This is a genomic window from Bacillus sp. FSL W8-0848 (assembly GCF_038007805.1).
Taxonomy (GTDB): domain Bacteria; phylum Bacillota; class Bacilli; order Bacillales; family Bacillaceae; genus Bacillus; species Bacillus glycinifermentans.
Genome location: NZ_JBBOYB010000001.1, coordinates 3498676 through 3556346, shown reverse-complemented (window position 1 = coordinate 3556346; position 57671 = coordinate 3498676). Strand labels below are relative to the sequence as shown.

The 57671-nt window shown below is 48.6% G+C and carries 55 protein-coding genes (2 of these 55 only partly in view); 41 read left to right on the top strand and 14 right to left on the bottom strand.

Annotated elements, in window-relative coordinates:
- The 8 genes from atpD to NSQ39_RS18740 form a co-directional block, all read left to right on the top strand.
- Positions 1 to 863, top strand: the 3' portion of a protein-coding gene (gene atpD, locus NSQ39_RS18775; protein ID WP_046130315.1) for a F0F1 ATP synthase subunit beta. The gene continues 559 nt to the left of window position 1, outside the view; the window shows 863 of its 1422 coding nt (coding positions 560-1422); its start codon lies off the left edge, out of view; it ends in the stop codon at positions 861 to 863.
- 23 nt (positions 864 to 886) lie between these two features.
- Complete coding sequence (locus tag NSQ39_RS18770; RefSeq protein ID WP_046130316.1) at positions 887 to 1282, top strand: F0F1 ATP synthase subunit epsilon; 396 nt, start codon at positions 887 to 889, stop codon at positions 1280 to 1282.
- 328 nt (positions 1283 to 1610) lie between these two features.
- Complete coding sequence (locus NSQ39_RS18765; protein ID WP_046130317.1) at positions 1611 to 1844, top strand: DUF1146 family protein; 234 nt, start codon at positions 1611 to 1613, stop codon at positions 1842 to 1844.
- A gap of 145 nt (positions 1845 to 1989) precedes the next feature.
- Complete coding sequence (locus tag NSQ39_RS18760; protein WP_046130356.1) at positions 1990 to 2730, top strand: YwmB family TATA-box binding protein; 741 nt, start codon at positions 1990 to 1992, stop codon at positions 2728 to 2730.
- Positions 2731 to 2762: 32 nt separating this feature from the next.
- On the top strand, positions 2763 to 4070 hold the full coding sequence (murA, locus tag NSQ39_RS18755; RefSeq protein ID WP_046130318.1) for a UDP-N-acetylglucosamine 1-carboxyvinyltransferase: 1308 nt from the start codon (positions 2763 to 2765) through the stop codon (positions 4068 to 4070).
- A 202-nt stretch (positions 4071 to 4272) separates the two neighbouring features.
- Positions 4273 to 5289 (top strand): stage II sporulation protein D, encoded by a 1017-nt coding sequence (gene spoIID / locus NSQ39_RS18750; protein WP_046130319.1) that lies wholly within the window; start codon positions 4273 to 4275, stop codon positions 5287 to 5289.
- A gap of 276 nt (positions 5290 to 5565) precedes the next feature.
- Entirely contained in the window at positions 5566 to 6258 is a 693-nt protein-coding gene (locus tag NSQ39_RS18745; protein WP_046130320.1) for a VWA domain-containing protein, read from the top strand.
- Between the two features lie 341 nt (positions 6259 to 6599).
- Positions 6600 to 7295 (top strand): VWA domain-containing protein, encoded by a 696-nt coding sequence (locus tag NSQ39_RS18740; RefSeq protein ID WP_046130321.1) that lies wholly within the window; start codon positions 6600 to 6602, stop codon positions 7293 to 7295.
- Between the two features lie 50 nt (positions 7296 to 7345).
- On the opposite strand, the gene NSQ39_RS18735 is transcribed toward NSQ39_RS18740, so the two are convergent.
- Positions 7346 to 9697 carry an FdhF/YdeP family oxidoreductase gene (locus NSQ39_RS18735; RefSeq protein ID WP_175076689.1) on the bottom strand — a complete coding sequence of 784 codons (2352 nt, stop codon included), beginning with the start codon at positions 9695 to 9697 and terminating at the stop codon, positions 7346 to 7348.
- A 13-nt stretch (positions 9698 to 9710) separates the two neighbouring features.
- Positions 9711 to 10973 (bottom strand): L-lactate MFS transporter, encoded by a 1263-nt coding sequence (locus NSQ39_RS18730; protein ID WP_175076690.1) that lies wholly within the window; start codon positions 10971 to 10973, stop codon positions 9711 to 9713.
- Positions 10974 to 11167: 194 nt separating this feature from the next.
- On the opposite strand from NSQ39_RS18730, the gene fdhD reads away from it, so the two are divergent.
- The 3 genes from fdhD to NSQ39_RS18715 all read left to right on the top strand — a co-directional run bounded on the left by fdhD (position 11168) and on the right by NSQ39_RS18715 (position 13667).
- Positions 11168 to 11959: a formate dehydrogenase accessory sulfurtransferase FdhD gene (fdhD, locus tag NSQ39_RS18725; protein WP_046130324.1), complete on the top strand. Its 792-nt coding sequence runs from the start codon at positions 11168 to 11170 to the stop codon at positions 11957 to 11959.
- A gap of 14 nt (positions 11960 to 11973) precedes the next feature.
- Positions 11974 to 12999 carry a GTP 3',8-cyclase MoaA gene (moaA, locus tag NSQ39_RS18720; RefSeq protein WP_175076691.1) on the top strand — a complete coding sequence of 342 codons (1026 nt, stop codon included), beginning with the start codon at positions 11974 to 11976 and terminating at the stop codon, positions 12997 to 12999.
- Between the two features lie 188 nt (positions 13000 to 13187).
- Positions 13188 to 13667 (top strand): hypothetical protein, encoded by a 480-nt coding sequence (locus NSQ39_RS18715; RefSeq protein WP_046130326.1) that lies wholly within the window; start codon positions 13188 to 13190, stop codon positions 13665 to 13667.
- Positions 13668 to 13706: 39 nt separating this feature from the next.
- Here NSQ39_RS18715 and NSQ39_RS18710 read toward each other — a convergent pair whose 3' ends face one another.
- On the bottom strand, positions 13707 to 14090 hold the full coding sequence (locus NSQ39_RS18710; protein WP_046130327.1) for a GRAM domain-containing protein: 384 nt from the start codon (positions 14088 to 14090) through the stop codon (positions 13707 to 13709).
- A 159-nt stretch (positions 14091 to 14249) separates the two neighbouring features.
- On the opposite strand from NSQ39_RS18710, the gene NSQ39_RS18705 reads away from it, so the two are divergent.
- Positions 14250 to 14657, top strand: a complete 408-nt coding sequence (locus tag NSQ39_RS18705) for an Rrf2 family transcriptional regulator (RefSeq protein WP_175076692.1) — start codon at positions 14250 to 14252, stop codon at positions 14655 to 14657.
- 70 nt (positions 14658 to 14727) lie between these two features.
- Positions 14728 to 15369 carry an NAD(P)-dependent oxidoreductase gene (locus NSQ39_RS18700; protein WP_046130329.1) on the top strand — a complete coding sequence of 214 codons (642 nt, stop codon included), beginning with the start codon at positions 14728 to 14730 and terminating at the stop codon, positions 15367 to 15369.
- Positions 15370 to 15409: 40 nt separating this feature from the next.
- Here NSQ39_RS18700 and NSQ39_RS18695 read toward each other — a convergent pair whose 3' ends face one another.
- Complete coding sequence (locus tag NSQ39_RS18695) at positions 15410 to 15790, bottom strand: DUF5362 family protein (RefSeq protein ID WP_236809791.1); 381 nt, start codon at positions 15788 to 15790, stop codon at positions 15410 to 15412.
- 267 nt (positions 15791 to 16057) lie between these two features.
- Between NSQ39_RS18695 and btr the strand changes: the two genes are divergently transcribed.
- From btr to NSQ39_RS18635, 12 genes are all read left to right on the top strand, one after another.
- Complete coding sequence (gene btr, locus NSQ39_RS18690; RefSeq protein WP_175076694.1) at positions 16058 to 17650, top strand: bacillibactin transport transcriptional regulator Btr; 1593 nt, start codon at positions 16058 to 16060, stop codon at positions 17648 to 17650.
- 91 nt (positions 17651 to 17741) lie between these two features.
- Positions 17742 to 18695: an ABC transporter substrate-binding protein gene (locus NSQ39_RS18685; RefSeq protein WP_046130331.1), complete on the top strand. Its 954-nt coding sequence runs from the start codon at positions 17742 to 17744 to the stop codon at positions 18693 to 18695.
- A 7-nt stretch (positions 18696 to 18702) separates the two neighbouring features.
- The gene (locus NSQ39_RS18680; protein ID WP_046130332.1) at positions 18703 to 19707 is read left to right on the top strand and encodes a FecCD family ABC transporter permease; all 1005 of its coding nucleotides are present in this window, start codon (positions 18703 to 18705) and stop codon (positions 19705 to 19707) included.
- Positions 19708 to 19711: 4 nt separating this feature from the next.
- Positions 19712 to 20719, top strand: coding sequence for a FecCD family ABC transporter permease (locus NSQ39_RS18675; protein ID WP_175076708.1), 1008 nt, complete (start codon positions 19712 to 19714; stop codon positions 20717 to 20719).
- Between the two features lie 41 nt (positions 20720 to 20760).
- Positions 20761 to 21621, top strand: a complete 861-nt coding sequence (locus NSQ39_RS18670; RefSeq protein ID WP_046130334.1) for an alpha/beta hydrolase — start codon at positions 20761 to 20763, stop codon at positions 21619 to 21621.
- 193 nt (positions 21622 to 21814) lie between these two features.
- Entirely contained in the window at positions 21815 to 22585 is a 771-nt protein-coding gene (locus tag NSQ39_RS18665) for a 2,3-dihydro-2,3-dihydroxybenzoate dehydrogenase (protein ID WP_046130335.1), read from the top strand.
- 25 nt (positions 22586 to 22610) lie between these two features.
- Complete coding sequence (dhbC, locus tag NSQ39_RS18660; protein ID WP_175076695.1) at positions 22611 to 23828, top strand: isochorismate synthase DhbC; 1218 nt, start codon at positions 22611 to 22613, stop codon at positions 23826 to 23828.
- Positions 23829 to 23848: 20 nt separating this feature from the next.
- On the top strand, positions 23849 to 25480 hold the full coding sequence (locus NSQ39_RS18655) for a (2,3-dihydroxybenzoyl)adenylate synthase (protein ID WP_175076696.1): 1632 nt from the start codon (positions 23849 to 23851) through the stop codon (positions 25478 to 25480).
- Positions 25481 to 25507: 27 nt separating this feature from the next.
- A complete protein-coding gene (locus tag NSQ39_RS18650) occupies positions 25508 to 26434 on the top strand; it encodes an isochorismatase (protein ID WP_175076697.1) in 927 nt (308 codons plus the stop codon).
- A 15-nt stretch (positions 26435 to 26449) separates the two neighbouring features.
- Positions 26450 to 33610, top strand: coding sequence for an amino acid adenylation domain-containing protein (locus tag NSQ39_RS18645; RefSeq protein ID WP_175076698.1), 7161 nt, complete (start codon positions 26450 to 26452; stop codon positions 33608 to 33610).
- Positions 33610 to 33834: an MbtH family protein gene (locus tag NSQ39_RS18640; RefSeq protein WP_046130340.1), complete on the top strand. Its 225-nt coding sequence runs from the start codon at positions 33610 to 33612 to the stop codon at positions 33832 to 33834. The genes NSQ39_RS18645 and NSQ39_RS18640 overlap by 1 nt, the downstream gene beginning before the upstream one ends.
- Positions 33835 to 33836: 2 nt before the next feature.
- Positions 33837 to 35273, top strand: coding sequence for an MDR family MFS transporter (locus tag NSQ39_RS18635; protein WP_175076699.1), 1437 nt, complete (start codon positions 33837 to 33839; stop codon positions 35271 to 35273).
- 44 nt (positions 35274 to 35317) lie between these two features.
- Here NSQ39_RS18635 and cls read toward each other — a convergent pair whose 3' ends face one another.
- Complete coding sequence (cls, locus tag NSQ39_RS18630; protein WP_175076709.1) at positions 35318 to 36766, bottom strand: cardiolipin synthase; 1449 nt, start codon at positions 36764 to 36766, stop codon at positions 35318 to 35320.
- Between the two features lie 237 nt (positions 36767 to 37003).
- Between cls and NSQ39_RS18625 the strand changes: the two genes are divergently transcribed.
- Complete coding sequence (locus tag NSQ39_RS18625) at positions 37004 to 37447, top strand: YwnF family protein (protein ID WP_046130342.1); 444 nt, start codon at positions 37004 to 37006, stop codon at positions 37445 to 37447.
- Between the two features lie 46 nt (positions 37448 to 37493).
- On the opposite strand, the gene NSQ39_RS18620 is transcribed toward NSQ39_RS18625, so the two are convergent.
- A complete protein-coding gene (locus NSQ39_RS18620; protein WP_046130343.1) occupies positions 37494 to 38000 on the bottom strand; it encodes a GNAT family N-acetyltransferase in 507 nt (168 codons plus the stop codon).
- 144 nt (positions 38001 to 38144) lie between these two features.
- Here NSQ39_RS18620 and NSQ39_RS18615 point away from each other — a divergent pair, with 144 nt between their 5' ends.
- The 4 genes from NSQ39_RS18615 to NSQ39_RS18600 all read left to right on the top strand — a co-directional run bounded on the left by NSQ39_RS18615 (position 38145) and on the right by NSQ39_RS18600 (position 40335).
- Entirely contained in the window at positions 38145 to 39008 is an 864-nt protein-coding gene (locus NSQ39_RS18615; RefSeq protein WP_046130344.1) for a M23 family metallopeptidase, read from the top strand.
- A gap of 131 nt (positions 39009 to 39139) precedes the next feature.
- Positions 39140 to 39301 carry a sigma factor gene (locus NSQ39_RS18610; protein WP_236809793.1) on the top strand — a complete coding sequence of 54 codons (162 nt, stop codon included), beginning with the start codon at positions 39140 to 39142 and terminating at the stop codon, positions 39299 to 39301.
- 157 nt (positions 39302 to 39458) lie between these two features.
- Positions 39459 to 39749, top strand: a complete 291-nt coding sequence (locus NSQ39_RS18605; protein WP_236809795.1) for a sigma factor-like helix-turn-helix DNA-binding protein — start codon at positions 39459 to 39461, stop codon at positions 39747 to 39749.
- A gap of 13 nt (positions 39750 to 39762) precedes the next feature.
- Positions 39763 to 40335, top strand: coding sequence for an ATP-dependent Clp protease proteolytic subunit (locus NSQ39_RS18600; protein ID WP_175076700.1), 573 nt, complete (start codon positions 39763 to 39765; stop codon positions 40333 to 40335).
- Between the two features lie 445 nt (positions 40336 to 40780).
- On the opposite strand, the gene NSQ39_RS18595 is transcribed toward NSQ39_RS18600, so the two are convergent.
- The 4 genes from NSQ39_RS18595 to NSQ39_RS18580 form a co-directional block, all read right to left on the bottom strand.
- Positions 40781 to 41173: a hypothetical protein gene (locus NSQ39_RS18595; protein WP_175076701.1), complete on the bottom strand. Its 393-nt coding sequence runs from the start codon at positions 41171 to 41173 to the stop codon at positions 40781 to 40783.
- 509 nt (positions 41174 to 41682) lie between these two features.
- Positions 41683 to 42033, bottom strand: a complete 351-nt coding sequence (locus tag NSQ39_RS18590) for a P-II family nitrogen regulator (RefSeq protein ID WP_046130347.1) — start codon at positions 42031 to 42033, stop codon at positions 41683 to 41685.
- 18 nt (positions 42034 to 42051) lie between these two features.
- Complete coding sequence (locus NSQ39_RS18585; RefSeq protein ID WP_175076702.1) at positions 42052 to 43263, bottom strand: ammonium transporter; 1212 nt, start codon at positions 43261 to 43263, stop codon at positions 42052 to 42054.
- Positions 43264 to 43419: 156 nt separating this feature from the next.
- Complete coding sequence (locus NSQ39_RS18580; protein WP_175076703.1) at positions 43420 to 44718, bottom strand: hemolysin family protein; 1299 nt, start codon at positions 44716 to 44718, stop codon at positions 43420 to 43422.
- 157 nt (positions 44719 to 44875) lie between these two features.
- On the opposite strand from NSQ39_RS18580, the gene NSQ39_RS18575 reads away from it, so the two are divergent.
- Entirely contained in the window at positions 44876 to 45829 is a 954-nt protein-coding gene (locus tag NSQ39_RS18575) for a magnesium transporter CorA family protein (RefSeq protein WP_175076704.1), read from the top strand.
- A 66-nt stretch (positions 45830 to 45895) separates the two neighbouring features.
- Positions 45896 to 46306, top strand: a complete 411-nt coding sequence (locus NSQ39_RS18570; protein ID WP_046130351.1) for a CBS domain-containing protein — start codon at positions 45896 to 45898, stop codon at positions 46304 to 46306.
- A gap of 44 nt (positions 46307 to 46350) precedes the next feature.
- Here the strand turns inward: NSQ39_RS18570 and NSQ39_RS18565 are convergent, their stop codons facing one another.
- Positions 46351 to 47073 (bottom strand): YqjF family protein, encoded by a 723-nt coding sequence (locus NSQ39_RS18565; RefSeq protein WP_175076705.1) that lies wholly within the window; start codon positions 47071 to 47073, stop codon positions 46351 to 46353.
- A 145-nt stretch (positions 47074 to 47218) separates the two neighbouring features.
- On the opposite strand from NSQ39_RS18565, the gene NSQ39_RS18560 reads away from it, so the two are divergent.
- The 3 genes from NSQ39_RS18560 to NSQ39_RS18550 all read left to right on the top strand — a co-directional run bounded on the left by NSQ39_RS18560 (position 47219) and on the right by NSQ39_RS18550 (position 50750).
- Entirely contained in the window at positions 47219 to 48046 is an 828-nt protein-coding gene (locus tag NSQ39_RS18560) for a manganese catalase family protein (protein ID WP_216899296.1), read from the top strand.
- Positions 48047 to 48177: 131 nt separating this feature from the next.
- Positions 48178 to 49107 carry a manganese-dependent inorganic pyrophosphatase gene (locus NSQ39_RS18555; protein ID WP_175076706.1) on the top strand — a complete coding sequence of 310 codons (930 nt, stop codon included), beginning with the start codon at positions 48178 to 48180 and terminating at the stop codon, positions 49105 to 49107.
- A gap of 87 nt (positions 49108 to 49194) precedes the next feature.
- Positions 49195 to 50750 (top strand): IS3 family transposase gene (locus NSQ39_RS18550; protein WP_341014364.1). Its coding sequence is split into 2 segments (ribosomal slippage): positions 49195 to 49852 and positions 49852 to 50750, totalling 1557 coding nucleotides; the frame shifts between segments, so codons are not numbered across the junction.
- A 66-nt stretch (positions 50751 to 50816) separates the two neighbouring features.
- On the opposite strand, the gene NSQ39_RS18545 is transcribed toward NSQ39_RS18550, so the two are convergent.
- The 3 genes from NSQ39_RS18545 to NSQ39_RS18535 form a co-directional block, all read right to left on the bottom strand.
- Complete coding sequence (locus NSQ39_RS18545) at positions 50817 to 51389, bottom strand: undecaprenyl-diphosphatase (protein WP_046130163.1); 573 nt, start codon at positions 51387 to 51389, stop codon at positions 50817 to 50819.
- A 135-nt stretch (positions 51390 to 51524) separates the two neighbouring features.
- Positions 51525 to 52718: an MFS transporter gene (locus NSQ39_RS18540; protein WP_175075830.1), complete on the bottom strand. Its 1194-nt coding sequence runs from the start codon at positions 52716 to 52718 to the stop codon at positions 51525 to 51527.
- A gap of 3 nt (positions 52719 to 52721) precedes the next feature.
- Positions 52722 to 53150, bottom strand: a complete 429-nt coding sequence (locus tag NSQ39_RS18535; RefSeq protein WP_175075829.1) for a MarR family winged helix-turn-helix transcriptional regulator — start codon at positions 53148 to 53150, stop codon at positions 52722 to 52724.
- A 336-nt stretch (positions 53151 to 53486) separates the two neighbouring features.
- On the opposite strand from NSQ39_RS18535, the gene spoIIID reads away from it, so the two are divergent.
- The 6 genes from spoIIID to mscL form a co-directional block, all read left to right on the top strand.
- Positions 53487 to 53762, top strand: a complete 276-nt coding sequence (gene spoIIID, locus NSQ39_RS18530) for a sporulation transcriptional regulator SpoIIID (RefSeq protein WP_006639358.1) — start codon at positions 53487 to 53489, stop codon at positions 53760 to 53762.
- A gap of 196 nt (positions 53763 to 53958) precedes the next feature.
- Positions 53959 to 54960, top strand: a complete 1002-nt coding sequence (gene mbl, locus NSQ39_RS18525; RefSeq protein ID WP_006639357.1) for a cell shape-determining protein Mbl — start codon at positions 53959 to 53961, stop codon at positions 54958 to 54960.
- 189 nt (positions 54961 to 55149) lie between these two features.
- Positions 55150 to 55989, top strand: coding sequence for a flagellar hook-basal body protein (locus NSQ39_RS18520; RefSeq protein ID WP_175075828.1), 840 nt, complete (start codon positions 55150 to 55152; stop codon positions 55987 to 55989).
- A 28-nt stretch (positions 55990 to 56017) separates the two neighbouring features.
- Positions 56018 to 56845 carry a flagellar hook-basal body protein gene (locus NSQ39_RS18515; protein ID WP_175075827.1) on the top strand — a complete coding sequence of 276 codons (828 nt, stop codon included), beginning with the start codon at positions 56018 to 56020 and terminating at the stop codon, positions 56843 to 56845.
- A 171-nt stretch (positions 56846 to 57016) separates the two neighbouring features.
- Positions 57017 to 57451 (top strand): 3-hydroxyacyl-ACP dehydratase FabZ, encoded by a 435-nt coding sequence (gene fabZ / locus NSQ39_RS18510; RefSeq protein WP_175075826.1) that lies wholly within the window; start codon positions 57017 to 57019, stop codon positions 57449 to 57451.
- 69 nt (positions 57452 to 57520) lie between these two features.
- Positions 57521 to 57671, top strand: the 5' portion of a protein-coding gene (gene mscL / locus NSQ39_RS18505) for a large conductance mechanosensitive channel protein MscL (protein WP_175075825.1). The gene runs 236 nt beyond the window's last position; the window shows 151 of its 387 coding nt (coding positions 1-151); it begins with the start codon at positions 57521 to 57523; the stop codon falls past the right edge of the window.

Below are 57671 nucleotides of genomic sequence, written 5' to 3'. Positions count from 1 at the left end.
GCGTTGGAGAGCGTACACGTGAAGGTAATGACCTTTACTATGAAATGAAAGATTCCGGTGTTATCAATAAAACGGCAATGGTTTTCGGCCAGATGAACGAGCCGCCTGGCGCACGGATGCGCGTTGCGCTTACTGGACTCACTATGGCTGAGCATTTCCGTGATAAAGAAGGCCAGGACGTATTGTTCTTTATCGATAATATCTTCCGGTTCACACAAGCAGGATCTGAAGTATCCGCCTTGCTTGGCCGCATGCCTTCAGCAGTTGGTTATCAGCCGACGCTTGCGACCGAAATGGGTCAGCTTCAGGAACGGATCACATCAACTAATGTCGGATCTGTTACGTCGATTCAGGCGATTTACGTCCCTGCGGATGACTACACTGACCCGGCGCCGGCTACGACGTTCGCTCACTTGGATGCGACGACGAACCTTGAGCGTAAGCTGTCGGAAATGGGGATTTATCCTGCGGTTGACCCGCTTGCATCCACTTCCCGTGCGCTTTCGCCTGAAATCGTCGGTGAAGAGCACTATCAAGTGGCGCGCAGCGTTCAGCAAATCCTGCAGCGCTACAAAGAGCTTCAGGATATCATCGCGATGCTCGGAATGGATGAGTTGTCTGATGAAGATAAGCTGGTCGTAAGCCGTGCTCGCCGCGTACAATTCTTCCTGTCGCAAAACTTCCACGTAGCTGAACAGTTCACTGGACAAAAGGGTTCTTACGTACCTGTCAAAGAAACTGTAAAAGGCTTCAAAGAAATCCTTGAAGGCAAGTATGACCACCTTCCTGAGGATGCGTTCCGCCTTGTCGGCCGGATCGAAGAAGTTGTCGAAAAAGCGAAGGAAATGGGTGTAGAAGTCTAAACGGGTCCTAGGAGGGTAAAAGCATGAAGACCTTAAAAGTCAATATCGTTACTCCCGACGGCCCAGTATACGATGCGGACATAGAAATGGTAAGCGTTCGGGCAGAGAGCGGTGAGCTGGGCATTTTGCCCGGCCATATTCCGACGGTTGCTCCGCTAAAAATTGCTGCAGTCCGTCTGAAAAAAGACGGTCAAACTGAGCTGGTTGCCGTCAGCGGGGGAATAGTGGAAGTACGCCCTGATCATGTCACCATTCTGGCACAGACGGCTGAAACATCTGAAGAAATCGACAAAGAACGCGCCTTGGCCGCAAAACGGCGTGCAGAGGAACGTCTGCAAAAACATTCTCCAGATATTGACATCGTTCGGGCTGAGCTTGCTTTAAAACGAGCGATTAATCGACTTGAAGTTGCAAAATAAAGATTTTGATCCTTCCCATTTGCATGGGAAGGATCTTTTATATGTGAAATGTTGAAAAAAGTTCACAAATTGTTCAACTTTTTGATTTGAATCTCTCTATAATCAAAATAGTAAGCTATTTTCTCTTCCTTTTTGGAGAGGGATTATCTTTTCACCTAATCTACTTTCCGCAGTCATTCTTCAAACAGGGGACCTCCCGGATATGGAAAGAAGTTCTATGCACATTAGTATTAACACCAAACATTAAAACTGATAAAATAATTTGCAATGATCAGCGTTTATCCTTATTCCGCATCAGAAGAGAAAACGTAAGGAGGCGTCATCAGTAATGGAAGAGATCGGACAACAGGCTGCTGTCAGTATTTTCGTTCATCTTTTTTTTATTGCATTGACCTGGTGGGCTCTTCTGGCGGTCAACATCGATCCGCTTATCAGGAAGGGAAAAATCCTGCAGGCGAGGCTCTTGATGATTTTGCTCACGATAGCGATCGGCTCAACGGTCAGCAACTTTTTCTTGGATTATCTTTATTATTCCAAACAGCTGCAAAATTTATTTTTATAATTCGCCAATCGGTATTTGAGTATGGACAAATGTGGGATAAAACCGCGGTCAGTCCATCGGCAAATTTGCGGGACTGACCTTGTTTTTCCACGTATGCTTTTCCTTCGATCCGTCAAAAATGGAGAGTAGGAGAGGATGGTGCGTGATGAAAAATAAACAAACGGTTAACGCCCTCATTTTTATTGTGATTTTATTTCTGGCCGTTCACGTATTTAGAACGCTTGATGCCGCGGGGAATACACCGCTTGAGCAGCTTGCCGAAGGGTTGGTCCGCCACGATATTATTCTTGAAGAATGGACGCTGCATACAAAAAAACAGTTTTCGCTTAATGAAAAAGAATTTTTTGAAAAAGTGCAACATTTAAAGAAGCAATATCGACAGTATGAATGGACTTTTACAAGGGAAGACGGCACAGTAAAAGCGACTGGAATGTATGCTGACCCAAAAAATCGCGTCCGCTCAAAAATACATGTGGTCTCTACCCTCAAAAACGAGGAACCTGTTTCGTATATATTATATGAGCAAAAAGGCGCGGGCCTACGGGAAAACTGGAACGATACATATGAGCAGTTTGAACGGGATGCATTCGATATAATGCGAGAAAAGACCGCAGTTTTTACTTGTCTAAAGGGCCATCTAAATGGTATGATGGATGTTGTTTTGCAAAAAAAAGCAAACGAGCTATTGAAAGAATTTAACGCAACGTCAGTTGAGGATTTAATCGAACCAAATTTCGTATCTGTTTCTGCCTTTACTAACGAGTGGAAGGAATCCATCAAAACAAAAAAACATCAAATGAATTTGCAAGTCTCGCTTAGAAACGCGGGAATGGGCGAAAAACTTACCGTCACGGTTGGAACACCAATCGTCACGACTGAATATTAATATAGAGAAATTGGGACGCGGAGGGGAATACCTTGGAAAAAATCATCGTCCGCGGCGGTCGAAAGTTAAACGGCACAGTCAAAGTTGAAGGAGCAAAAAATGCCGTTTTACCAGTAATCGCTGCATCTTTATTAGCCAGTGAAGAAAAAAGCGTAATATGTGATGTGCCTACGCTCTCCGATGTATATACGATTAACGAAGTGTTACGTCATTTAGGCGCAAATGTTCATTTTGAAAATAATACAGTTACAGTTGATGCATCTCGTGCTTTATCAACTGAGGCTCCGTTTGAATATGTTCGGAAAATGCGTGCATCTGTATTGGTAATGGGTCCGCTTCTTGCTCGCACAGGCCATTCTAGAGTGGCACTCCCTGGAGGATGTGCGATCGGATCAAGACCGATTGACCAGCATCTGAAAGGTTTTGAAGCAATGGGGGCTAAGATTAAGGTCGGAAACGGCTTTATTGAAGCAACTGTTGAAGGCCGCCTTCAGGGCGCTAAGATTTACCTTGATTTCCCTAGTGTCGGAGCGACCGAAAACCTGATTATGGCTGCCTCTTTGGCTGAGGGCACGACGACTCTTGAAAACGTTGCGAAAGAGCCTGAAATCGTCGACTTGGCCAATTACATTAATGCAATGGGTGGAAAAATCCGAGGTGCCGGTACGGGCACCATTAAAATTGAAGGTGTTAAAACGCTCCACGGCGCCAAGCACACCATTATCCCTGACCGGATTGAAGCGGGAACTTTCATGGTAGCCGCTGCGATCACGCAAGGGAATGTTCTCGTGCAGGGAGCTGTTCCTGAGCATTTGACATCTTTAATTGCGAAAATGGAAGAAATGGGCGTTCAAATTATCGAAGAAGCAGACGGTCTTCGGATTATCGGTCCGGCAGAATTAAAGCCGATCGATTTAAAGACAATGCCGCATCCGGGCTTCCCGACTGATATGCAGTCGCAGATGATGGCCCTTTTAATGCGTGCAAACGGAACGAGCATGATTACGGAAACCGTATTCGAAAACCGCTTCATGCATGCCGAAGAATTCCGCCGAATGAACGGAGATATTAAAATTGAAGGGCGTTCTGTCATCATTAACGGTCCTGTCCAGCTTCAAGGCGCAGAGGTGGCCGCAACAGACTTGCGTGCAGGTGCGGCTCTGGTTCTTGCCGGTCTTGTTGCTGACGGACATACACGCGTTACAGAGTTAAAGCATTTGGATCGGGGATATGTCAACTTCCATCAAAAACTCGCGAACCTTGGTGCTGATATTGAACGCGTTAATGATGAAGAAGTTCATCTTGAAAATAAAGAAGTTGTATCAGATGTTAATGCATAATATTTTATGAATCAGTATGTCGAGCAGACATACTGATTTTTGTTTTATCGTTCAATCATTCTATATCAATATGTCTCCCATATCTATCATTATGTACCGAAAGCGCGGTTTACATACATATAGAGAGCCAAAAAGTACTGTCATATTAGCTTGTCCCCGCCCATAAAATGAAAGAGACAAAACAGAAATGGGGGCAGCTAATTTGAAACAGCTATTTATTGTACTAGCAGGGATTTGCATGCTGATTTTACTCGTACCAACACTGCTTGTTCTTCCTTTTCACGGGGAAGCCGGGACGCCAAAGACCGCCAAACACACCGGGATAAAGGAGGAAAAAGAGCCGGCGGCATTAAAAAAGTCTCCCGTTTCGATTCCGGTCTACAGAACGGCTGACCGCCAAGTAGAAGATATCCCGCTTGAAGAGTATGTCATCGGGGTCGTCGCCTCTGAAATGCCGGCTGATTTTGAAATCGAAGCTTTGAAAGCACAAGCGCTTGCAGCACGCACGTACATCGTGAGGCAAATGGTATCAGATCAAGCCGTCCAATCTCCGAAAGGTTCGCTTGTCGATGATACGCAAATGTTTCAGGTGTATAAAAGCAAATCAGAGCTTCGCCGGATTTGGAAGGATGATTATGACTGGAAAATCAAGAAAGTGACACAAGCTGTTGCCAGTACACAAGGAAAAATTTTAACCTATGACCATAAACCGATTGATGCTTCATTCTTTTCGACGAGCAACGGCTACACGGAAAATGCAGGAGCCTATTGGACAAGTGATATCCCTTATCTGAAAAGCGTAAAAAGCGCCTGGGATAAACAATCGCCCAAATTTTTAAATCACAAAACCTTTACGGTCGCTGAATTCGAGACAAAGCTCGGCGTTACGCTCGATGGTTCGGCAAACGTCGGAAATATAACGAAGCGGACTCCGGGAAAGCGCGTGGCAACGGCTGTGATCAACGGAAAGAAGCTGGATGGAAGGGATATTCGCGAAAAGCTTGACCTGAAATCGGCCGATTTTGATTGGAAAAGGAAAGGAAACCAAATCATCATCACGACGAGGGGATTCGGCCACGGCGTCGGAATGAGCCAATATGGGGCTCATTATATGGCGAAGGACGGAAAAAAAGCAGAGGACATCGTCAAATATTATTACAAAGGAACAGCAGTATCCAACGCAGGTGAGTTTTTAAACAAATATACGGCAAAAAAATAGGTTACCAAATGTGTCAACGCAATGACGCTCATCTGCCTGAAATCAGGATACAAATATTTCAAAATTAATGTGCCAGAGGGCTTGTCGAACAGCGTCCAAAGAACGTTAATTCGATGCAGACGAGCGGCGGGCCGGGTGTTAATGACCAATTGAAGCGCTTCATATATGCAAAAGTAAATAACGGTGAAGAGGAGGCATGCCCTATTTATTTCTCCCTGGTGTTCTTCTACGATAATAAGTGTTTAGCATCTTAAAAATGAAAGGAGACAGGGGAGAATGAAGAAAAAACTCACAGTAGGTATTCTGACAGCCTTGGTTTTAAGCTTGGGATCGCCTGCTTTTGCGGCGGAAAAGAAGCAGGAGGCAGCTGTTGCAGAAGATGCGCCTAACGTTGCGATCATGCTTGATGCAAGCGGAAGCATGGCGAAAAAAATCGATGGAGTAACGAAGTACGAGCTTGCCAAACAAGAAGCCTTCAACTTCAGCTCCAAGCTTCAGAATACAAATGTACTTATGCGGGTTTTCGGTTCAGAGGGAAACAATAAAAATTCAGGAAAGATCCAATCTTGTAATGCAATCAGAGGTGTATACGGTTTCCAGCCATTTGAGGAACAAAGCTTCCGCAACTCATTGAACGGCATCAAGCCGACAGGCTGGACGCCGATTGCAAACGCGCTGCAGGACGCCAAAAATGCATTTGACCAGCTTGACAATAGCGGGAAAAACGTTGTTTATCTGCTGACAGACGGTGAAGAAACGTGCGGAGGAAATCCTGTCAAAGTAGCGACAGAATTGCGCAAATCAGACCGCGACACGGTTGTCAATGTCATCGGTTTTGACTACGGCAGAGGATATCACGGCCAGCTGACGAGCATTGCAAAAGCTGGAGGCGGCGAATATTTCGAGGCTAAAACGAAAAACGACATTAAAAAAATCTTTACTCAGGAAGCCGTCAAGCTTTCAAAATAATGATTGAAGGCCCGCGGAGATAGCCGCGGGCTTTTTTTGTGCGTATGACATTACAAATGTTAAGTTCCTGTGTCAGAACCTTGAACACCTCTCCATCCTTAGGCGGTGTTATCGGCTGTCTCTGCACTTTTTTGGGAGGATCATGGCTTTTTTAGCAGACTTTATTGGTAGGACTTAAGTGAAATTGTCGTTCGAAACGAGTAAGAATTTTGAAAATCAAGCGATTTCAAAAAGGATTTACGGCCTATTTATTTCTGTCAGACCTTCTTTTACGATGTTTGTGAACTTGTTCCCGGGGGGACAAGCTCTTGAAAACCAATTGAAGAGAGGAATGTGAAAGGATGAAAAAAGGACTCGCTTTATTGTCCACGTTCGCGATTGCTTTGTCTTTGGCACCGTCGGCTTTTGCGGCTGAAGGCGGAAATGCTGCGGACAGCAGCAAAAAAGACGTACAAAACGTCGCGATTGTACTCGATGCAAGCGGAAGCATGGCAAGAAAAATCGATGGGGAAAAGAAATTCGACATCGCCAAAGATTCTGTCAACGATTTCGCTGATTTGCTTTCAGACGATGCGAATGTCATGCTGAATGTGTTCGGACATAAAGGTAACAACAAATTATCAGGAAAAGCGGAATCATGCGGAACGACAGAAACGCTTTTTGATTTGCAGCCGTTTTCGACAGACGGATTCCAAACGGCATTAAGCGGAATCAAGCCTACAGGCTGGTCTCCGATTGCAAAATCTCTTTATGATGTAAAAGATCAACTGTCTGATAAAGACGGGAAAAATTACGTCTACATCGTGACAGACGGTGAGGAAACGTGCGGAGGAGACCCTGTTCAAGCAGCAAAAGACCTGCGCAAATCCAATATCAAAACGATCGTCAATATCGTTGGTTTTGATGTGCAAACGGCAAATGAAAAAACGAAGCTGCAAAATGTAGCAGAAGCAGGCGGAGGCAAATTGATTGAAGCCGATTCAGCGGCAGAATTTAAACAAGTATGGAAAGAAGAAGGCGAAAAACTGTCTGACTAATCCATATTGGAAAGGGGCGGCATCCGGAGGCCGCCTCTTTTGATATGATCTTATTCTATCGTCATCTCAAGTTCTTCAATGCGTTTTTCAACGTAGCGCTGATCTTTTCTTGAATGAAAGGTTTCCGCTTTTTCAATAATGACCTCTGTGTTATACTCGGGAATTTTGGCATGGCTTTCATACATGCCTTTAGGAATCAGCACATTACCCTCAGGCCAGTAGACGGCGGCGTTTCCCTGCTTCACATCCGCAAATTTGGCACGTCCCTGAAAGGTTCCGAAACGGTTGAACAGGACGATCGCTTCGCCGTTTTTTATATCAAGCGCTTCAGCGTCTTTCGGGTTAATTATGACGTCATAGCGGTCCGCATCATTAAACGGATCTTTTTTGCTGTAAATCATGGAGTTAAACTGTTTTCCGCGCCTTGTTGTTACATAGAAGCGTCCTTCCGTCTGCCTGTTTTCAGGAAGGTCAACAGGGATCAGATTTCCCTTTCCGTCGGCTGTCGGACATATGCCGCCCTCGCAAAGCCAGGCGCCTCCCCATTGAAAGACGTCCCCGCGCTTTTTCAAATGCTGAATCCCGTCATAGTTCCGGTTGGCAACGGCAATTTCCCGGCGGATTTCCGCAACGTTTTTGAAATCGATCAGCTCTTTGTCTTCCGGCCGGACGCGTTTGGCGAGATCGATATAGATGTCCCATTCTGAACGGGATTCACCGATTCGCGGCCCTTTAATTTCCGGGCTGAAGTAGACCATCCGCTCTGTGCTCGTCGAAGTCCCGCCGCCGGGCTGTTCATATCTCGTCATCGCCGGCAGCACGATGACTTCTTCTTTTGCATCAAGAAGCGTCGATGTGTTCAATATAATATCCTGATGAACCCTGAGTTCGGCCTCCTGAAGGGCTTTTTCGATAAAAGCGGGATCAGGCATCGTTTCCAGAAAGTTGCCGCCGCTCGTGTAAAACACTTTTGCTTTTTTCGGATGATCGTCGGGAAGAAGCATGTTTTCGATTGTCTGACCGATTGTGTCTCCCTGCCACCCCGGAATCCGAAAGCCCCAAATCTTCTCAATCCGCGCCCTATGTTCTTCATCGAAATCACCGCCGGGCAATGCGAACGGGTCTGCTCCCATTTCGCCTGAACCCTGAACGCCGCTGTGACCCCTGATCGGCATGACGCCGCAATGTTGTCTCCCGATAAAGCCTTGCAGGAGGGCGAGGTTTGCCACCTGTGAGATGTTGTCGGTCGCAAACCGATGCTGGGTGAGCCCCATGCTCCAGACGAAAACGCCTGTATTCGCACGGGCGAGCAATAGGGCAAATTCTTTCATTCTCTCCTTTGACAAACCGGATGACGCTTCAAGTGCATTCCATGTTAGCTTTGATATATGCCGTTTTAGCTCTGTAAAGCCGTTTGTGTGCGTTTTGACAAAGGTCCGGTCGATCGCTGAACCAGGTGCATGCTCCTCCATGTCAAACCAGTGCTTCATCACGCCGTTTATGAAGGCGATGTCCCCGCCGATATTGACTTGATACACATCATCGACGATCTTCGTTCCGAAAAGAGCGCTTTCAGGTATTGACGGAATCCAGTAGTTTTCCATGGCGGGTTCTCTGTATGGATTGATCATGATGATTTTTGTCCCCGCTTTTTTGGCGGCGTACATATATTTGGTGGAAACGGGCTGATTGTTGGCGGCGACAGACCCCCAGAAGACGAGGACGTCCGTGCCGATCCAGTCCCGGTAGCTGCAGCTGGAAGCGCCGATTCCGAGCGAGCGTTTTAAAGCCGTTTTGCTTGGCGAATGGCAGATCCTTGATGCATTGTCAATGTTGTTTGTGCCGAGAAAGCGGGCCGCCTTTGCCGCCGTGTAATAGACTTCATTGGTAATGCCGCGGGCGGTCAGATAAAATGCTAGCTGTCTGCCGTCAATCGATCTGATCTTGCCGGCGATCCGGCCGAGCGCCTCGTCCCACGATATTCTCGAGAAAGTTCTTTCGCCTTTTTTTCTGGACAACGGATAGGGGATGCGGCCCAATTTTCTAAGACATGAGCTGTCCAGCTCCCTCAGCTTCCCGATGTCGGCAAACAGCCATTTATCTTCTATCGCAGGCATTGTGTTTAAGCGGAGGACGTTCAGTCTTGTCGTGCATAAATGAGGGCCTGTAAGCGTCTGATCGCGCAGACCGGATACCCCGAGCGCACATCCGTCGCATACGCCTTGCGTCAAAATTCTGTAGGCGTACGGGAGGCTGTCTTTATTATCCCAGGCGGCTTTCATCGTATCTCTGATATGTTTTGGCTTTACCTTTCCAAGCCCCATCGGTGCTAGAGAGGCCCACAGTTTAGGCGCCGGCCGTTTGTCTAATTTCATCGGTCCTTCATGCTTTGTTTCTCCCATTTTCCCACTCCTTTCATCCCTTAACCGAATCGGAAAAACGAATGTCCGCTTTGTTTCTCAATTGTTTCATGTCGACCCTGATGAAAATTGATAGGCACAGTCCGATTCCGAACAGCACGGCGAAAACCGCCAAGCTCTGTGAGTAGCTTCCTGTCACATCGCGGATCCATGAGGAAAACATCGGTCCGGCGAGGCCGGCTGCAGCCCAAGCGGTCAGTATGTAACCGTGAATCGCACCGAGCTGCTTTGTCCCGAACAAATCGCCGATGTAGGCCGGAATCGCGGCAAATCCCCCTCCATAACATGTATAGATCAGCGCCATGAAAATAGAAAACATGATGTGATCTGTCATAAACGGCAGCAGCGGAAAAGCGATGAGCTGGGCGGCAAAAAAGGCGGTATACGTATTCGGACGTCCGATATAGTCCGATATGGAGGCCCAGCCGATGCGTCCCAAACCGTTGAACGCCCCTAAAATTCCGACAAGCGCAGCTGCTCCGGCGGTCGACATTCCCGCGCTTTCCTGGGCCAGCGGGGAAGCGATTGAGATGATGGCAATTCCGCATGTGACATTAATAAAGAGCATCATCCATAAATAATAAAACCGTCTTGTTTTCGCCGCCTCATTTGCGGTAAGCTGTGATAAATCCGTACTGCGGGGTCTTTTGCTTTTTTTAGAAGAAAGTCCTTTCGGCTGCCAGTCTGTTTCAGGCGGGGACAAATAAAGAGAAGAACACAGCATGATCAAAAAATAGCAGATGCCGAGGATAAAGAAGGTATTCGCAATGCCGGCAGTAACGATCAGAGCCTGCATCACCGGACCGCTGATCAAGGCTGCAAAACCGAATCCCATAATTGCAAGCCCTGTAGCGAGGCCGCGGCGGTCGGGAAACCATTTGACAAGCGAGGATACAGGCGTGATATAGCCGACGCCGAGCCCGATGCCGCCGAAGACGCCGTAAAACAAATAAAGCATCGGCAGGGATCCGAGCTGGACGGCAACCCCTGAGAACGCCACACCGGCTCCGAAGAAAAAGGCGGCAAGCATTCCGGCTTTTCTCGGGCCGTGTTTTTCGACGAAGTGTCCTAAAAAAGCGGCCGGCAAACCGAGAAACAAAATCGCGATGCTGAACGTCAGGCTGATCTGGCTCAGGCTCCAGCCGAACCGTTCTGCAAGCGGATTCGTAAAGACGCTCCATGCGTATACCGACCCGATTGACAAGTGAATGCCGACTGCGCATAAAGCAATGATCCATCTGTTTTCCACTTTTTTCATTTCGATTCCTCCTAAAGGGGAAATGAAAACCGCTATATAGAGGCAGGTGCAGGTCATTAATGATAGCGCTTTCAAAAGATAGTATCATATTTTCAAGCTATCAACAAGATGAAACTCCCAAATTTAGTCTTTGAAGGTTGTGAAACATGACGATATGCGAGTATAGTAATAGGAGAAAGGGGAGGGATTTACCAATGGGAAAAAACATCACAGCAATCCGCAGTATTTTCCGTTATGATAATGGAGAACTGACAAAAGAAGAGGATCAAATGGCGACAGAATATCCCCTGACTGTGATGGTCAACGGCGAAGAATTCGTCACGCTTGTATGCTCGCCGGACCACCTGGAAGAACTTGTGATCGGATTTCTCGCCTCTGAAGGGGTCATCCGATTTAAAAAAGAGATTAAAAGGTTTACAATAGATGAAAGTCTTGGTTTCGCATATGTTGATCTTGTCAGTTCACAAAAGCTCCGGCTTCAGGATTACACAAAACGCGTCATCGGTTCCTGCTGCGGCAAAGGCCGGCATTTTTATTTTCAGCAGGATGTCAAAACGGCTAAAACGGCTCTTCAAGTCGTGAAGATCAAGCCTGAGAACTGTTTGGCCCTTATGCGGGAAATGCAGGAAAACAGCAGGCTTTTTCAGCATACGGGAGGCGTCCACAATGCCGCTTTGTGCAGCGACGACAAGGTGATGGTGACGCGGTCTGACATCGGAAGGCACAATGCGCTGGATAAATTGTACGGATACTGTTTGCTTCATCAGATTCCGGTGCATGACAAACTGATCGTATTCAGCGGCAGAATTTCCTCTGAAGTGCTGCTGAAGGCCGCGAAAATCGGCGTTTCCGCGGTGATTTCCAAATCGGCTCCGACAGAACTTGCGATCCAGATGGCGGAGGACTTGAATATTATGACGATTGGATTTGCGAGAAACCGGTCGTTTAACGTATACACCCATCACGAACGATTACAGCTATCATAAAGGAGGCAACGCGCATGACCGCACACACAGAACAAGTATTGGATCAAAAAGGCCGGCCGCTTCGGGATTTGCGAATCTCCGTTACCGACCGCTGCAATTTACGGTGCACATATTGCATGCCTGCCGAGATTTTTGGACCGGATTATCCGTTTTTGCCGAAGGGAGAGCTGCTTTCATTTGAGGAGCTTGAACGTTTGGCGAGTCTTTTCGTCAAGGCGTTCGGGGTTGAAAAAATCCGCCTCACGGGCGGAGAGCCGCTGATGAGAAAGGATATGCCCGATTTGGTCGAAAAACTGGCACGGATTCCGGGGCTGCGCGACATTGCGATGACGACGAACGGCGTGCTGCTCCCGGTTTACGCGGAAAAGCTCAAAAAAGCCGGATTAAAGCGGGTGACGATCAGCCTCGATTCTCTTGAAGATGCCCGTTTTAAGGCGATCAACGGAAGAGGCATCCCGGTCAGCAAGGTGCTTGATGGTATCGAAGCGGCGAAGCAGGCCGGACTCGGCATCAAAATCAACATGGTCGTCCAGAAAGGGGTCAATGAAAAAGACATTTTGCCAATGGCCCGTTATTTTAAAGAAAAAGGCCATATTTTGCGGTTTATCGAGTTTATGGATGTCGGCAATTCAAACGAATGGAAGCTGAACGCCGTTGTCACGAAAGCCGATATCATCAGTCTTCTCAATGAGGAAATGCCGATTGAACCGGTCGATCCCAACTATAAAGGGGAAGTGGCAGAGAGGTACCACTACCTTGATGGTTCGGGGGAGGTCGGCTTTATTTCTTCCGTATCAGACGCTTTTTGCAGCACCTGCAACAGAGCGAGGCTATCGGCAAAAGGAGAGCTTTTTACATGCCTTTTCGCTTCAAGCGGCTTCGATCTCAGATCGCTTGTCAGAAGCGGCCGGTCCGACCAAGAACTCGCGGGCGCGATCAGCTCAGTCTGGAGAAACCGGACCGACCAGTATTCGCTTGACAGGGCGCTATCAAAGGCCGCACCGAGGAAAAAAGTTGAAATGTCTTATATCGGCGGGTAGACAACCTGCATCTGAAATCGGGGCGGCACATTGCAGGCGCCGGATCGGAAAAAATAAGCGCAAGACGATTCCAGGAAGCAAACAAACCGTTTGCTTCCTTTTTGTTTTTTCTGACATATCATCAGGTTTGGCAGGGGGAGAATGCGGTAATTTAAAAAAGCAATGGTTGAGACAGAAAGGGTGATTTGATGTTCGGATTCGACGATATCGCAAAATTTTTCTGGTCGTTTTTGCTCGTCTTTCCCGCAGTATCGATTCTTCATGTCTTGGGCCACGGCCTGATGGCGTTGCTTTTCGGAGGCAAGGCGTCCCTTGAGATCGGCATGGGCAAAAAACTGCTGAAAATCGGCCCGGTTCAGATCAGAAGCATTTACTTTATGGACTCGTTTTGTAATTACGGGGAATTAAAATACGACAACCGGATAACAAATGCGCTCATTTATGCGGGGGGATCGATATCTAATCTGGCGTCTATTTTTCTCGTGAACACGCTGATTGCAAAAGATGTGTTGGCTGAAAATATCTTTTTATACCAGTTTGTTTATTTTTCGACCTATTATGTGTTTTTTGCGCTTATTCCGGTGCGGTATTCCGAGAATCACCTTTCTGATGGAATGGCGATTTATAAAGTGCTGAGATACGGGGAAAAGTATGAGATCAATAATTAATCAATAGAAAATCCGGAGCTCCTCACCCCGGATAACAGGTTACCCTTTGACGCCGTCTGCGGACGGCTGTTTATATTGCCGTACGGCTTCGATGAATGTGTCCAAAGCATCACACCCCGCATCATACCGAAAATCTTCCTGTTCCCCGTTATTCATCACAACGATATGCTCGCCGCCTAACAATCTCCCTTTCATACGGCGAAACGATGAAATGGTGCGGTAAGGCATATCGAGATAGAACGGGGCTCCGAAAAGAGAAGAATAAAACAGCAGCCGTTTTCCGGTGGCGGCAAGAAGGCCGCGGTAGGGTGTATAGCGGGCGGCCATTTTTGCATTATAGGCGCAAAGAATGACTGATTTCACTTCTTCGTCCGGTTCGAGCCGGCTTTGAATGGCCGCTTTTCCTTCAGCGATCTCCTTCATCAAAAACACTCCCTTCAAGATGTGTTACGATCTTCCTGAATAAAAGTTTCGCCGCTTCACTAAAATAAAGCTCCCGGTTTAGTCAAAAATAAAGTATATTAAAGGAGTTGACAAAAAGACGTCCTGTAACTAAAATAATTACAACGGTGGTGAAAACATATGGTAAACAGCCGTCTTGCTGTTGCAATTCATATTCTTTCTTTAATCGCGTCAAATCCGCGCGAGCAGGTTTCTTCAGAAATCATTGCCGGGAGCGTCAATACGAATCCGGTTGTCATCAGGCGCATGATCAGCCTCTTGAAAAAAGCGGACATCCTGACGTCGCGGCCCGGTGTTGCTGGCGCCAGCCTGAAAAGGGCTCCCGAGGACATTTCCCTGCTTGATATTTACCGCGCAGTCCAAAGTCAGGAAGAACTGTTTGCAATCCACGAAAAACCAAATCCGGACTGTCCGGTCGGGAAACGAATTCAATCAACGCTCGATGAAACCTTTTACAGCGTTCAGCGGGCAATGGAAAACGAATTGGCCAGCAAATCGCTTAAAGACATATTATTTCATCTCTTGTAAACGAGAGATGATTTTTCACCGCCTGGATGTAACTGAATTTGTTACAAAAATGAAAATGGAGGTTGTAACAATGAAAATCGGCATTATCGGGGCCAGCGGAAAAGCGGGCAAATTGATTTTAAAAGAAGCGGCAGGAAGGGGACACGACGTGACGGCGATTGTCAGAGACGCATCAAAAGCCGAAGGCAGCGGTGCGGCCGTCATTGAAAAAGACGTTTTTGATCTGAAGCCGGAAGATGTGAAAGGTCTTGATGTCGTGGTCAATGCGTTTGGCGCTGCGCCGGGGCAGGAGCACCTTCACGTTGAAGCGGGAAGAAAACTGATCGATTTGTTCAAGCAGGTTCCTGAAACAAGATTGATTGTTGTCGGAGGGGCGGGCAGCCTTTACGTTGATGAAGAAAAAACAACCCAGCTGTACAACACGCCTGAATTCCCGAAAGAATATCTGCCGACAGCAAAAAATCAAGGGCAGAATTTAGAGGATTTAAAACAATCAAGCGGTTTGAAATGGACTTTTATCAGCCCTGCGGCCTTTTTCAATCCTGAAGGAAAACGCACGGGCTCCTATCAAAAAGGACAGGAAAACCTCATCGTCAATTCCGCTGGAGAGAGCTATATCAGCTATGCGGACTACGCCATTGCGGTTGTAGACGAAGCCGAAAACGGCGAGCATATCAATGAACGGTTTACGGTTGTAGGTGAAGCGGAATAAATGTTAAGAGGGCCTTTCGGGAAAAAGGCTCTTTTTCATGCTATTCGAAGTTATACTGGATTTCATTGTATCCGGCAACGGCTCCGATGCAAAACAAAATAATAAAGAATATGATAAATAATAAAACAAGGACAACATTCGCCCCCAGATAAAACACTTCCCATTTTATAAAGGTAGCGTAGTTTTCCAGCATGGATTCGTGCGGTTCTTCAGATATTTCTTTGCTCATCAGCGATGCGGAGCTTGCCGATTTCAGCAAATATACGCCTGAAACGATCATTAATACGCCGGGTGCTGCTCCTATCACAAACAGCGGGAGGCCGAAGAGCGCTGTAAAGGCGCCTGTAATAATAATCAAAATTCCCGCGGCTTTTCCCCATTTTGAAATGATGTTAAGAGAATTTCTTAAACTTTCAGTCATCATAAACATCCTTCCGCCTTCCAAGATATATAATAAATTCTATTTATTTATACAATAAAAAAGAGTATTTTTGAATGATGAATTTTAAGAGATGGAAACGTTTTTAAATGATTTCCCGGAGGAAGCGGGTTTTCGGTATGGTATAGTATGTTCTAAACACCCCGCTTTACCGGTAGTTTTGATTCCGGTAACCGGCCGATTTTACAATAGGTCCTGAAAGGGTGTGTTTTTGCATTGATCTACCTTTTTTAGAAAGGCGGTTTTACTGTGAAATCCTCTTATCTTTATCGTCTCCTGCAAATCGATCATATAAAAAAAAACGGCGATCTTCCAAATGAACAGCAGCTTGCCGATTCGTTCGTCTTTGTTTTTCATTTGAAGGGCAAAGGAAGAATTGAGATTAATGAAGCGGGTGTTCCGCTGCAAAAAGAAACGCTCTATATCTGTCCTCCTTATGAAACGTTCGGCATTACGGCGTCCTCAGATGATGTCAGCGTATTTCTCATCAGGCTGCACGCGTATGCAAGCGCCAAGCGGCACCAAACGCTTGAGCCTGACACAGATCCAGACCTCTTTTCCGACATTCAGATGATGAATGTGCATTCGGTCGGAAATTTGTCCGCCCGTCTTCAGGAGCTTTTTTCATTATGGCCGCCTTCTTCTGCGCTCCAGGAGATGAAGTGCCAGCTGGAGCTGCAGCACCTTCTTTACGACATCTGCTCGGCAAGGCTGTTTCACCCGGCTGATACCGCATCAGCCATCGCCGACACGAAAGCGTATATTGAAGAGCATGCCGATGCACACATCACGCTTGATCAGCTGGCACACATGGCCGGTATCAGTGCTAAGCATTACAGTGAAACGTTCAAAAAGCTGTACGGGCAAAGCGTGACAGAGTTCATAACGGAAACCAGGATGACAAAAGCGAAACAGATGATGGCCAGGGCCAGCTACAAGCTGAGGGAAATCGCCAGCCAGACGGGATACCAGGATGAATTTTATTTCAGCCGGACGTTTAAAAAGCATACCGGGCTTTCCCCGAGCGCCTACATGAAAAAAAGGCGCAGGAAGCTTGCTGCCTACGGCCAGAACACGATCGGACAGCTCACACCGCTACACCTCATTCCTTATGCGGCTCCGCTTCATCCGAAATGGACGGCGTATTACTACAAGAATTTTGCGGCAGACATCCCGGTTCACCTTAGCGCTTACCGCTTTGATGAACCGCGTGAGGAAAATCTGCGAATCCTGGCCAAAGCTGATCCTGAGCTGATTATCAGCATGGATGACGTTTCAGAAGAAGAACGGGAGCGTCTGAACGGAATCGCCGATGTCGTCTATCTGCCGTCACAGGAAGATTGGAGAACGCAGTTCACCTTGGCCGCCGCTCATGTCGAAGAAGAAGCGGAAGCGCGCAAATGGCTGGCGTCCTATGAGAGGCAGGCCGAAGCTGCGAAAAAAGCGCTTCAGGCTGTCGGGCAGCAGCGCTTTATGTTTTTGCGCCTGCATAAACGCGAACTCTATCTCGCCCACAATCGCTCTGTCCGGGATGTTTTTTTCGGCGACTTAGGCCTTGAATCGGCTGTTTTTTTGGATGAACCGACGGATCAGGCGATTTCGTTGGAAACAATCAAGGCATATCACCCGGATTGCATCATGATCTTCATTTACAAAGAACCTGAAACGATCGCCTATTACCACGAGCTGCAGAAGACGGCTGCCTGGCAGGATCTAAAAGCTGTGCGCGAACAGCGTGTGTACCGCATTCAGTCAGATCCTTGGCGCGAATATTCGGCTTGCAGCCATGAACGGATCATTCGCCATGCCGTTCGGCTGCTGTCCGGAAAAAGTTCATTTTAATTGCCGGATATTGTCCATGGTGTTATCAAGAAGGCTTACCTATAATTTTAATTGATAATTATTATCAATTAAATCAGGGGGTCTTAGATAGATGAGAAAAATCTCTATATGTTTATGCATTTTGCTTCTCGCTTTGACTGCGGCAGCGTGCGGCAGCCAAAAAGAAGAGACTGGCGGCGCTGCAAAAAGCGCACAATCATCAGAGAAAAGCATTCAATATCTCGGTCATACATACAAGGTGAAGGTTCCGACTGACCGAATCGTGATTACGGGAAGCGTGGAATCGATGGAAGACGCGAAGCTTCTTGATGTTCACCCTGCAGGTGCGATTTCTTTTTCAGGAAAGTTCCCGGCCTTGTTTAAGAGCATTACCGATAAAGCTGTTGCCGTCGGCGAAAAAACGGAACCTAACCTGGAAAAAATCCTTGAGCTTAAGCCTGACGTCATTTTAGCCTCTACGAAGTTTCCCGAGAAGACGGTGAAAAAGCTCGATAACATCGCGACTGCGATTCCTGTTTCCCACGTTGCTTCCAATTGGAAAGACAACTTGAACCTTTTGGCTCAATTGACGGGAAAAGAGGATAAGGCAAAGAACATCATTTCGGACTATGAAAGCGATCTGAAAGACGCTAAAGCAAAATTGGAGAAAGCCGCAAAGGATACAAAAGCGCTCGTCATCAGAATCAGACAGGGAAATGTGTTTATCTATCCTGAAGAGGTATTCTTCAATTCAACGCTGTACGGCGAGCTTGGCTACACAGCGCCTGATGAAGTAAAGGCTGCCAAAACCCAGGAACTGATTTCGCTGGAAAAATTGAGCGAGATGAATCCGGACTACATGTTCGTTCAATTCTCTGACGACGAGAATGCCGACAATCCGAATGCGCTGAAAGATTTAGAGAAAAATCCGATTTGGAAAAGCATTTCAGCGGTGAAAAAGGGTCATGTATTCGTGAATGCTGTAGATCCGCTTGCACAAGGAGGAACAGCATGGAGCAAAGTTCAATTTTTGAAAGCGGCGGCGGAAAAATTAACGCAGGACTAAACGTGATATGCACGCAAAGCGAATAACACGAATCATCATCATCGCAGCTCCGTTTGCCGTGATCTTATCCATATTTCTCTCCGTGTGCTTCGGAGCAAAGCAGCTTCATTGGGAAACCGTGTATTCGGCGCTGTTTCATTTCGACCAAGGGAATACAGACCATCAAATTATCTGGCATTCCAGGCTTCCGCGCGCAGCAGGCGCCCTCTTGATCGGGGCGGCGCTGGCCGTGTCGGGGGCGCTGATGCAGGGAATCACCCGAAACTATTTAGCTTCGCCTTCGATTATGGGCGTTTCCGACGGCTCGGCATTTATCATCACGCTGCTGATGGTATTGATTCCGCAGTCGTCCGCTCTTGAGATGATGGGGTATTCGTTTATCGGCTCAGCCGTCGGCGCGGGTCTCGTTTTCGGACTGGCTGCCGTGATTCCCAACGGCTTTATGCCCGTTCAGCTGGCGATTATCGGCACGGTGACGAGCATGCTGCTCAGCAGCCTGTCTGCGGCGATGTCAATCTATTTTCAAATTTCGCAGGATCTCAGCTTTTGGTACAGCGCCAGGCTGCACCAGATGAATCCGGAACTTCTGACATACGCCGTACCTTTTTTTGCACTCGGCATCATCCTGGCTCTTTCTCTCAGCGGAAAAGTGACGGCTTTGTCGCTGGGGGAGGATATTTCTGAAAGCCTCGGGCAGAAAAAAAGAGCCGTCAAGCTGACAGCGATGGCAGCGGTCGTCTTGCTTACGGGAAGTTCTGTCGCCTTGGCGGGGAAAATCGCTTTCGTCGGCTTGATCGTTCCGCACATCACGCGTTTTCTCGTCGGTTCTGACTACAGCCGGCTGATTCCCTGTTCCTGCATCATCGGCAGCGTTTTTCTGATTTTGGCCGATCTTGCCAGCCGGCTGATCAATTATCCGTTTGAGACACCGATTGAAGTCGTGACTTCCATCATTGGCGTTCCTTTCTTCCTTTACTTGATTAAAAGAAAAGGAGGGGAACAGCGTGCCTAAAAAAATAGCAGTCATCTATGCCGTTTTGATCGTGCTGATTCTTGCAGTCTGTTATTTCAGCATCACGATGGGAGCGTTCTCCGTTCATCCGGCGGAGCTGCTTTCAGCGCTTTTTGGAATCAACCCGAACGAGCAGTACGCCATTCTGCTGTTTGATTTGCGGCTTCCCCGCATCGCAACGGCAGGTCTCGTCGGTCTCGGTCTCGGGATAGCCGGCGCCGTCATTCAGGCGGTGACAAGAAACGGACTGGCCGATCCCGGAATATTAGGAATTAATGCGGGAGCGGGAGCCGCCATCGTCGGCTATATGCTGATTTTTCAAGGGCAGACGGAAGCGACCAATCTCCTCTCCGCAATGGGGATGCCTTTCTTCGGGCTGCTCGGGGGCCTTTTGGCGGCCGTATTCATTTTTGTGTTTGCCTGGCACGGAGGAAACCTCGATTCCGCGAGGATCATTCTTGTCGGGATTGCTATTAACTCGGGTTTCAGCGCCATATCTTTGTACTTGTCATTGAAAATGAACCCGAATGATTATGAAATGGCGATGGTCTGGAGAAACGGAAGCATCGGTTCGGCCAACTGGACATACATTCAAGCCGCTCTGCCGTGGTTTTTGCTGTTAATTCCGTTTCTTCTCGCCAAATGCCGGCTTCTTGATACGATTCGGTTTCACGAAGATACGGTGAAGAGTCTCGGCGTTTCATCGAATGCGGAAAAAACGCTGCTGCTTATCGCCTGTGTCGGGATCATCAGCGCCTGTGTGTCGATCTCGGGAAGCATGGCATTTGTGGGCTTGATCGCGCCGCATATTGCACGAAGGCTTGCAGGCGTGCTGCACAGCTATTCGCTGCTCTTAAGCGGACTGATCGGCATGTTCCTCGTCCTGTGCGCCGATTTGGCCGGGAAATTGCTGTTTCAGCCGTTAGAGGTTCCCGCGGGGATTCTTCTTGCGATTTTCGGCGTTCCTTATTTCCTGTACTTGCTGTTCAGACAAAAAAAGGCGGCTTCATAGACCGTCTGTTTCAACTAACATAGAGGGGAGGGGGAAGGCAGATGGTTCATGAAAAACATGATGAGGCTGCCAAGGACGCTGAATGCCCGCCGGTAGCCATACCGGGGACGAAGCAGCGTCTCATGCGGTCGTCTTCAGGGGATCGCAATTACCGGGTTTTTATAAGCAGCCCAATTGAGGAGCCGCCTCCTTCAGGATATCCGGTGATTTATTTGCTGGACGCCAATTCGGTGTTCGGCACGATGGTTGAGGCCGTACGAATGCAGTCGCGCCGCCCTGAAAAGACCGGGGTGGTCCCTGCCGTTATCGTCGGTATCGGCTACGAGACGGATGCCCCGTTTGATCCGGCGCGGTATTATGATTTTACGCTGCCGGTGCGTCCGGAAAATCTGCCTGAACGGCCGGATGGAGCGGAGTGGCCTGAATCCGGCGGAGCGGAAGCTTTTCTGTCATTCATCGAAGAAAAGGTGAAGCCGGAAATCGAACGGGAATTTAAGATCGATATGAGCAGGCAGGCCATTTTCGGCCACTCTCTCGGCGGTCTTTTTGTCCTGCAGGTTCTGTTTACAAAGCCCGAATTATTCCAGACATACATCGCAGGCAGCCCGTCGATTCATTGGAATCAATCATTTTTTGAAAAAGAACGCGAATTTGTCTCCCGATTGCATGCGGCAGATGCAAAGGTCGATGTATTGCTTGGGGCCGGAGAGCTGGAGAGAAGCCATAAAAGCCGTATGAACGACCGTGCGGAAAAGCTGGCAGAGCGCTTATCGGCTCTTGAAGAATTCGGAGTGCGGGCGGAGTTTCATGAGTTTGAGGGAGAGGGCCATATATCGGTTTTGCCGGTTTTCATCAGCAGGGCTTTGCGGTTTGCGCTAAACCCTGACAGACAGGCCAGATAGGAAGCGGGGCGGGGACCGATCTGCCCCCTTCGCTAAATAATGAAAGTGATACAAATATACCAAAGCGCGGATCAATCAACCGGAAACAATTTGACCGTTAGCAGTAATTGGTATATTATATTTTTAAACGATAATGATTATCATTATCAATTAGTGTGTGATTCAAAGTCTTCAGGAAAGGAAATGACCACAAATGAAAGGCAAAGTTGCTTTAGTTACAGGAGCTGCCCAGGGAATCGGGGAAGCGGTGGCAAGGGCGCTTGCGGAAAGCGGCGTGTCGGTTGCTGCGGTGGATCAAAATGAACGAGGGCTTCGTTCCATTGTGACAGACTTGGAAAAGAAAGGCCTGCATGCCAAGGCATTTGCCGCAGATGTCGGAAACAGTGCAGCCGTTGAGGAGACCGTGGGCATGATCGAACGCGATATAGGTCCGATCGATTATTTGGTCAATGTCGCCGGCGTGCTTCGGACCGGGTTGATCACATCGCTCAGTGATGAAGATTGGGAGAAGACGTTCAGCGTCAACACAGCAGGGGTTTTTCACGTATCCCGCTCGGTTGCCGGCCGCATGATTACGAGGAGGAACGGCTCGATCGTTACCGTAGGCTCCAATGCCGCGTGTGTCCCGCGAATGCAAATGGCCGCTTATGCAGCTTCAAAGGCAGCGGCTTTAATGTTTACGAAATGTCTTGGCCTCGAGCTGGCCGAATACAATATTCGCTGCAACATCGTATCGCCGGGATCGACGGATACGCCGATGCAGCGGTCCATGTGGTCTGGCCGGGACGGGGCACAGGCAGTCATCGACGGATCGCCGGAAGCGTTCAAAACGGGAATTCCGCTTGGCCGTCTGGCTTTGCCGGCTGATATCGCAAATGCCGTTCTCTTTTTATTGTCCGAATCATCACGCCATATTACGATGCATGACTTGCGCGTTGATGGCGGGGCTACCTTGGGAGTTTGACCGAATTTAAAAGGAGGTTTTGGAAATGATTGATCACCGTATCGCACAAGAAACGCCGGCCGACCAGCTTTTACGCGAGTATCGGCCCGATGCTGCGTTTTTCTTTTCTTCTCCGGAGCGGACCATTCTGGCCAAAGGCGTTTTCGCCGAAGTCCCTGAAGAAGGGGGCCATAGGCTGGAACATCTGGCTCAGCAGGCTGCTTCCATCCTCAAAGATGCCGAGCAGTCCGGACGGCAGAACCCCATCATTGTCGGTGCTGTCCCCTTTGACGAAACAAAGCCCGCGCAGCTTACCGTGCCGAACGAGGTCTGGTGCGCCGGCCCGCTGACGCTTGAACAGGATGCACAAATACATCCGGGTCCGGGACCTGCTTATGACATTGAGCCGATTCCTCAGCCCGGGGAGTATATGCGGGGGGTCGAAAAAGGATTGGCCCGCATTGCTGAAGGGGATGTCAGCAAAATTGTGCTGTCCCGGTCGCTGCGCTTGACATCACCGGCCAGCATCGATATCTCCCATGTTCTTTGCAATCTTGCACAGCACAATCCGGGCGGATACACTTTTGCAGTGGATTTGTCCAAGCAGGCAGCGGCGTCCGCATCTGCCGGAAGAAAGCGCCGCAGGACATTGATCGGAGCCAGCCCCGAGCTGCTGGTTTCAAGAAAAGGACTGCACGTTTACGCAAATCCTCTGGCGGGTTCGAGGCCGCGGAGCGATGATCCTGTGGAAGACCGGCGCCGTGCAGACGAGTTGCTTTCTTCTTCAAAAGATCGCCATGAACACGCGGTCGTCACCGAAGCTGTAGCTTCAGGGCTCAAACCTTTCTGCAGGACATTAGACGTGCCGAGGGAGCCTTCGCTGATCAGCACGGAGACGATGTGGCACCTTTCCACAGAGATCAAGGGCGTGCTGACAGACGCGTCGATATCGTCATTAGAGCTTGCTGCGGCGCTGCAACCGACCCCTGCTGTCTGCGGCACGCCGACAGATGCCGCCAGGGCGGCTATTAAGGAAATTGAGCCGTTTGCCCGGGGCTTTTTCACCGGAATGGTAGGCTGGTGCGATGCCTCCGGAGATGGGGAGTGGGTCGTGACCATCCGCTGCGCCGAGGCGGAAGAACGCGCTCTCCAACTGTTCGCCGGAGCCGGCATCGTAGCCGGTTCAAGGCCTGAAGACGAGCTGGCAGAGACGTCAGCCAAGTTTCGGACGATGCTCCTTGCGATGGGGCTGAACAATGAATAGAAAAAATTGGGGGGATGAATATGCTTGCAGGATGTCCGACATGGCCGGACGAATTTGCTGAAAAATATCGAAAGGAAGGGTGCTGGCGAGGCGAGACATTCGGAGGAATGCTGAGGGAACGGGCAGACAAGCACGGCAGCCGGATTGCGGTTACCCGTGGAGATGCTCACATGAGCTACGGGGAATTGGATATGAGAGCCGACCGTCTGGCGGCGGGATTTTTGGAGCTGGGCATCAAAAAGGAAGACCGCGTCATCGTCCAATTGCCGAATACACCGGAGTTTTTTGAGGTTTGTTTTGCCCTGTTTCGGATCGGTGCGCTGCCTGTATTTGCGCTTCCTTCACATCGGCAAAGCGAGATCGCTTATTTTTGTGAATTTGCCGAAGCGGCTGCATACATCATTCCTGATACACACTCAGGATTTGACTACCGCGTGCTTGCGAGGCAAGTCCGCAGCAAGCTGCCGGAATTGCGCAATGTCATTGTCGCCGGCGATCCGGAAGAATTCCGGGGGCTCAGCGATCTGTATAGAGATGCAGATCCCGGCCGCCATCCGCATGTTAAGCCGGATGATGTCGCTTTTCTCCAATTATCCGGCGGAAGCACGGGGCTGTCCAAGCTGATACCGAGAACGCATGACGATTACATATACAGTTTGAGAATCAGCGCCGATATTTGCCGGCTAGATCATAACAGCGTATATCTTGCTGCTTTGCCGATGGCCCACAATTATCCGCTCAGTTCGCCGGGCGTGCTCGGAGCGTTGTATGCGGGAGCCAGGGTCGTTCTTGCAGATGGGCCAAGTCCTGACGAAACCTTTCCTCTTATCGAAAAGGAGAGGGTTACCATCACGGGGGTCGTTCCGCCGATTGCTTTAATCTGGCTCGAAGCCGCATCATCGCGAGCAGAAGACCTTTCAAGCCTCGAAGTGTTCCAAGTCGGCGGCGCCAAATTCAGCGCTGAAGCCGCCCGCCGTGTAAAGAGCGTGCTCGGTTGTACATTGCAGCAGGTGTTCGGCATGGCGGAAGGTCTGGTCAACTATACAAGGCTTGATGATCCTGAGGACATTGTCGTCAATACTCAAGGCAGGCCGATGTCGCCGTTAGATGAAATTAAGGTCGTCGATGAAAACGGCCGCGACGTTGAACCGGGGCAGACGGGTGAGCTGCTGACCCGCGGGCCGTACACGATCCGCGGCTATTACAAAGCTGAAGAGCATAATGCGAAAGCATTCACGCCGGATGGCTTTTACCGCACTGGAGATCTGGTCAAAGTCAACTCATCAGGTTATCTGATCGTTGAAGGTCGTGCAAAGGATCAGATCAACAGGGGCGGAGAGAAAGTCGCTGCAGAGGAAGTGGAGAACCACCTTCTTGCCCATCCCGGCGTACATGATGCCGCTGTCGTTTCCATGCCGGATGACTTTCTCGGCGAAAGGTCATGCGCATACATTATTCCGCGCAACACCCCGCCTGCCGCCGCCGAACTGAAGCAGTTTTTAAGAGAGCGGGGGCTTGCGGCATATAAGATTCCCGACCGGGTGGAGTTTACCGATTCTTTTCCGCAGACAGGCGTTGGAAAAGTAAGCAAAAAAGCGCTGCGTCAAGCAATAGCCGAAAAAATGTCGCAGTTCGCCAAAGCGAAACAATAATCAATAGAATGAAAGGACGTGATGTTGATGGCCATTCCTGCCATCTCTCCATACAAGATGCCGAAAGCATCGGATCTGCCGAAGAACAAAGTGTCGTGGACGCCGCACCCGAAACGTGCCGCGCTTCTCATTCACGACATGCAGCAATATTTTATTGACGCATATACCCGGGGAGAGTCTCCGATGACAGAGCTTTTGCCAAATATCAATATGCTCAAGGAGCGATGCAAAGAGCTTGGGATACCTGTCATCTACACGGCTCAGCCCGGCGGACAGACGCCTGAAGAGCGCGGGCTTCTCCAGGACTTTTGGGGGCCGGGAATCCCTCCGGGTCCGGATCAGCAGAAAATCGTGGAAGAACTGAAACCGGATGAAGGCGACACCGTTCTGACGAAGTGGAGATACAACGCCTTTCGAAAAACGGATCTTTTAAGACTGCTTCAGGAGCAGGGCCGCGATCAGCTCATCATCACCGGGGTCTATGCCCATATCGGCTGTCTCATGACGGCTTGTGATGCGTTTATGCAGGAGATTGAGACGTTTTTTGTAGCAGATGCGGTAGCGGATTTCTCCTTACAACATCACGAAATGGCCATCTCTTATGCAGCCGACCGCTGTGCTGTCACCGTCACAGCCGAGCATCTTCTGAACGAACTGAAAAACGGGCGAAATGACGATGGTGTGCAAGAAGGCCGCGAACTGCTGTCGAAACAGACGATTCGCGAACAAATTGCCGCGCTTCTCCTCGAATCGCCGGACGATATCACTGACGGTGAAAACTTGATTCATAGAGGTCTCGATTCAGTCAGAATGATGAGTCTTACCGAGCGCTGGCGACGTGCCGGGGCTGAGGTGACGTTTGTGGAGCTTGCAGAAGAACCGACGATCGAAAACTGGTGGAGACTGTTGTCTTCCCCTAAAGAAACATCATTGCCAAATTCAGATTATCAATGAAGGAGGTTGGCCGTAATGCCTGAATGTCAAGATAACCGCAGGCCATTAACCGGAGCGCAGGCCGGCATTTGGTACGCACAGCAGCTAGATCCGCAAAATCCGATTTATAATACCGCTGAATACGTAGAAATCAACGGTCCGATTGATCATGAACTTTTTGAACAGGCACTGCGGCGCGTCATTGAAGACGCTGATACATTGCATGCCCGATTCGGGGAAGATGATGACGGACCATGGCAGGTGATTGATCCGTCATCAGATTTTCCGCTTCATTTCGTTGATGTCAGTGCAAAGAATGAACCGAGGAAGGCGGCTGAGGCGTGGATGAAGGACGATCTGGCCCGGCCGATCGACTTAAGCAGCGGCCCGCTTTTTACAGAAGCGCTTTTTAAAGCGGGACCCGATCTTTTCTTCTGGTATCACCGGGCCCACCATATCGCAACTGACGGGTACAGTTTTATGCTTATTGCGGAGCGGCTTTCAAAACTGTATACCGCACTTGTGCAAGGGAAGGCGGTTGATGATGGGTCTTTCGGGCCGCTTGCCGCAATTCTTAGGGAAGACTCGGTTTATCGTTCCTCAGACCAATATCAAAAAGACCGCCGGTTTTGGCTGGAGCGATTCAGCGACGAACCAGAGGTGGTCAGCCTTGCCGACAGGGCGCCGAGAACATCTGACCGTTTTCTCCGCCGTTCCGGACATCTTTCTGCCGAACATGCAGACCGCCTCTTGTCTGCGGCAGGCTTGATGGGAGCAAGCTGGCATGAAGCAGTCATCGCAGCAGCGGCCGTTTATGTTCATCGCCTAACAGGCGCACGGGATGTTGTTCTCGGATTGCCGATGATGTGCCGTTTAGAATCGGCTTCGTTGAATATTCCCGGCATGGTCATGAATCTCCTGCCGCTTCGCTTGTCGGTGCGGCCGGAGTTGGGAGCTGCCAAGCTCATGAAGCAGGTATCAGAGGAAATCGTAAAAATCAGGCGCCACCAGCATTACCGTCATGAAGAGCTGAGGCGCGATCTGAAACTGCTCGGCGAAAACCAGCGGCTGTTCGGGCCGCAGATTAATCTGATGCCATTTGCCGGCAGCTTGAATTTCGCCGGTAATCAAGGCATTGTTCACAATATCACGACGGGGCCTGTAGACGACCTTTCGATCAATATTTACGGGAGACCCGGCGGAAGCGGCTTAAAGGTGAATATGGATGCAAATCCTGAGGTGTACACGGAAAGCGAACTTGAAAAACATCTGCACCGTTTTCTTATTATTCTGAGAAATATTTCCGGTTTCCAGCAAGATATGCCGATTGGAAAAATAGAGCTGCTGCTGCCTGAAGAACGTCATCAGGCGCTGATCAAGAGGAATGAAACCGGTCATCCCCTTCCGGAAGCCGATCTTCCTGAATTATTCGAGATGCAGGTGAAAGAAAATCCAAACTCGCCGGCAGTGGTGTTTAAAGACGGCGTTCTCAGCTATTCCGAATTGAATGAACGCGCGAATCGGCTGGCCCATCTGCTGATTGAAAGAGGGGCCGGACCGGAGCGGTTTGTCGCGTTGGCTCTGCCGCGGTCACAGGAAATGGTGATCTGCATGCTTGCCGTCCTCAAGGCGGGAGCGGCTTATTTGCCTATTGATCCCGAATATCCGGCAGACCGGATCGATTATATGTTCAGCGATGCACAGCCGATGCTTGTCATTACAACGAGGGAGGCTGCGGCAAACATTCAGGAAAATGGAGACGTACCAAGAATGGTCATTGACGAACAAGACGTCATTCATGACCTTTCCCGTTATGCTGCTGAAAATCCGGCTGCCAATAAAAAACGCTCGCTTCTTCACCCTGCGTATATGATTTATACGTCCGGTTCTACAGGAAGACCTAAGGGCGTCATTGTACAATCTGAAAGCTTATGCAATTTTCTTTTGTCCATGCAGGAGACGTTTTCTCTTCAGCAGCATGACCGGCTTTTGGCAGTTACTACGGTTGCTTTTGATATATCAGCGTTAGAGATTTACTTGCCGCTCATCAGCGGTGCCTCCTTTATCCTCGCTGAGAAGGAAACCGTTCAAGATTCGCATGTATTGGGGAACATGCTTGAAAAGCATGACATCACGATCATGCAGGCTACACCGACGCTGTGGCATGCATTGGCGGCAAGCGTTCCGGAAAAGCTCCGCGGACTCAGAGTGCTCGTCGGAGGCGAGGCGCTTCCAAACAGCCTTGCCCGGCGATTGCAAGAACTGGATTGCCGGATTACGAATCTTTATGGTCCGACTGAAACAACGATTTGGTCAACGTGTGCCGCCCTGGAAAACGGCCGGAAAGAAGCGCCTTCAATCGGCCGTCCGATTTGGAACACACAAGTATACGTGTTGGACGCAGGCTTACAGCCTGTTCCGCCCGGCGTGGCAGGCGAGCTTTATGTGGCCGGAACAGGGGTGGCGCGCGGTTATTTTGGCCGCCCGGATTTGACGGCCGAGCGTTTTATTGCGAATCCTTACGGGCAGCCGGGCTCCCGGATGTATCGGACAGGCGATCTCGTCCGGTGGCGTTCGGACGGCTCTCTTGATTATATCGGGCGGGCGGATCATCAAATTAAGATTCGCGGTTTTCGCATCGAAATTGGAGAAATCGATGCGGTGCTTTCCGGCCACCCCGATGTTCATCAATGCGCCGTTGTCGTTCGGGAAGACCGTCCGGGCGACCCCCGCTTGACCGCATATGTCGTTCCGGTTGCTGAAGCGAGTCCTGATCCGGCTGAACTTCGCAGCCATCTCAGTGAAACACTGCCTGATTATATGGTACCATCCGCATTTGTCATGTTGGAGGCGCTCCCGCTTACTCCAAACGGAAAGCTTGATCGCAAAGCGCTGCCGGCTCCCGTGATGAGCGGGCAGGCAGCCGGACGTGAGCCGAGGACGCCACAGGAAGAAATTTTGTGCGATCTGTTTGCTGAGGTGCTGGGGATACCGCGGGTCAGCATTGATGACAGCTTTTTCGATCTCGGCGGCCATTCGCTGCTGGCCGGCCGGCTCGTCAGCCGTATTCGTGATGTGCTGGGAGCGGAGCTTGGAATCGCCCGTTTATTTGACGAACCGACACCCGCCGGGCTTGCCAAGCAGCTTGATCGGGCGGGCAGCGCCCGGCCGGCGCTCTGCAAGCTTGAAAGGAGGGAAGAGATTCCCCTTTCGTTTGCCCAGCGGCGTCTATGGTTTTTATACTGTCTGGAGGGGCCGAGTCCTACCTACAACATTCCGGTTGTTGTCAATTTGTCCGGCCGGCTGAATCGGGAAGCTCTTGAAGCGGCGCTTGGGGATGTTGCAGAACGGCATGAGCCGTTAAGAACGATTTTCCCTGAAAGGCGGGGAACAGCGTGCCAGCTTATACTTGATCCAGACAAGGCCCGGCCTGAACTGCTCGTTTCTCATGTCAGAGAACATGAGCTTGAGGGAGTCATGGCCGAAGCTGTAAAATACAGCTTTAAACTTGCGGAAGAACCGCCGTTTCGCGCTCAGCTTTTCGTGCTCGGGGAAGACAAATATGTTCTGCTGCTGCTTCTCCACCATATGATCGGTGACGGCTGGTCATTGACGCCCCTGACCCGCGATTTGGAAGCAGCGTACAGCGCCCGCTGCCAGGGTGCACGTCCTGAGTGGCAGCCGCTTCCCGTGCAGTATGCCGACTATGCCATCTGGCAGAAACGTCTGCTTGGCAGTGAGAACGATCCGGATAGCCTGATTGCAAGACAGCTGGACTATTGGACAAAGACGCTTGAACACCTGCCTGATCAGCTTGAGCTTCCGGCTGATTTTCCGCGGCCTGCCGAATCAAGCTATCAGGGCGGCACGATTCAGCTCGCCATTGACGAAAAGCTGCACGGCCGTCTGCTCGAATTGGCCCGGACAAGCGGAGTCAGTCTGTTCATGATTTTGCAATCAGGGCTTGCCGCATTGCTGACAAGAATGGGAGCCGGGAGCGATATTCCGGTCGGAAGCCCGATCGCGGGCAGAAGCACCGATTCATTGAGCGGGCTTGTCGGGATGTTCATCAATACGCTTGTGCTCCGGACTGATACATCAGGTGATCCGAGCTTTCGAGAGCTTCTCGGCAGGGTCAGAAACGTGAATCTTCATGCTTACGAACATCAAGACCTTCCGTTTGAGCGTTTGGTTGAAGTACTCAATCCTGCCCGTTCCCGTGCCAGACATCCGCTTTTTCAAATTATGCTGGCATTTCAAAACACACCTGAACCGGCCATTGAACTTCCAGGACTCACATCAACCGTTGAGGTCAAAAGCGTCGGCGCCGCCAAGTTTGATTTGACGATTGAGCTGCGCGAACATCGGAATGCGGACGGGACACCTGCCGGCATTGCGGGCTTCCTCGAATACAGTACAGATCTATTTAAACGCGCTACGGCTGAAGCGTTGGCGGCGCGGCTGGTGAGGCTGCTTTCATCCGCCGCAGCCGACCCTGATCAGCCGATTGGACGGCTCGACATCCTGCTGCCTAATGAACGCCAAATGCTGCTGGAAGAGTGGGACAAAGCTCCGCTCAACGTGCCGGAGGCAAGTTTGCCGGCATTGTTTGAGGAGCGAGCTGCAGAAAACCCTGAAGCGATTGCCGTCGTATTTGAGGATGCTGTTCTGACATACGGGGAACTCAACAAGCGGGCCAACCGGCTGGCGCGCCTGCTGATTGCCAAAGGGCTCGGACCTGAGCAATTCGCGGCATTGGCGCTGCCAAGATCATTGGATATGGTTGTCGGTCTATTGGCCGTACTGAAAGCGGGTGCGGCCTATGTTCCGCTTGATCCGGATTATCCGGCTGACAGAATCGCTTTTATGCTGGCGGATTCCCGGCCTGCGTGCATCATCACAAATACAGAGGTTGCCCAGCGCTTTTCTGCCGGTGATATACCGCTGATTACACTCGATGATTTGCATGTAAAAGAAGAACTCAAACATTATGCTGAAACGAATCCGGGTGATGAAGACCGGCTTGAGCCATTGTCACCGTTCCACCCTGCATATGTCATTTATACATCCGGGTCGACCGGTACGCCAAAAGGGGTGGTCATCCCGCATCAGAATGTAGTCCGCCTTTTTGGAGCAACAGAACAATGGTTTCATTTTAATGAAGATGATGTGTGGACGATGTTCCATTCTTACGCCTTTGATTTTTCGGTGTGGGAAATTTGGGGCCCGCTTTTGCACGGCGGCCGGCTTGTCGTTGTACCGCACGCTGTCAGCCGTACGCCCGGCGAATTTCTCCGTCTGCTCGTAAATGAAGGCGTGACTGTTCTGAACCAGACCCCGTCGGCATTTTATCAACTGATGCAGGCCGATCGCGACAATCCTGAGATTGGAAGGCTTCTTTCCTTGCGATTTGTCATTTTCGGCGGGGAGGCGCTTGAATTGAGCAGGCTGGAAGAATGGTATCAGCGGCATTCGGACAATTTTCCGAGATTGATCAATATGTACGGCATTACTGAGACGACTGTGCATGTCAGCTATATTCCCCTTAATCGGGAGATTGCGGCTCTGCAAGCCAACAGCCTGATCGGCTGCGGGATACCCGATCTTGGCGTCTATGTGCTTGATTCGTGCCTTGAACCCGTTCCGCCGGGAGTAGCCGGAGAGCTTTACGTATCCGGAAGCGGTCTTGCACGCGGTTATTTGGGAAGGCCGGATTTGACCGCTGAGCGATTTGTCGCTGATCCGTACGGACCTCCCGGAAGCAGGATGTACCGGACGGGCGATCTGGCCCGCTGGCGCCCTGATGGTTCTCTTGATTATATGGGACGGGCCGATCAGCAGATTAAAATCCGCGGCTTTCGAATCGAATTGGGCGAGATTGAAGCCGCGCTGGTTCAGCACGATGAAGTGGATCAGGCCGCTGTCGTTGTTCGGGAAGACCGGCCCGGGGATAAGCGCCTGATCGCCTATATTGTCCCCGCCTCAGAAGCAGAACCCGATCCGGCAGAGCTGCGCCGGTATGCCGCCGGGACGTTGCCTGATTACATGGTGCCTGCGGCATTTGTAAAAATTGATGTTTTGCCGTTGACCCCGAATGGCAAGCTCGACCGCAAAGCGCTTCCTGAGCCGGATTTTACGGCGGCTGTTAAGGGCAGAAGTCCGCGTACGCCTCAAGAAGAGATACTGTGCGATCTGTTCTCAGAAATTTTGAGCGTGCCCCGGATTGGAATTGATGACGGATTCTTCGAGCTTGGCGGGCATTCGCTGCTTGCTGTCCAGCTGATCAGCCGAATCCGCGAAGCGATCGGGGCGGAGCTCGGCATCGGTGATTTGCTAGAAGCACCGACCGTCAGCGGTCTTGCTGAACGCCTTGAGGTCGGCAGCAGCCAGAGTGCGCTGGATGTACTGCTTCCGCTGAGAGCTGGCGGGAGCGAGCTGCCTCTGTTCTGCGTACATCCGGCAGGAGGCTTGAGCTGGTGCTATGCCGGTTTGATGACGTCGCTCGGCAAGGAATATCCGATTTACGGACTGCAGGCGCGCGGCATCGCACAGCGGGAAGCGCTGCCGGCAACACTGAATGAAATGGCCGCCGATTATATCTCTCATATCAAACAGGTTCAGCCGGCCGGACCTTACCGCCTTCTCGGCTGGTCTCTCGGAGGAAATGTAGTTCATGCGATCGCAACCCAGCTTCAGGAACAGGGCGAAGAAGTTTCTCTTCTCGTCATGCTTGACGCTTACCCGAACCATTTCCTTCCGATTAAAGATGCTCCGGACGAGCAGGAAGCGCTTGTCGCTCTCCTGGCTTTAGGCGGATATGATCCTGACAGTCTCGGAGACGGGAAGCCGCTCGAACTGTCGAGTGCGATTGAACTTTTGCGGCGCGACGGCAGTGCACTGGCTAGTCTTGATGAAGCCGCAATATTGAACCTAAAGGAGACTTATGTGAATTCGGTTCGCATTTTAAGCGAATATAAACCGCATATCTATCACGGTGATCTTTTGTTCTTCAGATCAACCGTCATTCCGGAATGGTTTGATCCGATTGCTCCGGAATCATGGCTTCCTTATCTTCATGGACAGATGGAGCAGCACGATATTGACTGCCGCCATAAAGATTTGTGCCAGCCGGGTCCGCTTGCCGAAATTGGACGCGTTCTTGCCGAAAAATTAGATGCCTTAGGGGGGAGAGACTGATGACAAATCCTTTTGAACGTGAAGACGGCACATATGTTGTCCTGATGAATAACGAAGGCCAGCATTCGCTCTGGCCGGCATTTCTTGACGTGCCGGCCGGCTGGGCCGTTGTTTTTGGGGAATCAAGCCGGAGCGATTGTGTTGAATATATCAGTTCGAATTGGAGCGATCTGCGGCCGAACAGCGTGAAGCCCGCTCTAGGGGTTCACGGCGGTGATGAGTAAATATGAGGCCGCTCAACCAGCGGACGGTTGTCAGCATCGTATATGTCACGGCGATGTTTATGGCCGCGATGGACGCGAGCGTCGTCAACTTGGCGCTGCCGGCCATCATGAAAGAATTTCAGGCGCCCCCGCCGGACGCCGGCATCGTCAATATCGGCTACCTGGTCAGCCTCGCCGTATGTCTTCCGATTGCCGGATGGCTTGGCGACCGTTGGGGTACCAAGCGGATCTTTTCGATAGCGCTTGGGATGTTCACTGCGGCCTCTCTATTATGCGGGCTTGCTGAACATCTTGCGGCTTTAAATCTATTCCGCATCATCCAGGGAGCCGGCGGAGGACTGATCACTCCTGTAGGAATGGCGATTTTGTTCAGGACGTTCCCGCCGGAAGAACGGCCAAAGATTTCGCGTGTTCTCGTTCTTCCGGTTGCCGTGGCTCCCGCGCTCGGGTCGATCATCAGCGGGTTTTTTACGGATCAGCTGTCATGGCGCTGGATTTTCTTCATTAACGTTCCGATTGGATTGATCATTCTGCTGTTTGGTCTGTTATGTCTTGACGAGCATATGGAATCAGATGCCGGAACATTCGATCTGCCCGGCTTTCTCCTCTCAGCCCCGGGAATGGCGCTTGCGGTGTTTGCGCTCAGCCGGGGGCCGGCGGACGGATTCGGGTCGCCTGCTGTGCTTGCCGCCGGAATCGGGGGACTCGTTTTGCTGACGGCCCTTGTATTGGTCGAGCTTCGCGCTCGGCATCCGCTGCTCAATCTGCGTTTGCTGGCGGACCGGGTTTTTGGAATGATGAGTATTGTATCGCTGTTCTCGGCGGCCGGACTGCTTGGCATGCTTTACGTGTTTCCGCTGATGTATCAGGAGGTGCTGAATCACTCGGCGCTGGATACCGCCTTGATTACGTTTCCCGAAGCGCTGGGGCTGATGCTCGCTTCTCAGCTCATGCCCCGGTCGCTTTCAAAGCTTGGGCCGCGCCGGCTGATCTCTGCCGCATTGTTATGTGCGTCTGTGCTGTTTGGCCTCCTCAGTTTGACAGGGCCTGGAACAAACACGTGGTTTCTGAGAATGCTGCTGTTTTTGGCCGGCTTTTTCTTAGGCCATGCTGTCGGTGCTGTTCAGGTCACTTCTTTTGCCAACATCTCTTCAGCTTCAATGGGGCGGGCGACGACATTGTTCAATGTACAGAATCGGCTCGGCTCTGCTTTAGGCGTCGCGATCATGTCCTGCCTCCTTGCTGTCATGAGCCGGCATACGGAAGGGGAGCTGCCGGACCTTGCGGCATACAGGACGGCTTTGCTTGGTGCGTCAGCGCTCCTTATTGCTGCTTTTTGCTTCGCGCTTGGCATCCGTGACGCTGACGCCGCCCCCGGCATGGGTGCGCGCTCCTCATCAGCAGCCCGCGATGAACGGACGGCGGGAAACAGCAAATAGAAAAAATCCCCCTGGGAAATCCCGGGGGGATTCAATTTGTCCTGCTACAAAATCGGAGACAGGAGAATCGAAATCGCTTCCTTGAAGCGAATGCTTCTGCTCCGGTTTTGATAATCTTCATAGGTGAGCTCCTTCGATACTTGCAGATCATTTACGAATGACAGCACAAGGTTTCTGGCAATTTCCTCGTCATATAAAAAGGCATTCACTTCAAAATTCAGCTTAAAGCTCCTCATGTCGATATTTGCCGTTCCGACTGAAGAAATTTCCTCATCGACAACGATCGTTTTTGCATGAATAAAGCCATTATCATAAATGAATACAGAGGCGCCCGCCTTGAGCAGCTCGCCGATATAAGAAAGAGTCGCCCAATAGACGAAAGGGTGGTCAGGCTTGTTCGGGATCATGATTCTGACGTCAACTCCTGACAGGCAGGCGATTCTGAGAGCGTCAAGAAGGCTTGCGTCAGGGATGAAATAAGGCGTTTGAATCAATATGGACCGCTTGGCGTTTGAAATCATTTTAATGTAGCCGTTTTTAATCTGCTCCCATTCCGAATCCGGGCCGCTTGTGACGATCTGCATGCCGATGTTTCCGTGAGAGCCGCACTCCGGGAAAAGATTCGGCTTGTATGTAATGTCATGGCGGTGGGAGGCCTGATTCCAGTCAAGGATAAAACGCGTTTGAATCGAATGGACGGCCGTTCCTTTGATTCGAAGGTGCGTATCCCGCCAATAGCCGAATGCGGGATTCAGGCCAAGGTACTCATCCCCGACATTAAATCCGCCGACATAGCCGATGAACCCGTCGATGATGACCAGCTTCCGGTGATTGCGGTAGTTCATGCGCAAATTGATAAATCGAAACCGCGAAGGAAAAAAGACTTCGACATAGCCTCCGGCCTTTTTCAGCTCTTTAAAAAAGCTTTTCCGCAGTCTTCTTGATCCCAATTCATCATAAAGAACGCGGACTTCGACGCCTTCCTTTGCTTTTTTGATCAGCGCGTCGCGCAGCTTCTTTCCGATTTGATCGCCTTTATAAATGTAGTATTGCAAATGAATGTGGTCTTTGGCATTTTCAATATCACGAAGAAGCCGATCGAACTTTTGGCGCCCGTCGGTTAAGAGCTCGACGGCATTATCTTCCGTAAACACGGCGTGATTATTAATGATGTGCATATAAATTAAATCTTTGCTGTCCGCCGTCGCCTTGTTCCGAAATTGGAATTCCCGATTTTTCAATTTGGCGAGCTGCTGATCCAATATTTTCTCAATCCCGATCTTTTTCTGGTCTTCCCAGTAAAAGAGGTGCTTGCGTTTTAAATTATGGCCGAACAATAAATAAAGGATGAAGCCGAGCACCGGGATAAAGAAGAGAACCAGAAGCCAGGCCCAAGAGGCGCTTGCATCGCGGCGCTCCCTGAAGATCACAACGATGGCCAGCAGCGTGTTTAAAACTAATACAAAACCGAGAAATATCGATGTGATGCTAATATTTTTAATAATATCCATGTTGAACCTCACAAAGACGGATTTGTTTTGATACATTCCATTTATATCAGTAACTTATCTTTCAGGCAACCATGTCATGTTATACGAGAAAAAAGCAGGAAGGTTTCTTTAAAAAGGGAGCTATAAGGCAAAAAACTGTAAAACATGTTAGAACTAAGTTACGATATAAATATAAAAAGCACGAATTTCTGTTGTAACATTCAAGCAGGAGGGATGTTTATGGATCTTGAAACATTTAATCAAATGCCCGCCTTTATGAGAAAAGAAATGGAAAACCTGAAACAGGTTGCTGCCCCGATATTAAAGAAACGGCTGATCTTTCTTTTTACAGCGGTTCCGCTGCTCGTTATCTCTCTCGTTTATCTGTCATCTTTCTGGGGAGAGACTCGTTTCGGTACGGAAACCTTCATCAAAATCGGTATCGCCGCATTAGGCGCAGCCTTTGGAATGGCCTTGATCAGAGAGTCGTCATATCAAAAAAGAAATGTCCAGCAAAAGGTGTTTCAGTATATTCTCGAACGGATGCAAAAAAGCGAAGTGCTTTCCGATGAGCGGAAAAACCGCTATGTCACGGCGGTAAAAGAGCAGCCGTTTACGGTGATGAGCAATTTCATGGAGTTTTTAAATGAAGAAGAAAGCAGAAGGCAGCGCCTTGCTGAATAGTAAAACGAAAAAGAGCTGACGGACAGCTCTTTTTTGCGTTGTAACGTCAAGATGCCCCGGCTTCATTCAATTCTTTCCCCAATATTTTTAAATCGTAGCGATTGCCGTCCATCTCGGCGATCCCCGGAAAATGCCCCCATTCGGAAAACCCGTGTTTTTGAAAAAGGTTGATGCTCGGTTCATTATGGGCGAATATAAACGCCATCAATGAACGGATTCCAAGCCTCGGCGCTTGATCAAGCGCTTTTTTTAAAACGGCCGATCCCATTCCTTTTCCGCGGTGCGCTTCGTGAAGGTAGATGCTGACCTCTGCGGTTTTCGCGTATGCGGGCCGGCCGTAAAACGATTCAAAGCTGATCCAGCCGATGCACTCCTGCGCGTCGTTTTCGACGATATACAGCGGCCTTGCTTCGGTATGGCCCAAAAACCAGCCGAGCTTATCTTCAGCTGTCACAGGTTCTGTATCGGCCGTAACCATCCGGGAAGCAATGGTGGAATTATAAATGTCTACGACTGTGTGAAGGTCTTCTTTTTTGGCGATGCGCAATTTCATGATCTTATTCTGTCCTTTCTTGTCCGTTTTTATCGTAAGCGTCCGGTCCGGCCGGCTGCTAAAAATCTATTCAATAAAAAAAGTTTTTTTAAAATGTATATATTTTCTGAAAAGTGTTCAGAATGTTGCTGAGGTGATGAAAGCATGAAAGAGGAAGAAAAGAATCGTACTTCCAAAATCACAAAGCTGCAAAGGTTTTTTCGCAGACGCTGGGTATTCCCGGCCATCTATCTGATCAGTGCCGTCGTTGTTTTAACAGCTGTTCTTTGGTATCAATCAGCATCCAATAACGATGTGAAAGATAAGCTGGCGGATGATGGAAAGTCAGCCTACGACAACCGTGATGACGCGGTAGAAGTAGGAAAACCGGTCGAAAATGTCGCAATGCCGGTCATTGATTCTGAGAATGTAACCGTCGTGAAAAAATTCTTTGAAACAAATGCATCTAAAGAAGAGAAAGAAGCAGCACTTGTAAACTATGATAACACGTATAGCATGAGCAAAGGTATCGACTTGGCGGAGAAAGACGGAAAAACGTTCGATGTTTCCGCATCTCTCAGCGGTACTGTCATCAAGGCTGCTAAAGACCCAGTGTTGGGCTATGTTGTTGAAATCGAGCATGAAGACGGGCTGTCAACCGTGTATCAATCCCTTTCTGAAGTAAGCGTCAAGCAGGGTGACAAAATCGAGCAAAATCAAGTCATCGGAAAAGCAGGCAAAAACTTATACAATGAAGAAGGCGGAAACCATGTGCATTTTGAAATCCGCAAAGACGGAGTCGCTTTAAATCCGCTGAACTTCATGGACAAGCCGGTGTCAAGCATTGAAAAGGCAATGGAAAAGCAAGCTTCTGAAGTGAAAGAACCTGCCCAGCCTTCCGTTGAGGAAAAAGCAAAAACGGAAGAAAAAGCGAAAGACGACACTGAAGGGAAAACCAAAAGGGAAGATTCAACTGACGATTCAGGCGCTCAGGACGAGGACCAGACAAAAGATTCAACACAGCCGTAACACAAACCGTTTACGCCTATCAAATCAGATAGGCGTTTTTTTGTTACAATGTTTTAAAAAACCCGTATCAAATCGAAAGGGCAATCCGTTTATTAAAGTAAGAGGCCTCTTTAAGGAGTGTGAATTCATTCATGAATGAATTAAAGCAGAAAGCGCTGATGAAATACTGCATGATGATCACCGGTGATAAATGGGATGCAGAGGACTTGGCTCAGGACACGATCCTGAAATTAATGGAAATCAATCAAGCAGACGCCTCAGCCTGCTTATCAAAAAACGGTTGCAAAGCATAAATGGATTGACCTGCTTCGAAAAAGAAAGCGCGAATGCTTTCTTTCGGGTGCAGATCAGTCAGGAGAGCAGACGGAAGAAATAAGGGCTGCGGACGAATGCGAGCATCTGCTGAAACATCTCGCGGCCGAATTAACGCCGAAGCAATTAACGATCTTTTTGCTCAAAGACGTGTTTTCCTACCAGCTGCATGAAATCGCCGAAACGCTCGGCAAACCGGAATCATCCGTCAAATCGCTTTTATTCAGATCGCGCCAGCGTGTCAAAAGGCTTTCATCTGACGTTCTTCAGAGGGAGGCGATCAGGGAGAGCGGCTCAGAGCACGACAGGCTCTTGATCGACGCGATTGTGCGCCATGATCCGGACCGCCTGCTTGAATACGCGAAGCGGACCTGGCTTTCGAGCGCTTCGCAGCCGTCCTGCGTAAGCATGATGAGGTGTGCTGCCTAGGAGGCTGAAAGGCATGAACACCATTCCTTATGTTATTGAAAAAACAGCGGCAGGAGAAAGATCCTACGATATTTTTTCAAGGCTTTTGAAAGACCGCATCATTATGATCGGCTCTGAATTTACGGACGATCTCGCCAATCGCGTCACCGCCCAGCTGCTGTTTTTGTCGGCGGAGGACAATGAAAAGGACATTTCGGTCTATATCAACAGCCCCGGCGGATCAACCTCTGCCGGATATGCGATTTTAAATACGATGGAGTACGTGAAGCCGGATGTTCGCACGATCTGCGTCGGGATGGCGGCTTCGATGGGGGCGATCATCCTTGCGGGCGGAACGAAGGGAAAGAGGTTTGCCCTTAAAAACAGCGAAATCATGATCCACCAGCCGCTCGGCGGCGTCAAAGGACAGGCGACGGACATGGAGATTTCCGCGAGGCGGATCATCAAGCTGAAGGACAAAATCCAGCAGTTCTTCCATGAAAGGACGGGTCAGCCGCTTGAAAAACTAAAAGAAGACATGGAACGCGACTATTTTATGGATGCCGAAGAAGCGAAGGCTTACGGTATTGTTGATGCAGTTTTGTAAAAAATAATCTTTAGAACCTTATGGTATTCAACATGTTTCCTTTTAGAAAAGTTTTGACGCATACCTCTCAATTGTAACTATGCGATATTGAAATCCTTTGAAAATCCCCCCTGCTTTGTATAAATAATAGGCTTTCATTATTAACAATAAGGGGGGATTTCATGGTTATTATAGTAGCATGAACTTTTGTACAGATGTCATCGTGTTCACATAAATCAAGAGATTTACCGCTGAGGGGTAACTTTACTTTTTAGCTTTCTTGGGAGGAGATATGCTGTACGATTTCTATCTAAGAAAACTATAAAAATGAATGAGGATGAATGATAAAAAGTCCGTGAACTTTTAATCATTCATCCTCAATTCGTAGTTTTGCAGTAAATGGTTTTTAAAGGATTTCAGATAAAATCAAAAGCTAAGCTTTTATGATTCTAATCTGTCACTAATTTTAATGCTGAACAGTAATATAATGTTGCAGCTCTCCATGCCAATCTTTATATCCCCAGCTCTGTGCTACAATTACATCATACTTGCCTGCCGGGATATTTTTTGTTGAAAAAACTGCCTTGAAATTACGGGTACCGATCTTATGATCTACATCTATCATTTTTACCGGGGTAGTTCGGCCCTTTTTATACAGATATACTACATAACCATTGTCATTATCCTCACGCAAAGTGCCTGTGACAACAATAGAAGTAGCGTGCTTTGAATATGTATTAGCATCTGTTTTAAATTTAATTGCCCCTTTTGAATTCATAGCAAATGCTTCTGAATTACCAGCGAAACATTGAACCAGCAAAAGAGCAGCTGTAAACAATGGCATTGCAATTTTTTTCAATTTAAACTCCCTTTCTTTGCTAATTTAGCGACTACGTTATATTAACATATTTACTAAAATAATCAATGAAAATAGAAAAAAATTCTACATCATTAATTTATTTTCCCTGAGAACGGTTTTTAGATAAGTAAAGACTTTAAGTCATGAAATTCAAGTTGAAGGACTTGGAAGAACAATTTAATGAGACAAGCAAGAATAGCAATAATATTTCTTTCGGGAATCGTGTTGTTCAATCTGGGTAATACAAACAGGCTATAGAGATAACCTATTATTAGTTGAATTATTTTACCGGCACCCACACGCAACGATTATATTAGTAATCTAATACCGAGCCAAAGTGATCGTCAGAAATGATTTTTATTGGGCTTGAAAAAAGAAGTTGTCTAAGCTTTTGGGTATCTGTTCCAATCTGCCGGAAAAGATTTTTGAAAAATAAATTCAAGTTGTTATGTTTGCCATTCTAAACAAAAAACAGCTCCCGGACTGGTTGCGCCGGGAGCTTCACTCATTTATAAAGCGTCGGGCCCTTCTTCGCCCGTACGGATGTTGATCGTGTTTTGAATTTCGTAAATGAAGATTTTGCCGTCTCCGGGTTCGCCGGTTTTGAGCACCTTTTGCGCCGTCTCGGCGACCTTTTCGACAGGCACCTTGCTGACGACGATTTCGACTTTTAAGCGTTCATATACATTGCTTTCCCGCTTGACGCCGCGGTAAAGCTCCGTATGTCCTTTTTGCAGGCCGCATCCGTGGACATTATAAAATGTAATGGAAGTTACCCCGATTTTGGCCAGTTCGGTTTTCAGCTCTTCAAAGTTTGTAGGACGCGTTACGATTTCAACCTTATACATTTGACCGCTCATTCCATCACTCCCTGACAATTAATCTTGATACGCTTTTTCGCCGTGCATCGTAAGGTCGAGCCCGAGAGACTCTTCCTCTTCGGTTGCACGAAGCTTAAAGAAAATGCTGACTACTTTTATAATAACGTAAGTGACAATTGCAACAAACACATATGTTGAGAGAATCGCAATCAGCTGTTTCCAAAGCAGGCTGATGTCTCCGTAGAACAGGCCGTCGGCTCCGTTCGAATTAACCGATGTAGTGGCAAACAAGCCCGTTGCAATGCCTCCCCACGTTCCGCCGATTCCGTGAAGGCCGAATGCGTCAAGCGCATCGTCATAGCCGAATTTCTTCTTGAGAGAAAACACGCCCCAGAAACAGACGGCGCCGCCTACAAATCCGATAAAAACAGAAGCGAACGGAGTGACGAAACCGGCGGCCGGTGTAATTGCGACAAGTCCCGCAATGGCGCCGGAGACCGCTCCGAGCATTGTCGGTTTTTTATTGATCAGCCATTCGATCAGGACCCAGCCGATCACTCCGGCGGCCGCCGCCGTATTGGTGTTGATAAAAGCGGTCATCGCCACTTCATCAAGTGTCAGTGCGCTTCCGACGTTAAACCCGAACCACCCGAACCAGATCAGCGCCGCGCCCAGCAATGTCAAAAGCAAATTGTGGGGCGCCGTGTCGCTGATGTTTTTCCGCTTGCCGAGAACGATCGCAACGACAAGTCCGGCGACGCCTGATGAAATGTGGACGACGTTTCCGCCCGCGAAATCAAGGGCTCCCAGTTCTGCAAGCCAGCCTCCGCCCCATACCCAGTGGGCGACAGGAGAGTAGACAAGCACGACCCACAGCACAGAAAACAGAATAAAGGCCGGAAAACGCATCCGTTCAGCAAAGCTTCCGGAAATAATCGCTGTCGTGAGCACAGCGAACGTCAATTGGAACATCATATAGAGTGTATGCGGGATCGTCTCCGAATAATCGGAATTCGGGTCAAATCCGACTCCGTTCAGCCCGAGCCATTCAAAACCTCCGATCAGGGGATTCCCCGGTGCGAAAGCGAGAGAATATCCGAACAAAATCCATATGACCGATACGATGGCGATCGATGACAAACTGTGCATCACCGTGCTCAGCACGTTTTTGCTTCTTACCAGTCCCCCGTAAAATAAAGCGATGCCCGGCGTCATCAGCCACACGAGCAGAGCGCAAAAGAACATGAATACTGTATCCCCCATCTGCATGTTACATTCCTCCGTCGTAAAAAGTGATGTTTTTTTCAATTATAGTGATAAAAGAACGATATCATGACGAACATGTAAGATTTCCTAACATGGTTTTTTGGGAGAAAAGCAGCGGGAGGGGAAACGGTTCGCCTGAGACAAGAGTCAGAAACCGCCTCAATCAGCCTTTGTCACTTCGATCCAGACGATCCGGTGGCCGTCCATTTCTTTCGTTTTAAAATTGTAGCCGTCGCATTGAATCTCGGTCCCGGGCCCGGTGTCGACGTTTTGTGTCAGAAACCAGCCGCCGATTGTATCGATTTCTTCATCTGACAAGTGGATCCCAAGCAGGTCGTTTACATCGCTGACAAGCACTTTGGCGTTCAGGATGTAGTGGTCTTCTTTGATTTTGCGAATGTCTGACACTTCCTCGGTATCAAACTCATCGCGTATGTCGCCGACGATTTCCTCGATGATGTCTTCAATCGTTACAAGACCGGACGTTCCTCCGTATTCATCGACGAGAATCGCCATATGTGTGCGCTCTTTCCTCATTTTGGCGAACAGCTGATAGACGGGAATCGTTTCGATCACGCGAATGACGGGATGGATAAACTTCTTAAGCTGGCCGGTTTCAAAGGAAGCCTTGCCCGCAAGCTCAGCGAGCAGCCATTCTTTTATGTTGATCATCCCGATGATGTGGTCCTTGTCTTCCTGTACCACCGGAAACCGGGTATGCTTCGTTTTCTTGATCAGCCATATTGCTTTTTCCGTACCGTCTTCAAGAGACAAGACGGTCATTTCATTCCGGGGAACCATGATTTCTTTTGCCATCCGTTCGTCGAACCTGAAAATGTTGTTCACGTATTTTAATTCGTTTTGATTAATTTCTCCGCTTTGGTAGCTTTCAGACAAAAGGGTTCTCAGCTCTTCCTCCGTATAGGCCAATTCGTGCCCTGCGGCCGGCTTTAACCCGAACATTCCGGTGATGACGCGGGCCGATTGATTGAGCAGCCAAATAAACGGAAACATTACCCTGTAAAACAAGATCATCGGCCTTGCAAACAGCAGCGTGATGTTCTCCGCTTTCTGGATGGCGAACGTTTTAGGCGCGAGTTCGCCGATGACCACGTTCAAATAGGTGACGATCAAAAAAGCGGCCAAAAACGTGAGCACGTGCGTGACAGACTCATGCAAGCCGAGTGCTGCAAAAACGGGATGCAGCAGGCTCTGCATCGTCGGTTCACCGAGCCATCCGAGGCCGAGCGCCGTCACCGTTATCCCGAGCTGACAGGCCGATAAGTATTCATCAAGATGTGAGGTTACTTCTTTTGCGGCAAGCGCCCCCTTTCTTTTTTCCACGATCAATTGGTCGATCTTTGTCCTTCTTACTTTTACGATGGCGAATTCAACCGCTACGAAAAACCCCGTAAGCGCGATTAAAATCGCCACTGCCGCCAGTTTTACAAAATCCAATGCAAGGCCTTCCGAAACAGAAGGCGCACACCTCCTTTTTTCGAATCATTATCATATTGGCTCCATACCACATGCGGTTGCAGAGCAAACATCAGGTTTAGTTTCGGGGGCTGCGGGCAAAGAACAATAAGCGAAGGTGAACAGGAGGATATGAGATATGAAGATTGCTTATGGAGACGGATGGAATTGGTATCAGCTCGGCCCTCAGGAAAAAACAAAAGCGCTTGAGCTTATCCATTCCGAACACTGGCCGGAATGCCGGAAATGGTTTCAAGGCGTTCCTTCGGAAAACGTAAATTGTCTGGATATCGACGTTGTGTCCGCTGATCATGAGGCGCTGTACGGCTCCCTGATTTATCAGCAGGATGCGAAAGAAGAGCACGACCGTTCTGTTTTCCACTTTTACGTGACAATGGACTATTTTTTTACGATGAACTTCGATTTTTCTGTTTTTGGAGGCTTCAGCGATAAGCGGATGCGGCATCGGCTCAAACGGTGCAAGAATGCGCCGGAGGCGTTTTTGGTGCTCGCGGGGGAATTGGTGCACGCGTATTTCAAGGAGCTTGAGCAGTTTGAAAACAACCTTCGAACATTAAAATGGAAATTTCATCATGATAACAATAAAAGCATCATCGAGGCGATCCACAAGCTGCGCCATGAGCTATTGATCATGAAAAGCCTTGTGATGACGATGAAAAAAGTCGCGATGGCCATTCAGGAAACATTTGTATTCAAAAACTTTGACGAAGCCGAACAGCGCCGGACGTTTTGCGAGATTGACAGAGTGCTGATGCTGATCAAGGACTATGCAGGCGATATTAATTATCTGCTCCATTCCGAAGAAGTGGTGACATCCCACAGGGGAAATGAGATTTTTAAAGCTTTGACGATTTTCACGACGTTATTTACGCCTGTTACGGCTTTCGGCGCGCTGTGGGGAATGAATTTCAAACATATGCCCGAACTGTCTTTCAAGCACGGCTATTTGTATTCGCTGATTTTGATAGCGGCTTCAACCGTGCTGGTTTATCTGTATTTGAAAAAGAAAGGATGGACCGGTGATTTGTTGAAGGATAAAAAGAAATATATCAAAAAGAAAGAGTACTTTTAAAGACGTTTAAGAGACGTTTTTTTCGGAAAAGCACATACTACACCAATGATAAAGGAGGAATCCAAAGTGAAGCTGAAAGACTTGATGACACCGAATGCCGAGTGCTGCGAACCTTCCGCATCCGTTACAGAAATTGCAGGGAAAATGCGCGACCAAAATGTCGGCTCCATCCCGGTTTGCGAGAATGGCAAATTGGTAGGAATCGTGTCAGACCGCGATATCGTAATTAGATGCGTCGCCGAAAATGTCATTGAGGCACCTGCACGGGATATCATGAGCACAGAATTGGTGACGGGTGATCCAGAGATGACGGCGGAGGAAGCCGGCGATCTGATGGCTGAGCATCAAATTCGCAGGCTGCCGATCGTGGAAAATGAACGGCTGGTCGGAATCGTTGCGCTGGGGGACCTTTCGGTGACAAATGCTGCGGATCAGAAAGCGGGAGAAGCTTTAAGCGAAATATCAAAACCGGCTTAAACGTTGAGGAAGAGCGTATCTGCGCTCTTCCTTTTGTCATATTTTTAGCGCACCCGCCGAAGCGGCCAGCATACAACGTGCTGCCTTTTGGCGTAATGGAGGAGCGGAGCGGTATCCGGCAGAGTGAGACCGCTTGCCGAAGCTGCGCTATTTTGGGAAAAGACGGCTTCAGCCTGCTGGAGCCTCCATTGCGGGTGATGGATGTCTTCATAATAGATTCGGCTGCTATGTACGGTGTATAGCCGATACCTTTCAGTCAGCCAGTATTCGATTGTGCCTTTTCGGGAGGTGAAGGAGTCTGACAGCGGACCGTAACGGGCGTAAAAGGCCGCTTTTCCATCCGGCCTTCTGCTGGAAAAACGAACACGCCTTCCTTCATGAACAAAGTCCATGCCGGCATGATAATACGGCAGGCGGAAAAATGTGCGCGCGCCTAAAACGGCGAAGCGGGAGGCTGCATCAAGGCTGAAGAAATAAACGCCCGGTATCCCTTGATAGGTGACGTACGTTCGGACATTCAGCTCAGGAAACCGGCTGAAAAAAGGGATGGGCGGCAAAAAGCGCGGCCGCAGATTCGTCAGCAGAAAAGGAAGAATCCCGATCCAGGCCTTTCCGTTGAACGTCTCCAGTTCTAAGGCGGCCGGTATTTTTTCGCGAATCGCCTCAGGCTCGGCAGGCCAATGGGCGAACAATACATCATTCCACGTCTGAGCCATCATACAGGGTCCTTTTGGAAGCGGGAACGGCCTGTGCGATGTGTCCGGCATCACAAGCGACACTCTCCTTTTTTGTTTATTATGTATAAAATGGTCTTTTTTAAACGATCAAACCGGCGCATTTTGCGGTTTTACTTCTCTCTTCGCGGGATATATCAAATACAGGTTCAAAAATAAGCGAAGGAGAGTGACTGAATTGTTCAAACATTCGAAGGTTCTTCAATATCCGGCAAAACCTGATAAGCCGGATCCCGTTTTTGCCAAGAAGATGCAGGAGATTCTCGGCGGGCAGTACGGTGAAATTTCGGTGGCGATGCAGTATCTGTTTCAGGGCTGGAACACGAGAGGCAACGAAGCATACAAGGATTTGCTCATGGATACGGCAGCTGAAGAAATCGGTCACGTCGAAATGATCGCAACGATGATTGCGAGGTTGCTGGAAGACGCACCCGTCTACGAGCAGGAGAAAGCTGCGGAAGATCCGGTGATCGGTTTTGTCATGGGGGGGATGAACCCTCATCATGCCATCGTGTCAGGGCTCGGCGCTATGCCGGAAAGCAGCACAGGCGTCCCTTGGAATGCGGGTTATATCGTCGCCAGCGGAAATCTACTTGCCGACATGCGCGCAAACGTCAATGCGGAATCACAGGGCAGGCTGCAGGTGGCCAGACTGTACGAAATGACCGATGACAAAGGCGTAAAGGATATGCTCGGCTTTCTGTTGGCGCGCGATACGATGCATCAGAACCAGTGGATTGCTGCAATCAGGGATTTAGAAGAGAAAGAAGGCGTTGTCGTGCCTGGCACGCTTCCGAAAGAATGTGAGAAAGAAAAATTTGCACATACGCTGTATAACTTTTCAGAAGGAGAAGAAAGCGCCGGGCTTGATTGGCTGAAGGGAGATGCGCCGGACGGAGCGCCGTTCGAATACGAGAACGGTCCTGTCGCCTACGGAGAAAAACCTGAGTTGAAGCCCGCTCCAAAACAGAGCCACAACACGCCTCCCGCTGATGAACGATTTTAAGAGCCGAACGGCTCTTTTTCTTTTTAAAAAAATTCAAATTTCCGCTCAAATATTATAAAATAAGTGACAGGTTTGCAGATCTTTTCATTGTCAGGTAAGCTAACTATAAAAAACAAGTAAGGAGTCATATCATGAGTAAAGTTCTTATTTTTGGGCACAAAAACCCGGACACGGATACGATTTGTTCAGCGATTGCATATGCCGAACTGAAAAAAAAGCTCGGCGTTGATGCAGAACCCGTCCGTTTAGGCGAAATCAACGGCGAAACCCAATATGCGCTCGATCAATTCAAAGCGGAAGTTCCGCGCCTTGTCGAGACCGTTGCCAACGAAACGGACAGCGTCATCCTTGTTGACCATAATGAGCGCCAGCAAAGCGTCAATGATCTGGATCAGGTGCGCGTGCTTGAAGTCATTGACCACCACCGGATCGCCAATTTTGAAACGAGTGATCCATTGTACTACCGCGCTGAGCCTGTAGGATGCACGGCGACGATTTTAAAAAAGCTTTATAAAGAAAACGGAGTCGATATTGAAAAAGGAACGGCCGGACTCATGCTGTCTGCGATCATCTCAGACTCGCTGTTATTTAAATCTCCGACTTGTACGGATGAAGACGTAAAAGCGGCGAAAGAATTGGCTGAAATTGCAGGAGTTGACGCTGAAAGCTACGGCCTGGACATGCTGAAAGCCGGTGCTGACCTGAGCGCAAAAACGATTCCGCAGCTTCTCTCGCTCGATGCCAAAGAATTTACGATGGGCAGCCATAAAGTAGAGATTGCCCAGGTGAATACGGTCGACACGAACGATGTCCTTTCCCGCAAAGAAGAGGTCGAAGCAGAGCTCGCAAAAGTGGTTGCTGAAAAAGGATTGGATTTATTCGTCTTTGTCGTAACGGACATTTTAACGAATGATTCGGTTGTCGTCGTTTCAGGACAAGCCGCACAGGCCGTTGAAAAAGCGTTCAACGTCACATTGGCGGATAATACAGCGACATTAAAAGGCGTCGTTTCCCGTAAAAAACAAATCGTTCCGCCGCTTACAGAAGCATTAAAAGGATAATAAAAATAAGCCCGGACATCGTGATATGCTCCCCTAAAGGTAGACAGATGAAATAAAAAAATCTGTTTGCCTTGGGGGAGTTTTTTCATGGCTGGAAAATGGTTTTCAAAAGAAGAAAAATTGAATATTCTATCAGAATGTGATCAGGGCAATAATTCGGTGAAGGAGATCGCAGAAAAATATGGCATTCATGCCGAAACGATTCGTGAATGGAGAACATCGCATGATATGGCGGGTGTGGAGAGTTTGGAACGTTCAAAGCGCCATAAGTTCTATCCCGCAGAATTAAAATACAATGCCGTGAAAGACTTCTTATCCGGACGCTACTCTCAAAGAGAAATCTCGAGAAAATATAAGATTTCCAGTAAATCCGTACTCATGAAGTGGGTTGAGCTTTATAATGGTCATAAAACGTTAAAAGACAGCGGGAGAGGAAGGAATCGTTTGATGACCAAACGGAAGAACGTTTCATTGGAAGAACGGATTGAGATTGCGAAGGATTGTCTAGCTCATGGAAAGGACTACGCCAGATCAATGGAGATTCATCAAGTCTCCTACCAACAGGTGTATCAATGGGTGAAAAAGTATCAAGAAGGTGGAGAAGAAGCCTTAAAAGATACACGGGGAAAACGCAAAACCGAAGAAGAACTGACACCTGAAGAAAAAATTCAACGGGAAAACAAACGGCTGGAACAGGAAAATGAGCGTTTGCGCGCAGAGAATGCGTTCTTAAAAAAGTTGGAAGAGATCAAAAGGAGGCGGTTCTAAGTCAGGTTCGGTACGAAGATCGATATCTCGCCATTTTAGAGCTGAATCGAAAAGAAGGCTTTTCTGTCCAAATGTTATGTGAGATTGCCGAAGTTTCGCGCCAGGGGTATTACAAATGGAGGAGCCGAGTACCTTCAGCGAGAGAAAAACAGAATGAAAAGATTATCGCCAAAATGGCGCTACTTCACGAACAAATTGGCGGTATCTACGGATACCGCAGAATGACCTTAAACATGAACCGCCGCTTTAAAGAGCGCCTCAATCATAAGCGCATCTATCGGCTGATGAAAATTGCCAAGCTGGAGTGTGTCATTCGGCGGAAGAAAAAACGTTACGGCAAAGCGACGCCTCAACATGTGTCCGAAAATATCCTGAATCGAGAGTTTAAAGCGGACAAACCAAATCAAAAATGGGTGACTGATGTGACAGAGCTAAAATACGGCCATCGGAAAGCGTACCTCAGTGCCATTTTAGATCTTCATGAGGGAATGGTCGTGTCTTATGTGCTGGGGAAATCCAATAATAACGCCCTTGTGTTTAAAACCTTGAACCAAGCGCTTGAGGCAGCCCCAAACGCACGTCCTCTCCTTCACAGCGACAGAGGTTTTCAATACACGTCCCACCAGTTTAGAAGGATGATTGAAAACGCAAATATGACACAGAGTATGTCCCGCGTCGGCCGCTGTATTGATAACGGCCCCATTGAGTCGTTTTGGGGGAAATTAAAATGCGAGAAATACAGACGGAATTCGTACGAGACATTTGAGGCACTTCAAAGCGCAATTGATGAATATATCCACTTTTACAACCACGATCGTCTACAAGAAAAACTAAACGGCCTCAGCCCAGTGGAATACAGGGCTAAAGCCGTCTAGTGTGTTTTAGTTATTTCCACTGTCTACTTGACAGGGTGCAGATCATCGCCGTCCGGGCTTTTGCTTTTATCTGAAAATCAATTTTCTCACCCGGCGCACGATAGAATCGTAGAGCGAGATGATCCAATCGAAAATCGGGTGCAGGTATTTGGAAAATTTAAGCACAACAAGCGACACCAAAATCGCTACCAGGATGCTTCCTAAAACATCAACCGGATAGTGATGCCCGACCCAGATGCGGGAGAAGCCCGTCAGCAAACCGAAGGCGATCATAAAGGTTCCGATTTTGCGGTGGAAGAGCCAGAATGCGATAGAAATTGCCAGAGCACCAGTTGTATGATCGCTCGGGAACGACGCATCTGCGGCGTGATGAATCAGCACATCGACATGGTGGGCGACGAAAGGGCGCGGCTCCTGGTAAATCAATGTAATTAAATAGTTGAATACAAGGCCCAAAATCCCTGTAAATCCTGCCTGAAGAACGCTTTTTTTGTAGGAATGGCCTCCAAAGAGCCATATGGCCAGCAGCACAAGGGCATATAGATAAATCGCTTTTTCCGATATGAAAATCATCATGCCGTCAAGAATGGTGCTGTGATGTGATAGATTATGGATGGCTTTAAATAATTCGTAGTTCACAAAATCACCTTTCAGTATTTTTAATAGAATCCTATTTTTCCCGGACAGTTAGGGGACGAAACTGCATTCATAAAAGTTTCATGTTAAACGAAAAAGAGCCGGGCCAATGGCAAGCCCGGCAAGATGGTGTACCGATCAATCGGCTATCGATATATTTCTCTTCTCCTTCAGCAAGGCCGGTTTCCGGCTCCACGTATACAGCAACAGATTGACGAGAACGAAGACGCCTGTGAATAAATAGATATTGGAAAAACCGGTTTGTGCGACAATCAGGCCGAACACAAAGGACCCGACCGCTATTCCTGAATCGAACAAGGTGAAATAAGTGGCCGTTGCATAGCCGCTCCGGTGCTGCGGAGAAGCTTGGATCGCCAGCGTCTGCAGGCAAGGGGTAATCGAACCGTAGCCCATGCCGATGACAGCTCCTGAAAGCAAAAGCATCGCGCCGCTGTTCGTAAAAGCAAGCAGGCAAAGCCCGATGCTAAAAAGGATAATAGACGGATAAATGACGACGCCGGGACCGACTCTATCATATAATTTTCCGGTGAACGGCCGTGTTACCATCATCGCCACCGCGAAAATCATAAAGAAATAGCTGCTCGTTTGAATCAGGCCGAGAGATTTTGCATAAACCGAAATGAACGAAATGACGCTCGAATAGCAAAAAGAAACAAACAAGCCGACGATGGCGATACGCATCGCCCCTTTTTCAAACATATTGGAAAACGACAATTTGAAGACAGCGGAAGTCGTGTCGTTTTCTTTAGGAATCCGCACCAAAGCCGTGCAAAGGATTCCGACGGCGACGATTCCGGAAAACAGCGCAAACAGCGCGGTAAAGCTGATTTTGTCAAGCAGGTTTAAGGCGATAAACGGCCCAATGACAACCGCCAGGTTCATGGACATGGCGAAGTAGCCGAGCCCTTCGCCGCGGCGTGCGGGCGGAATCAAATCGGCTGCAATCGCACTGGTTACCGTGGTAATGATGCTGAACCAAATGCCTTGGAAAAAGCGGATTCCGAGCAATACGTAGATATTTTGAACGGATATGAAAAGGAGGGACGAAAGCGTAAAGAGTATGACGCTGACGAGCGCCATTCTTTTTTTCCCGAACCGCTCGATTATTGCGCCTGAAAACGGCCTTGCAAAAATCGCAGAAAGCAAAAATCCGCTGATCAAAAGACCTCCCTGTGACTCCGTGTCGCCGAGCTCCTGCATCGTGTAGACAGGCAAAATCGTTAACAAGGCATAAAAATATACAAAAATAAACAAATTCATCAGAACAACCATGATAAAATCTTTAGTCCAAATGGGTTCCGATTGTTTCATAGGCTACAGCTCCTTCTTGTTGTATGTCAGCAGTTGATGCAATAAACGCTGGAACGTTTTTTTATCCTTGTCATCAAATCCCGAAAGCATTTCTTCTTCAAATTCTTTTATTTTCAACTGAATTTCGTCATATTTAACCGCGGCTTCGTCCGTCATTTTTACGACTTTTTCCCTTTTATCTTCGCCTTGTATCCTTTGCACCCAGCCGTTTTTTTCAAGGCGGCTGATCGTTCGCGTTACGGTCGGTGCTTCAACGTGCAAATACGACCAAATGTCTTTTTGAGTCATCGGACCGTACGTATGAAGGCAGTACAAGATTGACCATTGAGCGCCGAAAAGCCCGTAGGCCTCAAGCTGTTCATTCGTTTTTTTGGAAAGCATCCGCGCACTTTGATTGATTTGGTGAATGATCGCCCGGTTGATGTGTTCCATATAAACCCCTCTGAAAAATACTTACCTAGGTAAATAATAAACTTTATTCATTTTACTGGATGTCCTACAACCTGTAAAGCAAAAATTTTCGAAGCCGAAATAAAAATGTCTTGATAAACCCCTTGTCCTCCTTGAGTTTTTAGCATAATCCCATTTCAATGCTAATACACTGATACAAACCTAACAAAGAGAGTGTTTGAGGTGAGGGATCGTGGGAGTATTTCAAAATTCTACTTGGAATAGCTTAAAACGAAGCAGCTGTATAAATAGTATTTTCTTTCAGCATACGGATCTCATTTCACACTTCTCACATCCATTTTAGGGAGGTCGAGTGGTGTGCACGATTACATCAAAGAGCGAACAATCAAGATAGGGAAGTACATCGTGGAGACGAAAAAAACGGTTCGTGTGATCGCGAAGGAGTTTGGTGTTTCCAAAAGTACCGTACACAAGGATTTGACAGAAAGGCTGCCTGAAATTAATCCTGATTTAGCCAATGAAGTAAAAGAAATTCTTGATTATCATAAATCAATCAGACATTTGCGGGGCGGGGAAGCAACAAAACTGAAATACAAGAAAGAGGAAATCCTTGAAAGGGAACCCGTGCAATAGGGCATAATGGACCAGTAATAAAGGGCGTTTTTCATCATTTCCCGGTATCCTCCGTCTGTTTGTCGATAAAAAGCCACAAAAAATTGTGAAGAACTTTCACAAGGATGCTTTTTTTTCTAATTTTTATGATAAAATATATAATTAGGGCAGAATGTGGACATTGCTGTGAAACAGATTTCGAGGAGGATATAGATAGATGTTTGCAAGGGATATTGGTATTGACCTTGGTACAGCGAACGTGCTGATCCATGTAAAAGGAAAAGGGATTGTCTTAAATGAGCCTTCAGTTGTCGCTCTTGACAAAAACACCGGGAAAGTGCTTGCTGTCGGCGAAGAAGCAAGGAGAATGGTTGGACGTACACCTGGGAATATTGTTGCGATACGTCCATTGAAAGACGGCGTAATTGCAGACTTTGAAGTAACAGAAGCCATGCTGAAGCATTTCATCAACAAATTGAATGTGAAAGGCCTTTTCTCAAAGCCGCGCATGCTCATTTGCTGCCCTACAAATATTACATCCGTAGAGCAGAAAGCCATTAAGGAAGCTGCTGAAAAAAGCGGCGGAAAGCATGTGTATCTTGAGGAAGAGCCTAAGGTAGCCGCAATCGGCGCAGGTATGGACATTTTTCAGCCTAGCGGAAACATGGTAGTGGATATCGGCGGTGGAACGACAGATATCGCGGTCATCTCAATGGGCGATATTGTCACCGCCTCTTCTATTAAAATGGCTGGGGACAAGTTTGATCTTGAAATTTTAAATTACATTAAACGCGAATACAAGCTGTTAATCGGCGAACGGACAGCTGAAGACATTAAGATCAAAGTCGCAACTGTTTTCCCAGACGCACGTCATGAGGAAATCTCCATCCGCGGCCGTGACATGGTCACAGGGCTGCCTAGAACCATTACGGTAACGAGCAAAGAGGTGGAAGAAGCGCTTCGCGAATCGGTATCCGTTATCGTACAAGCTGCCAAACAGGTGCTTGAAAGAACGCCTCCTGAACTTTCGGCCGACATCATTGACCGAGGCGTTATCATCACCGGAGGCGGCGCATTGCTGAACGGCCTTGACCAGCTTCTTGCAGAGGAGCTGAAAGTGCCGGTGCTCGTTGCTGAAAATCCGATGGATTGCGTTGCTGTCGGAACAGGCGTCATGCTGGATAACATGGACAAGCTTCCGAAACGCAAATTAAGCTGAGCGTAGACGTAGACCTCATTCTTTTTAAGAATGAGGTTTTTTTATGAAAAGCTTAAATATAAGCGTAATACGGACGATAAAAAGGATAGAATCTTTAATATTATTATAGAACAAATGTTCTCGTTTTGTAAATGAAAATTTGTGGACGGCCGGGATGTCCGTCTAAAGAACAAATCCTGAGGTGAAATCATGTTAAAAGGACTTTACACCGCAGCGTCGGCGATGATTACCCAGCAGCGTCGCACGGAAATGCTGACGAATAATATTGCAAATGCAAATACACCGGGTTATAAGGAAGATCAAGGTTCCATTCGCGCGTTTCCGGAAATGCTTCTGAGCCGGATGGAGTCCGATTCCTTTCAGACGGACAGCGGATCCCACTCCTTTACAAAGCAGACGCCGATCGGTTCTGTAAATACGGGAGTTTACATGCAGGAGCTCACACCGCTTTTTTCACAAGGCGATCTGCAAAGCACAAATGAGCCGACTAATATTGCGATCAGTGAAAAAGAGGTTCCCGTAAACCGGCAAACCAAGGATAAAGCGGCCCTTTTCTATGCTGTCAGACTGGGAAGCGGCGATATCCGCTATTCGAGAAGCAGCAATTTTTCGTTAAATGAAAACAACGAACTGACGATCAACGGAAATGTCGTCCTTTCAACAGACGGCCGGCCGATTGCCGTGGATAGCGAGAATTTTAAAGTGGCAGAGGATGGAACCGTGTCCGAAAACGGGCGGAACCTCGGAACGATCGACGTCAGGATCTCGCTTGACACAAGAAATTTGGCCAAGGAAGGCAACGACTTGTACCGGACTGAAAACGGACAGGAGCTGCCAAGTGCAGCTGCAAACCCGGCCGTCAGCTATTCGATCAAGCAGGGGATGACAGAACGCTCAAATGTTGATGTGACAAGAGACTATACGGAAATGACCGCTGCCTACCGCTCGTTCGAAGCAAACCAAAAAGTTCTTCAGGCATATGATAAAAGCATGGACAGAGCGGCCAACGACATCGGCAAGATCGTATAACATACGCAAACGGAGGATGTTGGAATAAATGCTAAGATCGATGATAACAGCTTCAAACACAATGAATGAGCTGCAAAAACAGATGAATAATATCAGTCATAACCTTGCCAATCTGGATACGACGGGATACAAGGCGGTCAATACAAGCTTTTCAGAGCTTGTCAGACAACAGATTGAACAAGTAGACGAGAAGAACAATGAAGTGGCCCAAAGCAGGAAGACGCCGCCCGGACTCCGGCTCGGCGTCGGTGCGCTCTCGGTAGACAAGCTGACAAACAGCCAGGGAAGCCTGAAGGAGACGGGACGGAACCTGGATTTCGCCTTAACCTCCCCTTATCAATATTTCCAGGTGGATGTCGACGGCGAAGTTCAATATACGAGAGACGGGGCGTTTACCTTGAGCACTGTCTCCGGAAATCCCAATCAAGTGCAGCTTGTGACGGCAGACGGGCATTCCGTACTTGATGAGAACGGAAATGCCATCCGCTTTGACAGGCGCTATCAAAATGTTCAAGTCGATAAAAACGGAACGATGACCGCATCGTCTGGGAATGAAGGTGAAGCGCCTTTGCGGTTTAATTTGGGTATCGTCCGTGCGGTAAAGCCCCAAGCTCTGGCAGCGGAAGGCGGGAACCTTTTTTCAGTTGACGATAATTTAAGAGCAACGGCCCTCATCAATTTAACCGGAGCCGGACGTCAGGAAATATCCATAAAGCAGGGTTCCCTTGAAGCGTCGAACGTTGACGTGTCAAAGGAAATGACGGATCTTATCGCGTCCCAGCGGTCGTACGAGATGAATTCGCGCGCGGTTACAATGGGGGATCAAATGATGGGGCTGATCAATTCAGTACGCTGACACAATAAAAAAGGAGCCGGAAGAACCGGCTTCTTTTTTATTGTCTTTACAAGGGGGATTATAGCCTAAGTTGAAAAAGAAGCCGTTTCATAATATACTTCCAGATGTACAGAATGATCCCAGGGTTCGTCGTTCTATACATATTTTTCTAAAAAAGGAGATGTCAAGGCAATGCTTGATGCTCAGCAAATTAAGGGCATTATTCCCCACCGCTACCCCTTTTTGCTCATCGACCGGGTGACAGAAGTAGAAGAAGGGAAGCGGGCTGCGGGTTATAAAAACGTCACAGCAAATGAAGAATTTTTCAACGGGCATTTTCCAAATTACCCAGTTATGCCGGGTGTTTTAATTGTAGAAGCGCTGGCGCAAATGGGGGCTGTTGCCCTTTTGATGAAGGAAGAGAACCGCGGAAGACTTGCGTTTTTCGCAGGAATTGACAGCTGCCGCTTCAAAAAACAAGTCAAACCGGGCGACCAGCTTCATCTGGAGCTTGAAGTCATCCGTTTCCGCGGCTCGATCGGCAAAGGAAAAGGAGTCGCAACAGTAGACGGGGAAATCGTTTGTGAAGCAGAGCTGATGTTTTCGCTCGGAGAAAAACAGGAATAATCCGAACAGATGGGTTTTTGGATGAACCCATTTGTTTTTTTATTATGAAGCAGAGAGGGTGATCCTTGTATGTGGAAAGATTTCAAAAGCTTTGCGGTCCAGGGAAATGTGATCGATCTTGCCATCGGGGTGATTATCGGAGGCGCTTTTGGAAAAATCGTGACCTCGCTCGTCAATGACATTATATTGCCCCTCTTCGGCCTTGTGCTCGGGGGTCTGG

Bases quoted from the DNA above. Each gene is read 5' to 3' on its own strand.
- NSQ39_RS18705 (WP_175076692.1), top strand. From the start codon at position 14,250: ATGGTAAACAGCCGTCTTGCTGTTGCAATTCATATTCTTTCTTTAATC.
- NSQ39_RS18680 (WP_046130332.1), top strand. From the start codon at position 18,703: ATGCACGCAAAGCGAATAACACGAATCATCATCATCGCAGCTCCGTTT.
- NSQ39_RS18590 (WP_046130347.1), bottom strand. From the start codon at position 42,033: ATGAGCGGTCAAATGTATAAGGTTGAAATCGTAACGCGTCCTACAAAC.
- NSQ39_RS18760 (WP_046130356.1), top strand. From the start codon at position 1,990: ATGAAAAATAAACAAACGGTTAACGCCCTCATTTTTATTGTGATTTTA.
- mbl (WP_006639357.1), top strand. From the start codon at position 53,959: ATGTTTGCAAGGGATATTGGTATTGACCTTGGTACAGCGAACGTGCTG.
- NSQ39_RS18575 (WP_175076704.1), top strand. From the start codon at position 44,876: ATGAAGATTGCTTATGGAGACGGATGGAATTGGTATCAGCTCGGCCCT.
- NSQ39_RS18700 (WP_046130329.1), top strand. From the start codon at position 14,728: ATGAAAATCGGCATTATCGGGGCCAGCGGAAAAGCGGGCAAATTGATT.
- dhbC (WP_175076695.1), top strand. From the start codon at position 22,611: ATGATTGATCACCGTATCGCACAAGAAACGCCGGCCGACCAGCTTTTA.
- NSQ39_RS18670 (WP_046130334.1), top strand. From the start codon at position 20,761: ATGGTTCATGAAAAACATGATGAGGCTGCCAAGGACGCTGAATGCCCG.
- NSQ39_RS18695 (WP_236809791.1), bottom strand. From the start codon at position 15,790: ATGACTGAAAGTTTAAGAAATTCTCTTAACATCATTTCAAAATGGGGA.
- NSQ39_RS18645 (WP_175076698.1), top strand. From the start codon at position 26,450: ATGCCTGAATGTCAAGATAACCGCAGGCCATTAACCGGAGCGCAGGCC.
- NSQ39_RS18665 (WP_046130335.1), top strand. From the start codon at position 21,815: ATGAAAGGCAAAGTTGCTTTAGTTACAGGAGCTGCCCAGGGAATCGGG.
- NSQ39_RS18710 (WP_046130327.1), bottom strand. From the start codon at position 14,090: ATGAAGGAGATCGCTGAAGGAAAAGCGGCCATTCAAAGCCGGCTCGAA.
- NSQ39_RS18565 (WP_175076705.1), bottom strand. From the start codon at position 47,073: ATGCCGGACACATCGCACAGGCCGTTCCCGCTTCCAAAAGGACCCTGT.
- NSQ39_RS18650 (WP_175076697.1), top strand. From the start codon at position 25,508: ATGGCCATTCCTGCCATCTCTCCATACAAGATGCCGAAAGCATCGGAT.
- NSQ39_RS18515 (WP_175075827.1), top strand. From the start codon at position 56,018: ATGCTAAGATCGATGATAACAGCTTCAAACACAATGAATGAGCTGCAA.
- NSQ39_RS18715 (WP_046130326.1), top strand. From the start codon at position 13,188: ATGTTCGGATTCGACGATATCGCAAAATTTTTCTGGTCGTTTTTGCTC.
- NSQ39_RS18540 (WP_175075830.1), bottom strand. From the start codon at position 52,718: ATGAAACAATCGGAACCCATTTGGACTAAAGATTTTATCATGGTTGTT.
- moaA (WP_175076691.1), top strand. From the start codon at position 11,974: ATGACCGCACACACAGAACAAGTATTGGATCAAAAAGGCCGGCCGCTT.
- NSQ39_RS18585 (WP_175076702.1), bottom strand. From the start codon at position 43,263: ATGCAGATGGGGGATACAGTATTCATGTTCTTTTGCGCTCTGCTCGTG.
- NSQ39_RS18600 (WP_175076700.1), top strand. From the start codon at position 39,763: ATGAACACCATTCCTTATGTTATTGAAAAAACAGCGGCAGGAGAAAGA.
- NSQ39_RS18555 (WP_175076706.1), top strand. From the start codon at position 48,178: ATGAGTAAAGTTCTTATTTTTGGGCACAAAAACCCGGACACGGATACG.
- NSQ39_RS18770 (WP_046130316.1), top strand. From the start codon at position 887: ATGAAGACCTTAAAAGTCAATATCGTTACTCCCGACGGCCCAGTATAC.
- NSQ39_RS18625 (WP_046130342.1), top strand. From the start codon at position 37,004: ATGGATCTTGAAACATTTAATCAAATGCCCGCCTTTATGAGAAAAGAA.
- NSQ39_RS18535 (WP_175075829.1), bottom strand. From the start codon at position 53,150: ATGGAACACATCAACCGGGCGATCATTCACCAAATCAATCAAAGTGCG.
- NSQ39_RS18640 (WP_046130340.1), top strand. From the start codon at position 33,610: ATGACAAATCCTTTTGAACGTGAAGACGGCACATATGTTGTCCTGATG.
- NSQ39_RS18735 (WP_175076689.1), bottom strand. From the start codon at position 9,697: ATGGGAGAAACAAAGCATGAAGGACCGATGAAATTAGACAAACGGCCG.
- NSQ39_RS18765 (WP_046130317.1), top strand. From the start codon at position 1,611: ATGGAAGAGATCGGACAACAGGCTGCTGTCAGTATTTTCGTTCATCTT.
- NSQ39_RS18745 (WP_046130320.1), top strand. From the start codon at position 5,566: ATGAAGAAAAAACTCACAGTAGGTATTCTGACAGCCTTGGTTTTAAGC.
- NSQ39_RS18730 (WP_175076690.1), bottom strand. From the start codon at position 10,973: ATGAAAAAAGTGGAAAACAGATGGATCATTGCTTTATGCGCAGTCGGC.
- fdhD (WP_046130324.1), top strand. From the start codon at position 11,168: ATGGGAAAAAACATCACAGCAATCCGCAGTATTTTCCGTTATGATAAT.
- NSQ39_RS18685 (WP_046130331.1), top strand. From the start codon at position 17,742: ATGAGAAAAATCTCTATATGTTTATGCATTTTGCTTCTCGCTTTGACT.
- NSQ39_RS18610 (WP_236809793.1), top strand. From the start codon at position 39,140: ATGAATGAATTAAAGCAGAAAGCGCTGATGAAATACTGCATGATGATC.
- NSQ39_RS18620 (WP_046130343.1), bottom strand. From the start codon at position 38,000: ATGAAATTGCGCATCGCCAAAAAAGAAGACCTTCACACAGTCGTAGAC.
- NSQ39_RS18615 (WP_046130344.1), top strand. From the start codon at position 38,145: ATGAAAGAGGAAGAAAAGAATCGTACTTCCAAAATCACAAAGCTGCAA.
- NSQ39_RS18740 (WP_046130321.1), top strand. From the start codon at position 6,600: ATGAAAAAAGGACTCGCTTTATTGTCCACGTTCGCGATTGCTTTGTCT.
- NSQ39_RS18520 (WP_175075828.1), top strand. From the start codon at position 55,150: ATGTTAAAAGGACTTTACACCGCAGCGTCGGCGATGATTACCCAGCAG.
- NSQ39_RS18635 (WP_175076699.1), top strand. From the start codon at position 33,837: ATGAGGCCGCTCAACCAGCGGACGGTTGTCAGCATCGTATATGTCACG.
- NSQ39_RS18655 (WP_175076696.1), top strand. From the start codon at position 23,849: ATGCTTGCAGGATGTCCGACATGGCCGGACGAATTTGCTGAAAAATAT.
- fabZ (WP_175075826.1), top strand. From the start codon at position 57,017: ATGCTTGATGCTCAGCAAATTAAGGGCATTATTCCCCACCGCTACCCC.